Raw genomic sequence first — 54,640 nt, 5'->3', positions numbered from 1 at the left:
TCTCCATCCGGCCCTCGATGACCCGCCGGAACCAGCTCTGCTCCACCCGGGCCATGTGGCGCACGAGGCCGAGCAGCGAGATGTTCGACGGCGGCACCGCCTTCAGCGCCAGCTGCTGCGCGTCGAGCCCGTCGCACTTGAGGGCGAGGGTCTGGCGGTAGTGCTCGAGGTAGCCCACGAGGCACTCCTTCTCGCCGCGGGTGGGCTGGAGGTCCGCCATCCGGGGGTCCTGGTCGGCGGGCAGCCACATGTCGTCGAAGCTCATGGGCGCCACCCAACCGGTCCGCGGGCGGGCGCGGCAACCCGATTCAGTCGTCGGGGGTGAACGCCTCGTCGACGGCGACGTCGAAGAGGCGGCTGATCCGGAAGGCCAGCGAGAGGCGGGGGTCGAAGTGCCCCTTCTCGATCGAGATCACCGTCTGGCGGGACACGCCGAGCGCGTCCGCGCACTCCGCCTGCGAGAGCCCGGCCTCCTCGCGCAGGGCCTTGAGCCGGTTGTGCATCAGCCCTCCCGGCGCTGGAGGATCACGAGGCGCGCCGACATGTCGGCCAGGCCGAGCAGGACGAAGATCCACAGCGGCAGGGTCTCCCAGTCGAGCACGGAGGCGGCGAAGGCGGTCACGGCCATCGCGACGATGGTGTCGTAGAAGGCGCCGCTGCTGGCGCGGGTCGTCCACTGGGACTCGATGGAGTCCTCGGCCTGCTCGGGGTGCTCCGTGCGGTCGAGTCCGATGGCCACGAGCGCGACGACGAACGGGAGCGTCGCCGCGGCGAAGACGGCGAACGTGACGATGTCCGGCGCGTCGTCCCGCGTCGTGGCGGCGACGAGCCCCACGACCGCCGCGACGGCGGTGCCGGCGGCAGCGGCGATGGTCCAGCGGGTGGTACGGGTGGTGGTCATGGTGTCCCCTCGTGTGTCAAAGTTCTTTGACACCATCGTGGGGCGGGGCCGGCTCGATGTCAAGTTTCTTTGACATCGCTGCCGGGCCTCGGGTGGTAGTCCAGTGAGGGATGGCTGTCCCGGGGCCGCATTTCCAGCCATCCCTCACTGGACTACCCCCGCGAGGCGCGGGCCGAAACCGCCCTGTGGACGGCCGGTACGCGGTCCGCGGGGCGGGAACGCTCCCTCCATGTACGTCCCGCCGTCCTTCCACCCGGACCGCCCCGGCCTCGTCGCCCCCGTGCGGGTCGATGCCACTCAGGAGTCGGGTCCGACGCGCGGCCAGGCGCGGGGTCGTCGGTGGCGGTCGACCGGCTGCGGCCTCTACGTGCCGGCCTCGGTGCCGCAGACGCCTCACCAGCGCGCGGTGGAGGCTGCCGCCGTGCTCGGCGTGGACGAGGCGGTGACCGGATGGGCCGGGCTCGCGTGGCTCGGCGCGGCGTGGTTCGACGGCACGTGGGACGGCGCGCGCCCGCGCCCGGTGACCGTCGTGGCGCGGCGCCACGTACGCGCGCGGCCCGGCTTCGAGGTGAGCCAGGAGTTCCTGCACCCGCGGGAGATCGTCGTGGTCGACGGGCTGCCGGTCACCCACGCGGTCCGCTCGGTGACGTTCGAGATGCGGTACGCCGACGGTCTCGGCGCCGCGGTGGAGGCGATCGACATGGCCTGCTACGCCGACCTCGTGTCGATCGCCGAGGTCACGGCGTACGTCGCCCAGCTGGGTCCGGTCACCGGCATCCAGCGGGCGCGCGACGCCCTCGTCGAGGCGGACGAGAACTCGTGGTCGCCGCGGGAGACGCGCATGCGCGGTGTGTGGACCAGGCGCGCGGGGCTGCGCAGGCCCCGGTGCAACGCCCCGGTCTTCGACCTCGCCGGGCGGCATGTCGGGACGCCCGACCTCGTCGACCCGGTGACCGGGCTGGTCGGGCTCTACCACGGCGACAGCCACCTCAGCCTCGTCGGCGCGTCGGCCGACGCCGTCAAGGAGGATGCCTATCGCGACCTCGGCCTCGAGCCGGTCTCGATGCTCGCCACCGACTGGAACGACCTCGACGCGTTCGTACGCCGCCTGCTCGCCGCCGCGCGCCGGGCCGGCAGCCGCCCCGGACCGCGCGCCTGGACGCTGGCCCCGCCGAGCTGGTGGACGACGACCGACACGGTCGCGAAGCGGCGGGTGCTCGACGCCCGACAGCGCGAGCGCTACCTCCGCTACCGCCGCGCCGCCTGAGCGCGGGGACGTACGCCCGTAGGGCCGGGCCCGGGTGGCACCGCTGCGCCCGACGCTCGGGGTAGTCCAGTGAGGGATGGCTGTCCCGGAGGCACGATCGCAGCCATCCCTCACTGGACTACCGCGGCAGGCGAGCCATCCCTCACTGGACTACAACCCCGCCCCGGCCGAGAGCCCCGAGACCCGGGTCCCGGAGCGTCCCGGAGGCGCGGGTCAGCGCTTGACGCGCAGCGGCACCTTCACCGTGCGGCTGGCGCCGTGCCCGTTCTTGGCCCGCACGACGAGGGTGTAGCGACCGACGGCCAGGGTGCGTCCGCCGATCCGGCCCGAGAGTCGGAGCGTGCGGTGGCCGGCCGCGAGTCGCTTGGTCACCCGGGCCACGGTCCGCGACCGCCCCGCCCGCTTGACCTCGACGGTCACCTTCGCCCCCTGGGTGAGCGCGATGCGCGCCCGCACTGTCCTCGGCGAGCGGGGCGACCCGACACGGTGGATGGCGCGGCGGTTGGTCCGCACCTTCAGGCCCGGGCGCGCCCACGACACCGTCGTGGTGACGAACCGGACGGTCTCGTTCCCGGCGGCGTCGGTGACCACGAGCCTCACGTTGTACGTGCCCGGCCGCTCGTAGGTGTGCCGGACGCTCGTGCCGGCGTCGGGGCTCAGCTCGCTGAATCCCCACGTGGCCGAGACGGGGCCCCATGCGTCGGAGGCCGTCACCGAGTACGTCACGCGGCGATCGGTCTTCGCCCTGGCGGGAGCGTCGACGGACACGATGGTGGGCGCCACGGCGTCGAAGGTGCGGGTCTGCACGGTGTTGTCCACGCCGTTGATCCGGCTCCACACCGAGGTGAGGTTGCCGTCGCGGTCCCACGCCACCTGCGGCTCGGGGGAGGGGAGCCGGCGGTCGGTGATGGGCCCCGTCAGGTCGTCGACGGCGACCCAGCCCTGGCCCGCGGGTCGGCGGGCCACCTGGACGAACGGCCGCCCGGCCGGGTCCCGGTTGACCCACGTCGCGGCGGTGCTGCCGCTCGCGTCGACGACCAGCGAGACGTCCGAAGCGGGTCCGAAGAGGGGGTAGAAGGAGGCCGGGCCGCCCCATGCGCCGTCGACCCGGTCGGCGTGGAAGACGTACGAGCCGGCCGCGACGTCCTGGATCCAGGCGGCGGTCACCCGGCCGGCGGGGAGTGCGACGAGCGCGGCCTGCCCGATCGCACCGGTCGCGACGGTCTCCGGTGCCGACCAGCTGCCGCCCGCGGGGCGACGGGCGCTGACCAGGCTCCCGCCCTCGACGGTCGTGTCGGGCCAGGCGAGGGTGGTGGTGCCGTCCGGTGCCACGGCGACGACCGGGTCCCCGACGTCGTCGGTGGTGGCCACCTCGACGGGCTCGGCCCACGCGCTGCCCGCGGCTCGCGTCGCGGCGCCCACGTGGTCCTCGGGCGCGGGCATCGGCGGGGCACCGCGGTCGTTGCTGCGCCAGGTCACCGCGGCCGAGCCGTCGTCGGCGACGTCGAGGTCGGCGCGGTAGGCGTACTGGTCGGCGGGCGAGACGTCCACCGGGCTCGACCAGGTGCCGTCGAGGGCGCGCGTCGCGGCCCGGACCACACCGTCCGCGACCCAGGTGGCCGTGGTGTTCCCGTCCGCGGCGGCGTCGGCCTCGACGTCGAGCTGCGTTGCAGCGGACGTCGCCGCCGTGCCGAGCGCGACGGGCGCCGACCAGGTCCCCGAGGTCGAGCGTGACGAGGCCAGGACGGTGCTGCCGGCGGCCGACGCCTGGCCCCAGACGACGGTCGTCGGCCCCCCTGCGTGCCCGCTGGCGATCGCCGGAGCGGAGACCTCGGCGGCGCGGGCGGAGAGGTCGACCGGGGCCGACCAGGCGCCCTGGGCATGGGTGCTCGCGACCAGGCGGTTCGAGGCCCCGCCGGCGGACGCCCGGTCGGTGGCCACCCACACGGCGCTCACCGCGCCGGAGGCGTCTGCGCTGACCCTCGCGCCGCGCGCCTGGTCGCTCGTCCCGGACAGCGTGGCGGTCGGCGTCCAGCCCTCGGGCTCGACCACCGGCGCGGCGGCGGTCGGGACGGCGGTCAGCAGGCTGCCGGCGACGGCGAGGCTGACGATGGCGGGCGCGGACGCGCGCACGACTCTCTGCATGGTGTTCCCCCGTGGTGAGACAGCGCCGGCGATCGCCGGCGACCATGGGACGCACCGTACGACGACTTGGTTGTGGGACCTCCGCCCAGCGGCCGCGAAACGATTGGCAGGCCCGCGCCCCCACGCCGTACGATCACCGCAGGCGTCTGAGCCGTCATCAGCGGCGAGCCTCGGGAAGAACGGGTGCGGCGATCCGGCCGCCACCTCACTAGACCCCGACGGGTACGGCCCGACACAGCCGCAACGAAGCGGGGATCCGCAGGATCCCAAGCGAGGTGGTACCGCGGCACCCTCCGTCGGAGGTGGTCGTCCTCGCGGGTTTCGAGACAGGACTTCGTCCTTCCTCAACCAGCGAGAGAGAGCCGATGACGTACCCCAAGGTGAGCCACACCGACGCCACCACCGTGGCGAGCAGCCCGCGCTTCCCGGAGATCGAGGAGGCGGTGCTCGCCTACTGGGAGGCTGACGACACCTTCCGCGCGAGCGTCGAGCAGCGCGAGGCGGGCACCGACGGCGCCAACGAGTTCGTCTTCTACGACGGCCCGCCCTTCGCCAACGGCCTCCCGCACTACGGCCACCTGCTCACCGGCTACGTCAAGGACCTCGTCCCGCGCTACCAGACGATGCGCGGCAAGCGCGTCGAGCGCCGCTTCGGCTGGGACACCCACGGCCTGCCCGCCGAGCTCGAGGCGATGCGCCTCAACGGCATCAAGACGACCGACGAGATCGTCGAGCTGGGCATCGAGAAGTTCAACGAGGCCTGCCGCCAGTCCGTCCTCAAGTACACCGGCGAGTGGCGCGACTACGTCACCCGCCAGGCGCGCTGGGTCGACTTCGACAACGACTACCGCACCATGAACCCCGAGTTCATGGAGTCGGTCATCTGGGCGTTCAAGCAGCTGCACGACAAGGGCCTGGTCTACGAGGGCTTCCGCGTGCTGCCCTACTGCTGGCAGGACGAGACGCCGCTGTCCAACCACGAGCTGCGCATGGACGACGACGTCTACCAGATGCGCCAGGACCCGGCCGTCACCGTCGGCTACGACGTCACGACCGACGGCGACTTCAAGGGCGTCAAGGTCCTCGTCTGGACGACGACGCCGTGGACGCTGCCGTCCAACCTCGCGGTCATGGTCGGCGAGGACATCGACTACGTGGTGGTGGAGTCCGACGGCCCCACCGGCAGCACCGAGCGGTACCTCCTCGCCGAGGCGCGGCTCGCGTCGTACGCCCGCGAGCTGGGCGAGAGCCCCGAGGTCACCTGGCGCGGCACCGGCGCCGACCTCGTCGGCCTGGAGTACGCCCCGCCGTTCTCCTACTACGCCGGCCACGCGCGCGCCTTCCGCCTCGTGCCCGCCGAGTTCGTCACCACCACCGACGGCACCGGCCTGGTGCACACCGCCGGCGCCTTCGGTGAGGACGACAAGGTCGTCACCGACCGCGAGGGCATCGAGGCGGTCATGCCGGTCGGCAAGGACGGCCGGTTCACCTTCCCGGTCACCGACTACGAGGGCATGCAGGTCTTCGACGCCAACCTGCACGTGATCGACCACCTCAAGGCCGCGACGAAGGGGGACGGCGACACCGGGTCCGTCACGCCCGGCACCGTCCTCGTGCGCCGCGAGACCTACGACCACTCCTACCCGCACTGCTGGCGCTGCCGGCAGCCGCTGATCTACAAGGGCGTCTCGTCGTGGTTCGTCGAGGTGACCAAGGTCAAGGAGCGCCTGATGGCGCTCAACCAGGAGATCCGCTGGGTCCCCGACCACATCAAGGACGGCCAGTTCGGCAAGTGGCTGGAGAACGCCCGCGACTGGTCGATCACCCGCAACCGCTTCTGGGGCTCCCCGGTGCCGGTGTGGAAGTCCGACGACGAGCACCACCCCCGCATCGACGTCTACGGGTCCTTCGAGGAGCTCGAGCGCGACTTCGGCACGCTGCCGCGCGACAAGGACGGCAACCCCGACCTGCACCGGCCGTTCGTCGACGAGCTGACCCGCCCCAACCCGGACGACCCCACCGGGAAGTCGACGATGCGTCGCGTCACCGACGTGCTCGACGTGTGGTTCGACTCGGGCTCGATGTCCTTCGCCCAGGTGCACTACCCGTTTGAGAACAAGGACTGGTTCGACAACCACTTCCCGGGCGACTTCATCGTCGAGTACATCGGCCAGACCCGCGGCTGGTTCTACACGATGCACGTCCTGGCCGGCGCGATCTTCGACCGCCCCGCGTTCTCGACGTGCGTCAGCCACGGCATCGTGCTCGGCAACGACGGCCAGAAGATGTCGAAGAGCCTGCGCAACTACCCCGACGTGCGCGAGGTCTTCGACCGCGACGGTGCCGACGCGATGCGCTGGTTCCTCATGTCGAGCCCGATCCTGCGCGGCGGCAACCTCATCGTCACCGAGCAGGGGATCCGCGACTCCGTGCGGCAGGTGCTGATCCCGCTGTGGAACAGCTGGTCGTTCTTCAGCCTCTACGCCAACGCCGCCGACGGCGGCGCCGGCCGCGAGGCGACCTGGCGCACCGACAGCGCGCACCCGATGGACCGCTACATCCTGGCCAAGCTGCGCGACCACGTCGCGACGATGACCGACCAGCTCGACAACTACGAGGTGGCGGCGGCGTGCGACTCCACGCGCACCTTCCTCGACGTGCTGACCAACTGGTACATCCGTCGCTCCCGCGAACGGTTCTGGGACGAGGACGGCGACGCCTTCGACACCCTCCACACCGTGCTCGAGGTGGTCTGCCGGGTGACGGCGCCGCTGCTGCCGCTGACGACCGAGGAGGTCTGGCGCGGCCTGACCGGCGAGCGGTCGGTCCACCTGACCGACTGGCCGGACGCTGACACGCTGCCGGGCGACGACGCGCTCGTGGCCGCGATGGACACGGTGCGCGACGTCTGCTCCGCGGGCTCCGCGCTGCGCAAGGCCGCCAACCTCCGCAACCGGCTCCCGCTCTCGCGGCTCACCGTGGTCACCGACACCGACCTGTCGGGCTTCGAGCAGCTGGTCGCCGACGAGCTCAACCTCAAGGCCGTCGACCTGCTCGCGGCCGACGCCCCCGAGGCCGAGGCGTACGGCGTCTCGCAGCGGCTGACCGTCAACGCGCGCTCCGCCGGTCCGCGCCTGGGCAAGGACGTCCAGCTCGCCATCAAGGGCTCGAAGTCCGGTGACTGGTCGGTGGCCGAGGACGGCACCGTCACCGCGGGCGGGCTGGCGCTCGTCGAGGGGGAGTACGCCCTCGAGACCGTCGCCGGGTCCGCCGACGACGACACCGCGATCGGCGTGCTGCCGCGCGGCGGCTTCGTGGTGCTCGACACCGCCCTCACGCCGGAGCTCGAGGCCGAGGGCACCGCCCGCGACCTGGTCCGCGCGGTGCAGCAGGCCCGCAAGGACGCCGGCCTCCAGGTCAGCGACCGGATCGCCCTGACGGTGTCGGGCCCGGCCGCGACCCTCGACGCGGCCCGCACCCACGAGGCGATGGTCGCCGAGGAGACGCTGGCCACCTCGGTGTCCTACGCCGAGGCCGGCGAGGTCTCGGTCGAGGTCGCGAAGGCCTGAGCGTCGGTGACGCGTCGGCGGGCTGGTTGAATCGTGGGCATGGCCCACCTCGACCTGTCCGCCGACGTCGTCACCCTCACCCAGCAGCTCGTCGACACCTTCTCGGTCAGCCACCACGAGCAGGAGATCGCCGACGCCGTGGAGGCGGCGCTGCGCCCCCTGCCGCACCTCACCGTGACCCGCCGCGGGCACACGGTCGTCGCGCGCACCGACCTCGGTCGCGGCGAGCGCGTGGTGATCGCCGGCCACCTCGACACCGTGCCGCTCAACGACAACCTGCCGTCGCGGCTCGAGGACGGGATCCTGCACGGACTCGGCACCTGCGACATGAAGGGCGGCGACGCGGTCATGCTCAAGCTGGCCGTCGACCTCACCGAGCCCAACCGCGACCTCACCTTCATCTTCTACGAGGCCGAGGAGGTCGACTCGATCCACAACGGGCTGCGCAAGCTCACCGAGAGCGACCCCGACCTGCTCGAGGCCGACTTCGCGATCCTCATGGAGCCCAGCAACGCCGCGATCGAGGCGGGCTGCCAGGGCACCATGCGCGTCGACGTCCGCACGACGGGGGAGCGGGCCCACAGCGCCCGCAGCTGGAAGGGCGTCAACGCCATCCACCGAGCCGGCCCGGTCCTGGCGCGCCTCAACGACTACGTCGCCCGCGAGCCGGAGATCGACGGCCTGACCTACCACGAGGGCCTCAACGCCACGGGGATCCGCGGTGGCGTCGCCGGCAACGTGATCCCCGACGAGTGCGTGGTGGAGGTCAACTTCCGCTTCGCCCCCGACCGCAGCGAGGCCGACGCGGAGGCGTTCGTGCGTGACTTCTTCGACGGCTTCGAGGTCACCGTCACCGACCTGGCCGCCGGCGCCCTCCCCGGGCTGGACCGTCCCGCGGCCAAGGCGTTCGTCGACGCGGTCGGCGGCGACCCGGCGCCCAAGTTCGGCTGGACCGACGTCGCGCAGTTCACCAGGCTGGGCGTGCCCGCGGTCAACTTCGGCCCGGGCGACCCGATGTTCGCCCACAAGCAGGACGAGCACGTCCCGGTCGAGCACGTCGAGCGCTGCGAGCGGGTGCTGAAGGAGTGGCTGTCGTGAGCGGCGAGCAGCCCCACGACCGGATGCGCGGCCCGGTCGTCGAGCGTCGCGGCCAGGTCCACGACGGCTCGACCACCGACCAGCGGCTGCTCGACTCCCGCGGCCCCACGGACTGGCTGCACTCGGACACGTGGCGCGTGCTCCGCATCCAGGCCGAGTTCGTCGAGGGCTTCGGGGCGCTCGCCGAGACCGGCCCGGCGATCGCGGTCTTCGGCTCCGCGCGCACGCCCGCCGACCACCCCCACTACGCGGTCGGCGAGGAGGTCGGCCGCAAGCTCGTCGAGGCCGGCTTCGCGGTGATCACCGGCGGCGGGCCCGGGGCGATGGAGGCCGCCAACAAGGGGGCCTGCGAGGCGGGCGGCGCCAGCCTCGGCCTCGGGATCGAGCTGCCCTTCGAGTCCGGCCTCAACCAGTGGGTCGACAAGGGCATCAACTTCCGCTACTTCTTCGCCCGCAAGACCATGTTCGTCAAGTACTCGCAGGGCTTCGTGGTGCTGCCCGGCGGGCTCGGCACCCTCGACGAGCTGTTCGAGGCGCTCACCCTCGTGCAGACCGGCAAGGTCACCTCGTTCCCGATCGTCCTGATCGGCACCGCGTACTGGAAGGGCATGATCGACTGGCTGCGCGAGACCGTCCTGGCCGAGGGCAAGATCAAGCCGGCCGACCTCGACATGCTGGTCCTGACCGACGACGTCGACGAGGCCGTCTCGCTGATGGTGCAGGCCCGCGAGGACCGGACATGATGTGGCTGTTCGCGGTCCTCGTGGTGCTCGCGATGGCGGGCGTCGCGCTGGTCGCGTCCGGTCGCGGCGGGTCGATGCCGCCGGCCCACGACGACCGGCCGGACCTGGCGCTGCCGACCGACCGCGCGATCGGGGCCGCCGACCTGCGGGCCGTACGCTTCCCGCTCGCCGTGCGCGGCTACCGGATGTCCGACGTCGACGCGCTGCTCGCGCGGCTGGCCACCGAGCTCGAGGACGGTCGGGGGACCTCGTCTGGCGACCTCGACCGGGCCTAGGGCAGACTCCGGCGGCATGTCGTTCCCGATCGTGGTCTGGATCCTCACGGCCCTGGCGGCCGTGGTGGTCGTGCTGACCCGCCTGCGCCTGCGCGGCGAGGACGCGGCCGGCCGGCTGTCCATCAACCCGCGACTCCCCGCCGCGCACTTCGTCGCGGGGTCCCTCGCCCTGGTGCTGTGGCTCGGGGTGCTCGTCGCCCCGGAGGACTCGCTCGTCGGTGGCCCGCTGGTCGGGATCGTCGCCGTCGCGGCCTGGTGGGTCACCGCGCTGTGCGGCGTGCTGATCCTCGCCCGCTGGCTGCCCACCAAGGGCCGGCACGCGCCCGCGGCGTCCGGTGACGGCTGGAGCGACGGCCCCGGGCTCTCGCTCCTCGCCCACCTCGGCATGGTCGTCGGCGTGCTGGTGTTCACCTACGCCTACCTCACGGCGGCGGTGTGAGGGCCCTGCGCCGCGCGCTCGCGGTCGCCTGCCTGGCCGGGACCGCGCTGACCGCGACCGGTCCCGCCCCGGCCGTCGCCGTCCGCGCCGACGCCGAGCGTCCGGCGGTGGTCGAGACCCGCACCATCGGCCACTCCGTGCGGGGCCGTCCGATCCGCGCCTTCCGCCTCGGCGAGCCTGGCCGGCGCCGCATCGTGATGGTCTCCACCATGCACGGCAACGAGCCCCACACCCGGGCGATCCTGGAGAGCCTGCGCGACGGGCGTGCCATCCGGGGCGTCGACCTGTGGGTCGTGCCCACCTACAACCCCGACGGCCTCGCCCGCGGCACCCGCCGCAACGCCCACGGCGTCGACCTGAACCGCAACTTCCCCTACGCGTGGGCCGACCTCGACGGCAGCTACGAGTCGGGCCCGCGGGCGGCGAGCGAGCCGGAGACCCGCGCGATGATGCGGTTCCTGCGCGACGTCGACCCGCTGCGGGTGATCAGCTTCCACCAGCCGCTCAACGGGGTCGACACCGACACCAAGGACCCGCGGTTCGCGCGCCGCCTCGCCCGGGCGCTGCGGCTGCCGCGCACCTCGCTCGACTGCGGCGGGCTGTGCCACGGCACGATGACCATGTGGTTCAACCACCACTTCCGCGGCAGCGCGCTGACCGTGGAGTACGGCGCGCACCCGCCGCGACGGCGGATGGTCGTCGAGGCGCCCCGCCAGCTGCTCGGGCTGCTCCACGCGCACCGCACGTCGCGCGGTTGACCCGGAGAGGCGACGGGGCGTGCGGGTTCAGCGGCCGCGGAACTCCGGCTGCTGCTTGGCCACGAACGCGTCGACGGCGGCGAGGTGGTCCTCGGTGCCGCCGGTGAGCGCCATCTTCTCCGCCTCGAGGGCGAGCGACTCGTCGAGCGGGTGGGCGGCGGAGTGCGCCACCGCCTGGCGGATCGAGCCGTACGCGACCGTGGGGCCCGCGGCGAGGCGCGCCGCGAGGGCGTCGACGGCGTCCGCGAACCCGTCCTCGGCGACGACCTGCGTGGCCAGGCCCAGCTCGAGGGCCTCCTGGGCGCCGACGGTGCGCGGGAAGTAGAGCAGCTCCATCGCCCGGGCCTGCCCGACCAGCCGCGGCAGCGTCCAGCTCGAGCCGGTGTCGCACGACAGCGCCACGCCGGCGAACGAGGTGTTGAAGCCGGCCGAGTCGACGAGGACCCGGAAGTCGGCGGCGAACGCGAGGCTGGCTCCCGCCCCGGCCGCGACGCCGTTGACCGCGGCGATGACCGGCTTCGGCATCGTCGCCAGGGTGTGCACGATCGGGTTGTAGTGCCGCTCGACGGTGTCCGACAGCGGCACGTCCGCGTCGCCCCTGAGCCCGGCGAGGTGCTCCTTGAGGTCCTGGCCGACGCAGAACGCCCGCCCGCTGCCGGTGAGCACCACGCAGCGGACCTCCGGGTCGTCGGCCACCCGGCGCACCGTCTCGAGCAGCAGGTCCTTCGTCGCGACGTCGAGCCCGTTCATCGCCTCGGGCCGGTTGAGGGTGATCGTGGCGACCGCGTCGACGACCCGGAGCAGCACGGGGGCGTCGGACGGGGTGTCGGCGGGGGACGGGGTGGAGGTCGTCATGGGGGCAGTCTGCCGGACCGACATCCACCGCTCCGACGCCCTGTGGTGCCGATCACGCGTGACATGGGGGATACTGGACCCCGTACGACGCCGATCGAGGTGGCCAGCACGACACCGCCGCCTCGATTCGCATGTGAAGACTCCTCCATCGCCGGTAGATGGCAGAACAGGAAGAGGTGCGCCGATGGCCGCCATGAAGCCCCGCACGGGCGACGGACCGCTCGAGGTGACCAAGGAGGGCCGCGGCATCGTGATGCGCGTCCCGCTCGAGGGCGGTGGACGGCTGGTCGTCGAGCTCAACGCCGACGAGGCGGCAGCCCTGGGTGACGCCCTCAAGGACGTCGTCGGCTGATCGTGGCCACCTCAGCCCAGCTGCCCACGCAGGTCTCACCACCTGAGTTCGCCCTCAGCCCCGCGCTCCCGCACCAGATCGGCGGGGCGGAGGTCTGGGCCTTCCCGGTCCTCGCGGACGACGCCGGACCGCTGCTCGGCCCCGGCGCCGAGGAGGCGTCGGAGGCCCTCGGCCTCGACCTCCTCGCCGCGCTCGAGGCGTCGCGCGCCAGCGGTCGCGCCGGCGAGGTCACGACCGTCCCGGTCGCGGCGCTCCCCGACGACGGGGTCGGGCTCGTGCTGCTCGTCGGCGTCGGCGAGGGGTCGGTCACCGACTTCCGCCGGGCCGGCGCCGCGCTCGCCCGCGCGACCAAGGACCGCGCGAGCGTCGTCACGACCCTCGCCGCGATCGCGCCCGACGACGGCCTCGCAGCCGTCGTGGTGGGCGCCATGCTCGCCTCGTTCGGCTTCCACTGGCGCTCCGCCGGCCCGAAGGAGCAGCCGGTCGCCCGGATCGTGCTCGCCGGCGTGAGCGACGACGGCGCCGACGACGAGCTCGCCCGCGCGATCGCGCTGGGCGGTGCGGGCTGGCGCTCGCGGACGCTCGCGACGGTCCCGTCCAACCTGAAGAACCCCGCGTGGCTCGCCGAGCAGGCGGTCGAGGTCGGCGCTGCCGCCGGGCTCGAGGTCACGGTGTGGGACGAGGAGCGGCTGGCCGCGGAGGGCTTCGGCGGCGTCCTCGCCGTCGGCGGCGGCTCGGTGAGCCCGCCGCGCCTGATCCGCATGGACTACACGCCCCGCGGCGCCGGGAAGAAGATCCCCACCGTCGTCCTCGTCGGCAAGGGCATCACCTTCGACAGCGGCGGCCTCGACATCAAGCCGGCCGAGTCGATGCTGACGATGAAGCGCGACATGAGCGGCGGCGCCGCCGTGATCGCGACGATGGCCGCGCTGCGCGACGTCGACTGCCCGGTGCGGGTCGTCGGCCTGGTGCCGGCCGCGGAGAACTCGGTGAGCGGTTCCTCGATGCGTCCCGGCGACGTGATCACCCACGTCGGGGGACGGACGTCCGAGGTCAACAACACCGACGCCGAGGGACGGCTCGTCCTCGCCGACGCGATGGCCTACGCGGTCGCCGAGCTGGCGCCCGCCGCGCTCGTCGACGTCGCGACTCTCACCGGCGCGATGAAGGTCGCCCTCGGGCAGTGGACCGGCGGCTACTTCGCCAACCACGAGGGCCTCGCCGCGCACGTCGAGTCGGCCGCCGCCGCGTCCGGCGAGTCCGTGTGGCGGATGCCGCTGGTCGCCGACTACGAGGAGAAGGTGTCCTCCCGGATCGCCGACGGCGACAACGCCGCGGGCGGCGCCGGGGCGATCACCGCCGCGCTGTTCCTGCAGCACTTCGCCGGCGACGTCCCGTGGGTCCACGTCGACTTCGCGTCGGCCGCCGAGGCGCCCGCCGACCGGCACGAGTGGACCGCCGGCCCCAGCGGCTGGGGCCCGCGCCTGCTGCTGACCTGGCTCGGCTCCGACGACCCGCTGGCCGGGATCGCCTGATGCTCGGCCTCACCGTCCGCTGGTCCCTCGTCGGGGCCGCGGACGGGGTCGAGGAGGAGCTCGCCTCCTACGTCGCCGAGACCTCGCACGCCCGCTTCACCGGCATGGCGGGCCTGCGCCACAAGACGTGGCGCTGCGTGCCGGGGCAGTGGTTCGAGGGCTGCTACGTCTTCGCCTCCGACGAGGCGCGCGCCGCGTTCCAGCGCGACTTCACCGCCGGCGCGGCCGACGCGCCGGGCTCGCGGATCGTCGGCTCGCCCCCGGTCCTCGTCGAGGCGTGCGACGTCGTCGCCGTCGCGGAGGGCTGGGACGGCTTCCTCGCCTCCCCGCGCTTCTGACCCCGCCGACCACGGCGTGCGTCGAGCGGACACCGGTGCGCTCGAGCACGCCCGTGGCGCCGACTGGTCAGGCTCTCGCTGAACTTGTCAGGCCGTGCACGGCCTGACAAGTTCAGCGATCCCCGGCTGACCGGGGATCGCTGAAGGAGGGACGGAGGAGGGACGCCGAGGACGCCGGGTGACCTGGTGCCCGGCTCAGGCCTCGGGGGCCCACTCCTTCTTGGCGGCCAGGAGGCCGTCGCCGACCGGCAGCAGCACCGGCACCAGCGCGTCGTGCTCGAGGATCGTGCGGCCGAGGTCGCGGATGGTGACGGTCTCCTCGTCGCGCTGGGCGGGGTCGGCGACCCGGTCGTGCCACAGGGCGTTGTCGAAGGCCACCACGCCGCCCGGCCGCAGCAGCCGCAGCGCCTCCTTGAGGTACGCGGCGTACTCGCGCTTGTCGCCGTCGCAGAAGACCAGGTCGTAGTGGCCGTCGGTGAGCCGGGGGAGCACGTCGAGCCCGGCGCCGGCGATCGTGCGGGCACGGTTGCCGGGGATGCCGGCCTCGGTGAACGTCTCCTTGGCGAGGCGCTGGTGCTCGGCCTCGATGTCGACGGTGGTGAGCACGCCGTCCGAGCGCATGCCGCGCAGCATCCACAGCCCGGAGACGCCGGTGCCGGTGCCGATCTCGACGACCGCGCGGGCGTCGAGCACCGACGCGAGGAAGCGCAGGGCTGCGCCGGCGCCGGGACCGACCGGCGTCACGCCGACCTCCTCGGCGCGGCTGCGGGCGGAGGCCAGGATCTCGTCCTCCGCCACGAACGTCTCGGCGTAGGACCAGCTCGCGGGCTTGATCGGCGTGGTGATGACGGGCCTCCTGGGTCGACGCCGGCGGTGCGCGTGGAGCGCCCCGCTCAGGCGGGTCGACTCTATCGCGCCGCCGCCCCCGGACGTGGCCGGGAACACAGCGGGGTGGTCGGTCGTTGGGCGGGGAGAAGTTCTTGGTCGGAGCGCACCGAGTTCACAGCGAACTCTCAGGCGCGGTCCCTAGCGTGAGGAAGGACAGCGAACCGGTGCAGCTACGGTCGAAGAGGACGACGAGCCAGGGGGCTCCCGTGGGCAAGCAGGCCGAGACGACTCCCGGAGCGGACGCGGCCGGGCTGCCCTCGTGGGACGAGATCGTCGAGCAGCACTCCGACCGGGTCTTCCGGCTCGCCTACCGGCTCACCGGCAACCGTCCCGACGCCGAGGACCTCACCCAGGAGGTCTTCGTCCGGGTCTTCCGCTCCCTCGACACCTACACGCCCGGCACCTTCGAGGGCTGGCTGCACCGGATCACCACCAACCTCTTCCTCGACGGCGCCCGCCGCAAGCAGCGGATCCGGTTCGACGCGCTGTCCGACGAGCGCGCCGCCCGGCTGACCAGCCCGAACGTCGGCCCCGAGTTGGCCGTCGCCGACCAGACGTTCGACGACGACATCGAGACCGCTCTCGCCACGTTGCCGCCCGACTTCCGCGCCGCCGTCGTGCTGTGCGACGTGGAGGGTCTCAGCTACGAGGAGATCGCGGAGATCATGGGCGCCAAGCTCGGCACCGTGCGCTCCCGGATCCACCGTGGCCGCACCATGCTCCGCAAGGCGCTCGCCCACCGCGAGCCCGCGGCCGGTCGCCAGCGCTACTCCGGACCGGTCGCGGCCCGCGCGCGGGAGGTGGGGTCGTGGTGACGCACCTCGGCTCGCGGGTCAGCGCGCTCCTCGACGGGCACCTCGCGCCCGAGGAGGAGGAGCGCTGCTGGGACCACGTCCACTCCTGCCACGCCTGCCGCGACCTGGTCGAGCAGGAGGGCCGGGTCAAGACCCAGCTGGCGCAGCTGTCGTGGGGGCCGTCGTCGTGCTCGCGCGACCTGAAGTCCTCGCTGCTGGGCGGCTGCTCGAGCCTCACCCCGCCGCCGTTCCCGACCTCGCCGTCGCGCAGCCGCCGCGGCCTGGTCGCCCTCGGGGGAGGGGCCGCCGGCGCCTGCGTCGTCGGCGTGCTGGCGCTCGGCGTGGCGGGCGGGCCGCAGGTCCAGCCGCGCCCGCCGGCCACCGACCTCGGCCGGCCGACCGGGTCCGCGACGCCGGTCGGCACGACCGACGACCGGGGCGTGCGCAACCCGGTCGCACCCTCCCGGACGCCCCTGGCCGAGCGGTTGGTGGCGATCCGGGAGAAGATTGCCCCGTGACCGACGAGCACCCCTCCGACGAGCAGGGCCCCGACCGCGCCGCTGAGCACGCCGGGGACGAGCCCACCCAGCCCCTCGCGGGCTGGCGGCCGACCGCCTCCGGGCCGTCGCCGGAGCCGGACCCCGCGCCCGGCGAGCGACCGGTCGAGGGCCCGGTCGAGAACGCAGTCGAGAACGCAGTCGAGGGCCCGGCCGACGAGCCTGCGCGCCCCGCCCAGCCGCAGGGCCTGCCGTACGGGGACACCGGGGACGCGCGCCCCGCCGGCGACACCGGGGAGCCCGGGACCTCGGGCGTCTCCGACCCGACGCCCGCGTCGGTGCCGTCTTCCGCGCCCGCGCCCGCCACGGTGCCGCTCGGCCCGCCGCCCTACGCCGTTCCCGGCCCCTACGCCGCCCCCGGCCCGCACCCGGGCGGACCGGTCGGCCCCTACCCCGGTCCGAGCTACCCCGGTCCCGGCTACGGCGCCCACGTCGCGCGCCCCGCCCCCCGACGTACGCCGCTGTGGATCTGGCCGGCGGTCGCCGCGGTCGCGCTGGTGGTCGGCATCCTCGGCGGCTTCGCCGGCGGCGCCCTGCAGGACCAGCTCGCCTCGCAGCGCGGCACCGTCGACGACGGCCTCGACGGGGTCCGCACCCGGTCCGCCGCTCCGCTGGACGCCGACAACGGCTCGGTGCCCGCGGTCGCCCAGGCGCTGCTGCCGAGCACGGTGCAGATCGTCGCCGAGTTCGACGGCCAGGCCTCCGGCGCCACCGGCTCGGGCTTCGTGCTCGACCGCGAGGGCCACGTCGTGACCAACAACCACGTGGTCGCCTCCGCCGCCTCCGACGACGGCCCGATCGTGGTGATCGACCACCTCGGCGACCGGCACCGGGCCACGGTGGTCGGGCGCAGCTCGGTCTACGACCTCGCCGTGCTCAAGGTCGCCGAGTCCGACGGCCTGGAGCCCGCCGCGCTCGGCGCGTCCCAGGTCCTCCGCGTGGGCGACCCGGTGATCGCCTTCGGTGCCCCGCTCGGGCTGAGCCAGACGGTCACCTCCGGCATCGTCAGCGCGCTCAACCGTCCGGTCACCACCTCGGGGGAGTCCGACGACGACTCGTCCTACATCAACGCCGTGCAGACCGACGCCGCGATCAACCCGGGCAACTCCGGTGGCCCGCTGGTCAACCTCGCCGGCGAGGTCGTGGGCGTGAACTCAGCGATCGCCACCACCGGCGGCGCGTCCACCGAGGCCGGCAACATCGGCGTCGGGTTCGCGATCCCGATCGAGCAGGTCCGCACCACGGTCGACCAGATCCTGCGCACCGGGAAGGCGGAGTACCCCGTCATCGGCGCCCAGGTCCGCACCGCCGGCGAGCCCGACTCGGAGGGCGCCACGATCACCGAGGTGATGCCGGGGACGCCGGCCGAGCGTGCCGGGCTGCGGCAGGACGACGTGATCACCCGCGTCGACGACCAGCCGGTCAACGACGGCATCGCGCTGATCGTCGCGATCCGCACCCACCTGCCGGGCGAGACCGTCGAGATGTCGGTGCTGCGCGGCGGGGAGGAGCAGGTCGTCCAGGTCGAGCTCGACGGCAAGGTCGGCTAGCCGGCCGCGGGATCCCGCTCGTCGGTGACCGGGCCGGACGTCACTCCGGCCGGTCGGCGCCGGTCTCGCTCTCGATGAACGGGTGCTGGTCGACGAACTGCCGGGTCTCGGCGTACATCCGCTGGATGAACTCCTCGAGCTGCACCCGCTCCACGCGCCACTGGCCGCGCCCGCCGATCTTGATGGCGGGGAGGTCGCCGCGCCGGACGAGGGCGTAGACCTGGGCGCTGGAGGTGTTGAGCACCTCGGCGACGTCGGCCAGCGTCAGGAAGCGGGGGTCCTCGGGCATGGGGTCATCGTGCCACCCGGGGCGAGCGCCCGGCGCACGCCGGCCCGGTGCCTGTGGAGAGCCAGGTGTGAAGTGGCCCGCCGCGGGCAATGATGCAGCCGTGTCCCGGAAACCCCAGCAGGCCACCCACCACGTCGACGTGCCACCGGCCAGCCGCACCCGACCGCCCGGGTGGCGCGACCCACGCCTGTGGGTCGGGGTGGCGCTGGTGACCGGGTCGGTCGTGGCCGGCGCCCGCATCATGGCGGCGGCCGACGACCTCACCCCGGTGTGGTCGGCCTCCGGTGACCTGGTCGCGGGCGACACCATCGGCGCCGACGACCTCGTGGCCGCGCGGGTGCGCTTCGACGACGCGGAGGACCGCGAGCGCTACCTCCCGGTCGACGCCGAGCTGCCCGCCGGCCTCACGCTCACCCGTCCGCTGGCGGAGGGCGAGCTGGTGCCCGCCGCCGCGCTCGGCGCCGCGGAGGACGACGGACGCGTCGAGGTCTCCATCGCGGTGCCCGCCGAGCACGTCCCGACGGGCCTCGCGCGCGGCTCTCGCGTCGACGTCTGGGTGATCGGGGAGGACCGTCGCTCGCGGGCCGACGCCGAGCTGGTGCTCTCGGACGTGCTGGTCCTCGACGCCCCCGTCGTGACCGACGCGTTCGCCGCGGCGACCTCGCGCCAGCTGGTGCTCGCCCTGCCCGCCGCCGAGGAGGAGCCGCTGGCGCAGGTGCTGGCGGCCAGCGGGGACGACCGCGTCCGCGTCGTCGGCAGGGGCTGAGCCGTGCTCTGCGTGCTCGTGCTCGCGGCCGGGGAGCCGTGGGAGGCCCCCGCGCTCGCCGACCTGGAGGCCCACCCCGGGGTCGTGGTGCTCAAGCGCTGCGTCGACGTCGACGACCTGGTCGCGTCGGTCACCAGCGGTCAGGCCGACGTCGCGGTGGTCGCGCTCGACGCGCCCGGCCTCGACCCGTCGGCGGTCGCCCACCTGCGCCGCCACGCGGTGCGACCGGTCGCGGTGACCGGGGCGAGGTCCGACGACCTCGACGTCCGCGAGCACGCCCACCGGCTCGGCATCACCGCCGTCGTCGGCGGTGGCGAGCTGGCCAGCCTGCCCGAGGTCGTGACCAGCGTCGAGGACGTCCTCGACACCCGCCCGCGCCAGCCCGCCCTCGAGCCCGCGACGCCCGCGACGTCCGGGCCGGGTGGTCGGGTGGTCGCGGTCTGGGGGCCGGCCGGGGCGCCGGGGCGTACGACGGTCGCCGTCAACCTGGCCGGGGAGCTGGCCCGTCGACGGGTGCCGTCGGTGCTCGTCGACCTCGACCCCTACGGCGGCGCCGTCGCCCAGCAGCTGGGCGTCCTCGACGAGGTGTCCGGCCTGCTGTCGGCTGCGCGGCTGGCGGGGTCGGGACACCTCGCGGACCGGTTCCCCTCGACCTGCCGCGGCGTGGGCGAGCACCTCGCCGTGGTGACCGGCCTGCCCCGGGCCGACCGCTGGCGCGAGGTGCGCCCGGCCCACGTCGAGCAGCTGCTGGAGGCGGCCCGCGGCCTGGGCGAGGTGGTCCTCGACACCGGCTTCAGCATCGAGGACGACCAGGCGGCCGACCTCGGGGGACGCCCGGCCCGCAACACCCTGACGCTGGGCGCGCTGGAGCAGGCCGACGAGGTCGTGGTCGTCGGGGGCGCGGACCCGGTCGGGCTGACCCGCCTGGCGCGGGCGCTGGTCGACCTCCGGGAGCGGGCCGACGGCACGCCGGTGCGGGTCGTGGTCAACCGGATGAGGTCCTCGATCGGCTGGTCCGAGAAGGACATCGCCGGCATGGTCGAGGGCTTCAGCCGGGTCGCCGGCCTGCACTTCCTGCCCGACGACGCGCCCCTGGTCGACCGGTCGCTGGTGGCCGGCCGTCCGGTGGTCGAGCTGGGGGAGTCGTCCCTGGCGCGGAGCCTCGCCGCGCTCGCCGACGCCGTCTTCCCGGCCACCGTCGGGCCCGCCTCCGGGCGCGCGCACCCGCGCCCCGCCGGGCGCCGCGGGCTCCGTCGATCACGCCGGCAACCGGTCTAAACCTCTAGGTCTGTTCCACGATTCTTTTACGTTGGGTCAAGAATCGGCTTAAACTGGATGATCCGCACGAAGGAGAATCCGGTGACCACACCTGCTCGCGCGTGCGCCTACGCGCTCCTCACCCTGTCCCTCGCCTCGGCGCCGGCCTACGCCCAGGGAGCCCAGGACGCCCGGCGCGTCCCGTCCGGCACGACCGGCAACGACACGATCGTCGGCAACGCCCGGCCGAACCACATCATGGCCCTGGGTGGACGTGACGACGTGGTCGGCAACGGGTCCGACGACACCATCTACGGCGGCAAGGGCAACGACCGGATCGACGGCGGCGACGGCAACGACTGGATCACCGCGCAGCCCGGCCGCGACTGGGTCAACGGCAACCTCGGCAACGACCGGATCGACGGCGGGCAGGGCGACGACACCCTCTACGGCGGCGAGGGCGACGACGTGATCAGCTCCAACGTCGGCAACGACACCGTCTACGGCGAGAACGGCAACGACACCCTGGGCGGCAACGACGGCGTCGACCGGCTCTTCGGCGGCGAGGGCAGCGACAAGCACATCGGCGGCGCCGGCAACGACTGGATCGACGGCGGTGGCGGCGACGACGGGGCGATCCAGGGAGGCCCCGGCGACGACGTGCTCATCGACGGCGCGGGCAACGACTGGCTCGTCAAGGGCGACGAGGGCGACGACGTGATCTTCCTCGGTCCCGGCGTCGACAAGGCGTTCGCCGAGCAGGGCAACGACGTCATCTACGTGCTCAACGACGGGCAGGCCGACAAGATCCGCTGCGACGACGGCGGCCAGGCGCAGGGCAGCAACGACCGGGTGGTCTTCGTCGGGTCGCGCGACCCGCTCGACGTGGTCGACCCGTTCGGGACCTGCGAGAGCGTCTCCGTGGTCGCCGAGGCGCCGCAGGGCTGGCCCTACGGCCCGGTCTCGGCGCGGACCGTCACGCCGCGAACAGCAGGTACAGACCTCCCACGGTGAAGCTCACCATCGCGACCAGCAGCGGCAGCTGACCGGTCAGGTGGTGGCGCCTCGGCAGCAGCGCGAGGGCCCGGTCGTGGGCTGCCACGACACCGACGACGTGACCGAGCACGACCGCGAGCACCTTCGTGACCGCCAGGAACGTCGGGTGCCCGGACAGCCAGTAGCTGACCTGGAGGTCGGCCGTGCCGAGGAAGTCGTCGCCCCGGCTGAACGGGTCGCTCAGCTGGATCACGGTCAGCTGGCCGTACTCGACGAGGAACGTCAGGTAGTGCGCCGCGATGTAGCCCACGATGATCGGCACGACCGAGTGGGCGAAGAGGTCGGGCAGGGCCCGCCGCGGCGTCGAGCTCGTCACGCCGGTGGCCATCGTGGCGACCGTCAGGATCGCGATCACGCCGCCGGAGAACACGATGAGCCCGAGCGTGTCCGGCAGGACGCGGGTGACCGACATCGACTGCACCGCCTTGAGCCACGGCGTCGACTCGCGGAAGGAGTCGAACGCGGTGCTGCCGAACAGCACGCCCACGACGCCGACCAGGCCCGGGCGCGCCCGGAGCGTCGCGAGGTTGGCGAGCGGGCTGCGCAGCACGAGCCCGCGCTCGTCGCGCCCCCAGATCGAGAGCTTCGCGACCAGCGAGGAGTAGACCTCGAACGGGTCGGCGCGGGCGAGGAAGGTGGTGCCGAACAGCGCCGAGCCGACCAGCATGATGCCGAGGTAGAGCGCGCACCACAGCCGGACCGGACCGACGTCGGTCGAGTTCGGGTAGACCAGCTCGAGCCACACGAAGGCGAACAGGCCCGCGGCCGCCGGCCAGTAGCCGAGGCGCGCGGGGTAGGCGTACATGCCCTGCCCCTCCGGGACGCCCGAGAGCTTGGCGAACAGGATCGCGACGGTGCGTGCCGGGCTGACGGCGCGGAAGAACGGGCCGAGCAGCAGCGACGCCGGCACCAGCCCGACCCACAGCAGCGTGTAGAAGGTGCCGAGGAACGGGTTGGTCAGGCTGTCCTTGCCGAGCACGGCGGCCGCGCCGACGTAGAGGAAGAACACCATGCCGACCACACGCGCGCCCACGGCGAGGGCGCGCGAGGACGCGAGCCGGTCGAGCCACGCCGGCGCGGGGCGCCCCGAGGTGCGGCCGTCGTAGCGCGGCTCGCGCCAGGCGACGGCGAGGACGGTGAAGGAGACCACCAGTGCCGCGACGGCACCCGCGATCGCCAGCTCCGACGGGATCGGGAGGTCCTTGGCGCCTCCGAGGCCGTGGGCCTGGATCGTGCCCGGCACGCTCAGCGGACCTCGAGCTGGAGCACGACCTGGTCCGGCTCGTGGCTCTCGACCTCGACGACCCCGGGCCGGTCGATGGTGATCTCGTGCTCGGAGGTGCCCGCCTCGTAGGCGATCTCCTGCTCGGGCGTGCTGTGCACGTGGAGCTCGCCGGCGACGTCGGAGGTGATGGTGAGGTCGAGGGTCTGGCCGATTGCGAGGTCGACGCGCTCCCCGTTGGGGGTGAAGGTGTCGCCCTCGCGGGTCACGGTCACCTCGACGGCGTCGCTGCTCGTCGAGCCCGACCCGGAGTCGGACCCGGAGCTCGAGCTCGATCCGGAGTCGGACGGAGTCGCGGTGCCGCCGTCGTCGTCGCTCCCGCCGCAGGCGCTCAGGCCGAGGGCGAGCACGAGGGCGAGCGGGGCGAGGCGGGACAGACCGTGACGGGGCATGCTGGGCTCCTTCTGGGCGTACGTCGGCACCCGGTGGCCACGACGGGCGTCGGTCCACGGGCTCTGCCAGAATCCCACGAGGAACAAGACGCTGCGACGAGAGGGCATGCATGAGCGACCGGCTGCGGCCGCGGGACCTGGCGATCCTGGCCGCCGAGTCACCCACCACGCCCATGCACAACGCGACGGTGGAGATCTTCGACCCCGGCGACTCCGGCTTCGACCACGACCGGCTGCGCCAGCTCATCGCCGACCGGATCGCCTTCGTGCCGCGCTACCGCCAACGCCTGCAGGTCGTGCCGGGACGCCTGGCCAACCCGGCCTGGGTCGACGACGACGCCTTCGACCTCGGGTTCCACGTGCGTCGCTCGGCGCTCCCGCGCCCCGGGACCATGGACCAGCTGCGCGAGCTGGTCGCGCGGATCGCCTCGCGACCCCTCGACCGCACCCGCCCGCTGTGGGAGTGCTACTTCGTCGAGGGCCTGGAGCACGGGCACATCGCGCTGCTCACCAAGAGCCACCAGATCCTCGTCGACGGCCGCGAGACCGTCGACATCGGGCAGGTGCTGCTCGACACCTCGCCGGACCGCTCCACCCTCGGCCACGACGACGAGTGGCGTCCGCGCCGCCCGCGCGGACCGGTGGGGCTCGCGGTGGGCGCGGTCACCGACAGCCTGGAGAGCCCGTCGGTGCTGTGGCAGACGACGGTGGCCAACGCCGAGTCCGTGGGGCGCCGGGCGTCGGCGACGGGCGCGCGCGTCGCCGAGGTCGCGAACGCGCTGGCGGGCCGCGGTCCGGTGCACTCCACCCCGGTGCACCGCCGGCTCTCGCAGCAGCGCCGCTTCGTGACGGTCCGCACCGAGCTCGCCGAGCACCGGGCGATCCGCGAGGCCCGCGGCGGGACGGTCAACGACGTGATCCTGGCCGTGCTCGCCGGCGGGATCCGGGGCTGGCTGATGGCCCGGGCAGAGTCCCTGTCCGGACTGCGCACGGTCAAGGCGATCGTCCCGATGTCGGTCATCGACGACGACCTCGAGGCGACCTCGCTCGGCAGCCAGATCACCGGCCACCTCGTGCACCTGCCGATCAGCGAGCCGAGCCCGCTGGTGCGCCTGCACCAGGTGAGCTACGACCTCAAGGCCCACGGCGACAACGGCCGCGCCGTCTCGGCCCGCCGACTGTCGGGGATCGCCGGCTTCGCGCCGACGACGTTCCACGCCCTCGGCTCCCGGCTCGCGGCCGCCGAGCTGCGTCGCGGCTTCCAGGTCTCGATCACCAACGTGCCCGGACCGCAGTTCCCGCTCTACGCCGACGGCGCCCGGATGCTCGAGTCCTACCCCGTGCACCCGCTGCTGCCCGACCACCCGCTGGCGATCGGCGTGACGTCCTACGACGGGGGCGTCTTCTACGGCATCACCGCCGACCGCGACGCCGTGCCCGACGCCGACACCCTCGGCCAGTGCGTCCGAGAGGCGCTCGAGGAGCTGCGCGACGCGGCCACGGACACCACTCCCCGCGCGCCGCGCGGGCGCCGCAGGACCCCGAAGGAGAACAAGAGCCGATGACCCGCGTCTACCTCCCTGGTGACTGGAACGACGTCAGGGAGACCATGGCCACCGTGCGGCAGGCCGGTCACGTCCTCGAGCCGAGGTGGAACCTCGGCGTCCTGCGAGGCTTCGCCGTCACCGCCGAGCTGCGTGGTGCGCTGCCGGACCTCGACGAGGAGGCACTCGAGCACTACGCGATGACGGAGGCGGCACAGGCGTCGCTCGAGCACTTCCACGACGAGGGCGAGCCGATGCGACGCCTCGTCCTCGCGGTCGACACAGAGGCCGTCGACCTCGTCGCCGGCACGATCTGTGAGGTGCGCGCCGAGGTCGCGGTGCCCCATGACGTCGTCGCATGGCTCGTCGACACCGAGACGGCCCGGGACGCGGTCGCGCAGGTCGCGGGAGCGTGGCCGCTGGGCGGCGCGGAGTCCGCCGAGGAGGCCGAGCGCCTCGAGCGAGCGGTCGAGGCCTGCCTCGACCACGAGCTCGGGTGGTACGCCGCGACCGAGGTCGACGAGGTGCTCGGGCTGTCCTGAGGCCCGGTTGGAGGGCCGGGCGCGTCTCTGACACGATCAGGCGCATGGACGCGATCACCTTTCCTCCGGCTCCGACCAACGAGCCGAACCTGACCTACGCCCCGGGCAGCCCGGAGCGGGAGGCGCTCGTCACCGAGCTGGCCGTGCTGGAGAAGAAGCAGCACTCGTTCCGTGCCGTGGTCGGCGGCAAGCGGCGCACCGGTGGGGGTGCGGAGATCAAGGTCGTGCAGCCGCACGACCACGCCCACGTGCTGGGCACGCTGAAGAACTCGACGACCAAGGACGCGGAGGCGGCGATCAAGGCCGCGGCCGCGGCGGCGCCCGACTGGCGCGCGATGCCCTTCGACGAGAAGTGCGCGATCATCCTCAAGGCGGCCGACCTGCTGGCCGGCCCGTGGCGCCAGCGGCTCAACGCGGCGACGATGCTCGGCCAGTCGAAGACGGCGTTCCAGGCCGAGATCGACGCCGCGTGCGAGCTGATCGACTTCTGGCGGTTCAACGTCCACTACGCCAAGCAGATCCTCACCGACCAGCCGATCGCCAACAGCCCCGGCATCTGGAACCGCACGGACCACCGCCCGCTCGAGGGCTTCGTCTACGCGATCACGCCGTTCAACTTCACCGCGATCGCCGGCAACCTGCCCACCGCCCCGGCGCTGATGGGCAACACGGTGATCTGGAAGCCGTCGCCCACCCAGCAGCTGGCCGCGTCGCTGACGATGGAGCTGCTGGAGGAGGCCGGCATGCCGCCCGGCGTCATCAACATGCTCCCCGGCGACGGGCTCGACGTCTCGAAGGTCGCGCTGTCGCACCCCGACCTCGCCGGCATCCACTTCACCGGCTCGACCCCGACCTTCCAGCACCTGTGGGCCACGGTGGGCCAGAACATCGCGTCCTACCGCTCGTACCCGCGGATCGTCGGCGAGACGGGCGGCAAGGACTTCATCGTCGCGCACCCGTCGGCCGACCCCGACGTGCTGCGCGTGGCGATGATCCGCGGCGCGTTCGAGTTCCAGGGCCAGAAGTGCTCGGCCGCCTCGCGGGCCTACGTCGCGCGGTCGGTGTGGGAGAAGATCAAGGACCAGCTGGTCGCCGACACCGAGGCGCTGTCGATGGGCGACGTCACCGACCTGTCGAACTTCATGGGCGCGGTCATCGACGACCGGGCGTTCGCCAAGCACAAGAAGGCGATCGCGCGGGTGCGGGCCAACAAGCACCTCACGCTGCTGGCCGGCGGCCAGACCGACGACTCGGTCGGCTACTTCGTCCGGCCCACGATCGTGGAGTCGACCGACCCGACCGACCAGATGTTCTCCGAGGAGTACTTCGGCCCGATCCTGGCCGTCCACGTCTACGAGGACGACCGGTTCGAGCAGGTCGTGCACCAGATGGAGTCGTTCGCCCCGTACGCGCTGACCGGCGCGATCATCGCGCAGGACCGCGCGGCCATCGCGTGGGCCCGCAAGACGCTGCGCTTCGCGGCCGGCAACTTCTACATCAACGACAAGCCGACCGGCGCCGTCGTGGGCCAGCAGCCCTTCGGTGGCGGTCGCGCGTCGGGCACCAACGACAAGGCCGGCGCCGCGGTCAACCTGCTTCGCTGGACCTCGCCGCGGTCGATCAAGGAGACCTTCGTCCCGCCGAAGACCCACCTCTACCCCCACCAGGGCTGAGCCCGGTCCACGTGGGTGGGAGGATGGCCGCATGACCGCGGCCGTCCTCCCGCTCCACATGGGCGCCCTGCACCCCTACGAGCAGGCGCTCACGCTGCTGCTCGCCTTCGGGCCGTTCGTGGTCCTCGGCGTGGTGCTGCGGCGGCGCAGCAAGGAGCTGGCGGCGGAGGAGGCGGGGCGCACCGCCCCGGGCCCCCGCGTCGACGAGGACGCCCAGGCCTGAGGCGCCCGCGGGTCATCGCGCGAGCCACTCCCTGCCGACGCGGTGCTCGACGTCGAGGGCGTCGGAGAACAGCCCGGCGACCAGCTTCTCGATCTTCCCGCCGACCAGCGGGATGCGGATGCTGAGGTCGAGGTCGAGGGTCTCGGTGGTGGTGCCGCCCGACTCGACCAGCACCAGCCCACCGCGTGCCTCGCCCGGCTTGCCGGGGATGGCGAGCTCGACGTCGGCCGACGTGGGGGAGGTCCATGTCTCGGTCTGGACGACGACGATCTCCTCGCCCACGAACGAGCGGGCGAACGACGGGATGTCCCCGGCCGAGCGCACCTGCTCGATCCGCACGTGGTCGCCGTCGATCGTCACCGAGCCGCGCACGACCTTCTGCCGCGCGAGCACCTCCTCGCGGAAGGCCGGGTCGTCCAGCATGGCCGCCACGGCCTCGGCCGGGGCGTCGTACGCCAGCTCCTTCGTCAACCTGGTGCTCACGGTGTCCACCCTCGTCCCGCGTCGTCGTCCGGCCCTGCCGACCAGGCCCGGTCCTGCCCTGCACGTGCGGCCCATCATGGCCGAGAGCCGCAGGTGACGCGCCGGTAGGGGCCCGTGTTGTGACGGTCACAGCGCGGGTCCTAGGGTCGGAGCGTGGCGACGCCCGAGGAGACCAAGGACCACCAGCTCGACGCAGCGACGGGGCTCCGGCCCGAGTGGGGCGACCTGCTCCGCGCCTACTACCGGCACGTCGCGCCGGAGGAGGTGGCCGAGCGGTCGGCCGAGGACCTCCTGGGCGCCCTGGTGTCCCACCACGAGCTCGCCGAGTCGCGTCCGCAGGGCACCGCCGCGGTGCGCGTGGTGACCCCCACCAGCGCCGAGTCCGGCTGGTCGGCCGCGGGGCGCTCGGTGGTCGAGGTCGTCACCGACGACATGCCGTTCCTCGTCGACTCGGTGACCATGGAGCTCACCCGCCTCGGCCACACCGTCCACACCGTCGTCCACCCGCAGCTGCGCGCCGAGCGCGACATCACCGGCGCGCTCAAGCACGTCTCCGCGCAGGCCGAGCAGCCGCGCGCGGAGGCCGGCGACCCCGTGCAGTCCGGCGCCGAGTCCTGGATGCACGTCGAGATCGACCGCACCGACGACGCGGAGGCGGCCGAGATCACCGAGGGCGTCCAGCGCGTGCTGCGCGACGTGCGCGAGTCGGTCGAGGACTGGGCCAAGATGCACGCCCAGGCGCTCGCCGTCGTCGACGAGCTCGCCGCCGACCCGCCGCCGCTGTCGGTCGACGAGCTGCGCCAGGGCCGCGACTTCCTCACCTGGCTGGCCGACGACCACTTCACCTTCCTCGGCTACCGCGAGTACGTCCTCGAGGCCGAGGAGGGCGCCCCCGACGAGTGCGGCCTGCGCGCGGTCCCGGGCTCCGGGCTCGGCATCCTGCGCAGCGACCAGGACCTGTCGAGCGCGTTCGCGAAGCTGCCGCCGCTGGTGAAGGCGAAGGCCCGCGAGAAGACGCTGCTGGTCCTCGCCAAGGCCAACTCGCGCGCCACCGTGCACCGCCCGGCCTACCTCGACTACGTCGGGGTGAAGACGTTCGGCCCCGACGGGGAGGTGGTGGGGGAGCGGCGCTTCCTCGGCCTGTTCTCCAGCGCCGCCTACACCGAGTCGGTCACCCGCATCCCGGTGCTGCGGGAGAAGGCCGCCGAGGTGCTGCGCCGCGCCGGCTTCGACGCCCGCAGCCACGCCGGCAAGGCGCTGATGGACACCCTCGAGAACTACCCCCGCGACGAGCTGTTCCACACCTCGCCCGCCGAGCTCGCGCCGATCGCCCAGGACGTGATGTTCGCCCGCGAGCGCCGCCAGCTGCGCGCGTTCGTGCGGCGCGACACCTACGGCCGCTACGTCTCGGTCCTGGTCTACCTGCCGCGCGACCGCTACAGCACGGCCGTGCGCGAGCGGTTCGCCGACATCCTGCGCGCCGACCTCGGCGGCGACCACGTCGAGTTCACGGCGCGGGTCAACGAGTCCACGACCGCCCGCGTGCACTTCGTGGTCCACCCGCCCAAGGGCAGCCACATCCCCGACGTCGACGTCGCCGAGCTCGAGCGGCGCCTCACCGAGGCCTCGCGCTCGTGGCGCGACGACTTCGTCGCCGCCGTGGTCAACGACTACGGCGAGGAGCGCGGCTCGCACCTCGCGCGCGCCTGGTCCGACGCCTTCCCGGAGGCCTACAAGGAGGACTACAGCCCGCAGCGCGGCTCGGCCGACCTCGGCCGGATCGAGGCCATCGAGGGCGAGCAGGGCATCGACCTCGCGCTCTTCGAGCAGGACGAGCGCGGCGGCGTCTTCCGCCGCGGCGAGTCGCGTCTCAAGGTCTTCCGGGTCGGCGAGCCGCTGTCGCTGAGCACGGTCCTGCCGATGCTCACCTCGATGGGCGTCGAGGTCGTCGACGAGCGGCCCTACCACCTCGAGGGGCTCGCGCGGCCCTCGTTCATCTACGAGTTCGGCATCCGCCACGGCCGGGTCCTGACCCTGCACGAGCGGACCCTCTTCGCCGAGGCGCTGCGCGCGGTCTGGGACGGCTTCAACGAGATCGACGGCTTCAACAACCTCGTCCTCGCCGCCGGCCTGACCTGGCGCCAGGCCACGGTGCTGCGGGCCTACGCGAAGTACGCCCGCCAGGGCGGATCCCCCTTCGCGCTGGACTACATCGAGGAGGCCCTGCGCAGCAACGTCGACATCACCCGCCTGCTGGTCGAGCTCTTCGAGTCCCGCTTCGACCCGGGCCGCGGCGATCGCGTGCTGGCCGCCGACGCCGAGGCCCGGACCGCGAAGGTCGAGGCGATCGAGGAGCGGCTCGCGAAGGCCCTCGACGACGTGGTCAGCCTCGACCACGACCGCATCCTGCGGTCGTACCGCACGCTCGTGCGCGCCACGCTTCGCACCAACTTCTTCCAGCGCACGTCCGAGGGGGAGCTGCACCCCTACATCTCCTTCAAGCTCGAGCCGTCGGCGATCCCCGACCTGCCCGAGCCGCGCCCGCGCTACGAGATCTTCGTCTACAGCCCGCGCGTCGAGGGCTCGCACCTGCGCTTCGGCGCCGTCGCCCGCGGCGGCCTGCGCTGGTCGGACCGGCGCGACGACTTCCGCACCGAGGTGCTGGGCCTGGTCAAGGCGCAGATGGTGAAGAACACCGTCATCGTGCCGGTGGGCGCGAAGGGTGCCTTCTTCTGCAAGCAGCTGCCCGACCCGGCCGACCGCGACGCGTGGCTGGCCGAGGGCATCGCCTGCTACAAGACGTTCATCTCCGGCCTGCTCGACATCACCGACAACCTGGTCGACGGCGAGACCGTGCCGGCGCGCGACGTGGTGCGCCATGACGGCGACGACTCCTACCTCGTGGTGGCCGCCGACAAGGGCACCGCGACGTTCTCCGACATCGCCAACGGCGTGGCCAAGGACTACGGCTTCTGGCTCGGCGACGCGTTCGCCTCCGGCGGCTCGGTCGGCTACGACCACAAGGCGATGGGCATCACCGCCAAGGGCGCGTGGGTCTCGGTGCAGCGCCACTTCCGCGAGATGGGCGTCGACTGCCAGGCCGAGGACTTCACCGCGGTCGGCATCGGCGACATGTCCGGCGACGTCTTCGGCAACGGCATGCTCTGCTCGGAGCACACCCGCCTCGTGGCGGCGTTCGACCACCGCGACATCTTCATCGACCCGGAGCCCGACGCCGCGTCGTCCTACGCCGAGCGGCGCCGGCTCTTCGACCTGCCGCGCTCGAGCTGGAAGGACTACGACACCTCGCTCATCTCCGAGGGCGGCGGCGTGTGGCCCCGCTCGGCGAAGTCGATCCCGGTGTCGAAGCAGGCGCGGCAGGCCCTCGGCCTGGGCGCCGACGTCACGGCGCTGACGCCCGCGGAGCTCATGAAGGCGATCCTGCTGGCGCCGGTCGACCTGCTCTGGAACGGCGGCATCGGCACCTACGTGAAGTCCTCGGAGGAGACCAACGCCGACGCCGGCGACAAGGCCAACGACGCGATCCGGGTCAACGGCGAGGACCTGCGCGCCCGGTGCATCGGCGAGGGCGGCAACCTCGGCTTCACCCAGCTCGGCCGGGTGGAGTACGCCCGGCTCGGAGTCCGCGGCGACGGCGGCCGGATGAACACCGACTTCATCGACAACTCCGCCGGCGTGGACACCTCCGACCACGAGGTCAACATCAAGATCCTGCTCGACAAGGTCGTGCGGGCCGGCGGCATGGACGAGTCGGCGCGCAACGTGCTGCTCGCGGAGATGACCGACGAGGTCGGCGCGCTGGTGCTGCGCGACAACTACGAGCAGAACCTCGCGCTGGCCAACGCCGAGGCGCACGCGCCGTCGCTGCTGCACGTGCACGAGGACTGGATGCGCGAGCTCGAGCGGCGCGGGGTGCTCAACCGCGACCTCGAGGGGCTGCCGACCACGCGGCAGGTGCGCCGCCGGCTCGACCGCAAGCAGGCGCTGTCCGCGCCCGAGCTGTCGGTGCTGCTGGCGTGGACCAAGATCGTGCTGGCCGACGAGCTCATCGAGTCGGACCTGCCGGACGACCCGTACCTCCGCGAGGACCTGCTGGCCTACTTCCCGAGCCGGATGAAGCCCGAGCTCGAGCAGGCGATGGAGGAGCACCCGCTGCGCCGGGAGATCATCGTGACCCAGGTCGTCAACGACCTGGTCAACGGCGCCGGCATGACGTTCTGGCCGCGGCTCGCCGGTGAGACCGGGGCGAGTGCCGCGGACCTCACCCGCGCCAACTTCGTCGCCCGCGAGATCTTCGGCTCGCTCGCGCTGCGCCAGGAGATCGCGGCGCTCGACAACCAGGTCCCGGCCGAGCGCCAGACCCGGATGCGGATCGAGATGCGTACGCTCGTCGAGCGCGCCTCGCGCTGGCTCGTCACCAACCGGCGCTCCGGCCTCGACTCGAGCGAGACCGTCGAGTTCTTCCGGGGACGCGTGCAGGCCGTGATGGCCGAGCTGCCGAGCATCATGAGCGGGCGCGAGAGCGACGGCTACGTCGCGCGTGCCCAGCGGCTGACCGAGCACGGCGTGCCCGAGGACCTCGCGTCGCGGGTGGCGGTGCTCGCGCCGGCCTACGCCACGCTCGGGATCGTGGAGACCGCCGACCGGCTCGGCCTCGACCCGGTCGAGGTGGCGCGCGTCCACTTCGCGCTGGGGGAGCGGCTCGGGCTGCCGGCGCTCGTCGAGCGGATCTTCGCGCTCCCGCGCGACGACCGCTGGCAGACGATGGCGCGTGCCGCGGTGCGCGACGACCTCTACGGCGTCCACCAGCAGCTGACCGCCCAGGTGCTGGAGTCGACCAGCTCCGACGACAGCGCCCCGGCGCGGGTGGCGGAGTGGGAGAACTCCGAGGAGGAGCTCGTGGGACGGGCGTCGAAGACGCTGACGGAGATCTGCCGGGAGGAGACCGCCGAGCTGGCGCGTCTCTCGGTCGGTCTGCGGGTGGTGCGCGGGCTGCTGTCCTGACGCGTCAGAACAGCAGCACGGCGGCGACCACGCCGGCGGCGACGACGGCCCAGCGGAACACCGCGTCGGGGAGCTTGCGCCCGATCCTGGCGCCGACGTAGCCGCCGACGAGCGACCCGGCGGCGAGGAGCACCACGACGTCCCAGCGGGGGTCGGCGACGACGACGAAGATGGCGCCGGCGACGATGTTGCCGACCATCAGCGAGAGCGTCTTGAGGCCGTTGACGACGCGCAGCTCGAGGTCGGTGCCCAGGCCGAGGACGGCGACCATCATCACGCCCGCGCCCGCTCCGAAGTAGCCGCCGTAGACGCCGGTGAGCGTCGCGAAGGCGGTTGTCGCCGGCGACATCTGGTGCCGGGTGGCACGCTCCTCGCCGTGGCGGCGCTCGTGCCGCTCGCGCAGCCACGCGGCCACCCGCGGCTGGACGCCGACGAGCAGGCAGGTGAACAGGATCAGGAACGGCACGACCGCCTCGAAGACCCCGGGCGGCAGCCCGAGCAGCAGCGCGGCCCCGCCGACCGCGCCGATCGCGCACACCAGCACGATGACCTTCGCGATCGGCCCTGCCTCGCGCACCTCCTGGCGGTAGCCCAGCACCCCGCCGACGCCGCCGGGCACCAGGCCGAGGGTGTTCGACACGTTGGCCACGACCGGCGGCAGGCCGAGCGCGACGAGGACCGGGAAGCTCAGCAGCGAGGCGACGCCGACGGTGGAGGAGAGCACGCCGGCGCCGAACCCGGTGACGACCACCAGGAGGGCGTCGAGCAGGGTCACGGCTGCTCGCGGAGCAGGGCGACGTCGCTCACCATCGCGACGTGGGCGTGCATCGCCTCCGACGCCGCCTGGGGGTCGCCGGCGCGGATCGCCTCGGCGATCGCCCTGTGGCCGGCGAGCGAGTCCTGCGGTCGTCCGGGCTGGCCCAGCGACTCGATCCGCGTCTCCCGGATCAGGTCGCCGATCTCGCCCATCAACCGGGCCAGCAGCAGGGAGTGGGAGGCGGCCGTGACCGCCCCGTGGAACCGCTCGTCGCCCTCGACGCCGCGGCCGCCGGCGGCGATGTCGGCCTCCATCGCGGCGAGGGCGTCGTCGATGCGGGCGAGGTCCTCGTCGGTGCGGCGCACGGCCGCGAGCGAGGCGATCTTGGTCTCCAGCGCGTCGCGGGTCTCGATCACCTCGGGCAGCCGGTCGGCGTGGCTGCGGATCGCCTCGACGATCCGGGTGGCCTGCTGCATCCCCTGGCGCTCGGTCACCACCGTCCCGTCGCCGTGGCGCACCTCCACGACCCCGACGACCTCGAGCGCGACCAGGGCCTGGCTGAGGGTCGCGCGGCTCACGCCGAGGCGCTGCGCGAGCTCGCGCTCGGGCGGCAGCTTGTCGCCCGCCGTCAGCCCGTTGTCGGAGATCCAGGCCGAGATCTGACCGGCGACCTGCTCGTAGAGCCGGGTGCGCATCAACCGGGGCGGGAAGGAGTCGGTCATGGAGCGATCCTATTGACGATTGGACCAGAGTGCTATTGGCTAGGCCACTGAGCCGGCACTGTGACGAGGGCCATGACCCCCCGAGCCCCGCCGTGCGGCACTCGACTCGGAGGTTTTCACATGGGTCCGGAATGGATAGCGATCATCGCCCTGGTCGCGTTGTTCGTGGTCGGCACGCTGCTGCCGATCAACATGGGAGCGCTGGCCTACGTCGCCGCGTGGCTCGTCGGGATGTACTCCCTCGGCCTGGACGAGAAGGAGATCCTCGCCGGCATCAGCGCCGACCTCGTCCTCACGCTGATCGGCGTGACGTACCTGTTCGCCATCGCCCGGCAGAACGGGACGGTCGACCTCATCGTGCGCACGGCCGTGTCGTCGGTCGGTGGGCGCGTGGCGCTGATCCCGTGGGTGATGTTCGCGGTCACCGCGGTGATCACCGCGATCGGGGCCGCGAGCCCCGCTGCCTGCGCGATCATCGGCCCGATCGCCCTCGGGTTCGCGGGTCGCTACGGGATCAGCCCGCTGATGATGGGCATGTTCGTCGTCCACGGCGCCCAGGCCGGCGGGTTCTCGCCGATCTCGATCTACGGCACCATCACCAACTCGGTGATGGAGGACGCCGGGCTCGGCGAGTCGCACCTGACCATCTTCTTCTCCAGCCTCGTGGTCAACACGCTGATGGCCGCGATCCTCTTCGTCGTCCTCGGCGGTCGCAGGCTGATGTCGCTGCGGATGGACGCCGAGGGTGAGCTCGTGGCCGCGGGCGGCGGCGGCGGCGCGGTCGCGGCGTCGGGGGAGCGGGTCCGCCGCGACCGCTCGGACGCCCAGTCCGCGACGGGTGCCAGCCCCACCACCGGCACCCCGAACACCGACGACGCCGGCACCACCCTCGAGCACACCCTGACCCTGCTCGCCTTCCTGGCGGTCGCGGTCGTCGCGCTGGTCTTCGACAAGAACATCGGCTTCGCCGCCATCACCGCCGCGGTCGTGCTCTCCATCCTGACCCCGAAGGCCTACAAGGACACCGTCAAGCAGATCGCCTGGCCCACCGTCCTGCTGGTCGCCGGCGTGAGCACCTACGCCACCATCCTCACCACCGCGGGCTCGCCCGAGTTCGTCGGCAAGTGGGCCGCCGGCCTCGGCGCCGCCGCCATCGGCGCGCTGATCCTCTGCTACGTCGGCGGCATCGTGTCGGCGTTCGCCTCCTCCACCGCGCTGCTGCCGGTGATCATCCCGATCGCGATCCCGCTCGTGTCCGCCGACGGCGGGGCGCTCTCGGCCGGGCTGTTCGTGGCCGCCCTCGCGGTCAGCTCCACGATCGTCGACGTCAGCCCGTTCTCCACCAACGGCGCCCTCATGCTGGCCAACAGGCCGGACAGCATCGAGGAGAGCACCTACTACAAGCAGATCCTCGGCTACGCCGTGATCGTCACCCTCGTCGGCCCGCTGCTCGTCTGGGCCGCCCTCGTCCTCCCAGGAGCCCTCGCATGACCGGACCCCTCTCCGACCTGCTCGTCGTCGACCTCACCCGCGCCCTCGCCGGACCGCACTGCACACAGATGCTCGGCGACCTCGGCGCCCGCGTGATCAAGGTGGAGGCGCCGGGCAGCGGCGACGACACCCGCGGCTGGGGCCCGCCGTTCGTCGGGGAGCCCGACGCGCGCCAGTCGACGTACTTCCTGTGCACCAACCGCAACAAGGAGTCGATCGCGCTCGACCTCAAGGACGCGGGGGACAAGGACGTGCTGCTCGGGCTCGTCGAGCGCGCCGACGTGCTGGTGGAGAACTTCCGCACCGGCGTGCTCGAGCGTCTCGGCCTCGGCATCGAGGAGCTGATGCGGCGCAACCCGCGCCTCGTCGTCCTGTCCATCACCGGCTTCGGCCACGACGGTCCCGAGGGCGGACGCGCGGGCTACGACCAGATCGCCCAGGGCGAGGCCGGCCTGATGTCGCTGACCGGCTCGGGGCCCGACGACCCGCAGCGGGTCGGGGTGCCGATCGCCGACCTGCTGTCCGGGATGTACGGCGCCTACGGCATCCTCGCCGCGCTCCACGAGCGCGAGCGCACCGGCAGGGGCCAGGTCGTGCGGACCTCCCTGCTCGCCTCGGTCGTCGGCGTGCACGCCTTCCAGGGCACCCGGTGGACCGTCGCCGGCGAGGTCGGCCGCGCGCAGGGCAACCACCACCCGTCGATCGCGCCCTACGGCCTGTTCCACTGCCGCGACGGAGCGGTGCAGATCGCGCTCGGCAGCGAGGGCCTGTGGAGGCGGTTCTGCGAGGGCTTCGGCCTCGACCCCGAGGCGGACGGGCTCGCCAGCAACGGCGAGCGCGTCGCGCACCGCGACCGCGTCATCGAGGTCGTCGAGGCGGCCTTCGCCGACTGGGACTCCGAGCCGCTGCTCGCCCGCCTGGCCGAGGTCGGCGTGCCGGCAGGCAAGGTCCGCACCCTCGACGAGGTCTACGAGTGGGACCAGGTCGCCAGCCAAGGGCTGCTGCTCGACGTCGAGCACGCCAGCCTCGGCCACCTGACGCTGCCCGGCCCGCCGCTGCGCTTCTTCGACGGCGAGGGCGCCGAGGTCACGCGCCGCGACCACGTCGCGCCGCCGCTCCTCGACCAGCACGCCGACGAGATCCGGGCCTGGGTCGGCGGTGGCGGGGCATGACGCGCCGCTGGACCGCCCACGAGCTGCTCGACCTGGTCCTCGACCCCGGGACGTACGCGTCCTGGGACTCCCCGGTCGACCTGACCGGCGTCGAGCCGGGCTACCGCGCCGTCCTCGAGGCGGCTGCCGCGAAGGCCGGCACCGACGAGTCGGTGCTGACCGGTCGCGGCGAGGTCCGCGGGCGCCCGGTCGCCGTCGTGGTCAACGAGTTCGCCTTCCTGGCCGGCTCGATCGGGCGGGTCGCCGCCGACCGGATCATCGCGGCCGTGCGCCGGGCGACCGCCGAGGGCCTGCCGCTGCTGGCCAGCACCGCGTCGGGCGGCACGCGCATGCAGGAGGGCACGCCCGCCTTCGTGCGGATGGCCGAGATCTCCCGCGCCCTGATGGACCACCGCGCCGCCGGCCTGCCCTACCTCGTGCACCTGCGCCACCCCACCACCGGCGGGGTGTACGCCTCGTGGGGCTCGCTCGGGCACGTGACGGTCGCCGAGCCCGGCGCGCTGGTCGGCTTCCTCGGGCCGAAGGTGTTCGAGGCGCTCCACGGACGCCCGTTCCGCCCGGGCGTGCAGGTCGCCGAGCACCTCGCCGCGTCGGGCGTCATCGACGGGGTGGCCGCCGCGGAGGACCTCCCGGCCCTGGTCGACCTCGCGCTGGGCGTCCTCGTCGACCCGCCGGGCGCGGGGTCGCTGCCCCAGCGGCCCAAGCGGCTGCTCGGCGACCACGCCGCCTGGGACAGCATCGAGCGCACCCGCGCGGTGGGCCGGATCGGGCTGCGGGACCTGCTCGCCCACGGCGCCACCGGGACCGTGCGGCTGCGCGGCACCGACGAGGGCGAGCGCGACTCGACCGTGACGGTCGCCCTCACCCGGATCGACGACCAGCCGTGCGTCGTGGTGGGCCAGGACCGCTCGCGCCAGACCCCGGGACACCTGATGGGCCCGGGCGCGCTGCGCGAGGCGCGTCGCGGCATGCGGCTGGCCGAGGAGCTGGGGCTGCCGCTGGTGACCGTCATCGACACCCCGGGCGCCGAGCTGTCGCCCGAGGCGGAGGAGCGGGCGATCGCGGGCGAGATCGCCCGGTGCATCGCGACCCTCACCACGATGCGGGTGCCGACGCTCTCGGTCGTGCTCGGCCAGGGCTGCGGCGGGGGAGCGCTCGCGCTGCTGCCGGCGCAGATGGTGGTGGCGACCGAGCACGCGTGGCTCTCGCCGCTGCCGCCCGAGGGGGCGAGCGTCATCGTGCACGGCGACGTCTCGCACGCGCCGGAGATGGCGACGCAGCAGCGGGTGCGCGCCGTCGACCTGCTGGCCGACGGGATCGTCCACCACATCGTGCCCGAGGTCGACGGCGAGCAGCCCGCCGACCTGGCGGCGGCGGTGGCCGCCGAGATCGGCACCCGCCTGCGCGAGCTGACCGGCGCGGCGGTGGCCGAGGCCTGCTGAGCGCTCGGCCCGGCCGGTCGCGGGCACCGTGCCATGATCGCGGCATGGTCGACTACCTCACCCTCGACGACGGCCGCACGCTGGAGCACCTCGAGGGCGGCGACCCCGACGGGTTCCCGCTCGTCTACCACTCCGGCACGCCCAGCGCGGTGGTCGAGGACGCCGCGCTCCTCGAGGCGGCTGCCTCGGCGGGGCTGCGGCTGGTGACCTTCTCGCGGCCGGGCTACGGCCAGTCGACGCCGCGGGGAGGGCCCGACCACCTCGTCGCGCCGATCCTGGCCGACGCCGACGACACCGCGACGCTGCTCGACCACCTCGGCATCGGTGACTTCGTCACCCTCGGGTGGTCGGGCGGCGGTCCGCGGGCCCTGGCGTGCGCGGCCGCGATGCCGGACCAGTGCCGCGCCGCCGCGCTGCTCGCGGGGGTCGCGCCGTACGGCGTCGACGGGCTGGACTGGCTGGCCGGGATGGGCGAGGAGAACGTGCGCGACTTCGACGCCATCGTCGCCGGGCGCGAGGTCTACCGCCCGATCGCCGAGGAGCAGGTGGCCGAGCTGCGCGACGTCACCGCCGACGACATCGTGGCGTCGTTCGGCGACCTGGTCGACGAGGTGGACGCCGCCGCCCTCACCGGCGACTTCGCCGAGGTGGTCGCGGCGTCCTTCCGGCGCTCCGTGGAGCAGGGACCGGTCGGGATGCTCGAGGACAACCTGCAGATCGTCTCGCCCTGGGGCTTCGACGTCCGCGAGCTCCGCGTCCCGGTGTCGGTGTGGCAGGGCGAGCACGACCGGATGGTGCCCTTCGCCCACGGCCAGTGGCTCGCCTCCGCGATCCCCGGCGCCCGCGCGCACCTCTTCGCCGACGAGGGCCACCTGTCCCTGGTCGCCCGCATCGACGACATCCTCGCCGACCTCAAGGACCTCGCCCGGCTCTGACCGCCGGTCCGCCGCCGGAGCGGTGGGTGAGGGGGATTCTCGGGCCTAGGAATCCTCCTCACGCACCGCTCGTACGCGGGTCGTACGCGGCGCGCCGCCGGGGCGGTGAGTGAGGGGGACTTTCGGGCCCCGAAATCCTCGTCACGCACCGCTCGTACGCGGGTCGTACGCCGACGCGCGTGGGCGGCGGTGCCCCACCCACGTTCCTGCGGCCGGAAGTGTGGCTGGGCCACCGCTGCCCGGCGGGTCGTACGCCGCCGCGCCGATGAGCGGTGAGCCAGCCACACTCGGAGCAAGCGGAATGTGGCTGGGCCACCGCTCGTACGCCCGACTCAGCTGGCCTTCTTGGCGGCCGTCTTCCTGGTCGCGGTCTTCTTCGCGGTCTTCTTCGCTGCCGTCTTCTTCGCGGCGGCCTTCTTGGCGGGGGTCTTCTTCGCCGCCGACTTCTTGGCAGCGGTCTTCTTCGCGGGCTTCTCGTCGTCGGAGTCGCCGGAGTCCTCCCCGCGCGCGGACTTCGCGGCGGCGACCGACTTCTGCAGCGCGGCGAGCAGGTCGACGACCTCGCCGGAGGTCTTCGTGGAGGTCTCGGTGCGCTTGATCTCGCCGCCCTCGATCTTGGACTTCACGAGCGCCTCGACGGCGCCGGCGTAGTCGTCCTCGAACTCGGTGGCGTCGAAGTCGCCGGCGAGGGTCTCGACGAGCATCTGCGCCATCTTGACCTCCTGCGGCTTCGCGTCGTCGACCTCGACCTTGAAGTCGGGGACGCGGACCTCGTCGGGCCACATCATCGTCTGCAGCACGATCACCTCGCCGGCCTCGGTCTCGCGCACCCGCAGCACCGCGATCGTGGTGCGCTGGCGCAGCGCGACGGTGACGACCGCCATCCGGTCGGCGTCCTTGAGGGCCTGGCGGAGCAGGGCGTACGGCTTGGCGCCCTGGCCCTCCGGCTCGAGGTAGTAGGACTTCTCGAACAGCAGCGGGTCGATCTGCTCGCGCGGCACGAACTTCTCCACCGCGATCTCGCGCGACGACGTCGACGGCAGCTCGGCCATGTCGTCGTCGGTGAGGATGACCATCTCGCCGTCCTCGGTCTCGTAGCCCTTGGCGATGTCGGCGTAGGCCACCTCCTCGCCGTCGAGGGAGCAGACCCGCTGGTACTTGATCCGTCCGCCGTCCTTGGCGTGCACCTGGCGGAACGACACGTCGTGGCTCTCGGTGGCGGCGTACAGCTTGACCGGCACGCTGACCAGCCCGAAGGAGACCGCGCCCTTCCAGATCGCTCGCATGGGGAAGACCTCTCGTCACAGTGGGTCACACCAGTATCAGGGGTGAGCGTGTCGCGCGTCACGCCCGAGGGTGCAGACTGGCGCCGTGCGCCCGATGCTCGCCTCCAAGGCCGACCGCGTGCCGACGGGGGCGGAGTGGCTCCACGAGGTGAAGTGGGACGGCGTACGCGTCCTGGTCGACGCCCACGACGGCGTGGTGCGGATGACCAGCCGCAACGACAACGACGTCACGCCCGCGTGGCCCGACCTGAGCGCCCCGCCGCTGGGCGGGCGCGACCTGCTCGTCGACGGCGAGGTGATCGCGCTCAACGACCGAGGCGTGCCCGACTTCCGGGTCCTGCAGCACCGGATGCACGTCCGCAACCGGCAGGAGGTCGCGCGCCTGGTGACGCGGGTGCCCGCCACGCTGATGGTCTTCGACCTGCTCCGCCTCGACGGCGAGGACCTCACGACCCGGCCGCTGGAGGAGCGTCGCGCGCTGCTCGAGGAGCTGCCGCTGGCCGAGTCGCGCTGGCAGGTGCCCGCGGCGTACGACGACGGCGACATGCTCTTCACCGCCACCCTGCAGCAGGGGCTCGAGGGGGTCGTCAGCAAGCGCCGCGGCTCGCGCTACCACTTCGACCGGCGCAGCGACGACTGGCGCAAGCTCGCCCACCGCCACCGCGGCTCGTTCGTGGTCGGCGGATGGCGCCCGCAGGTCGGCACGCAGGACCGGCTCGCCGCGCTCCTGGTCGGGGAGGTCACCGAGGACGGCCTGGCCTACCGCGGCCGCGTCGGCAGCGGCATCGCCGGCGCGACGAGCGCCCGGCTCGCCCGGCTGCTCGAGCCGTACGCCGCCGACGCCTCGCCGTTCGCCGACGAGGTCCCGAAGGAGGACGCCCGCGGCACCTTCTGGGTCGAGCCGCGGATCGTGGTCGACATCGACACCCACGGGCTGGGCTACGACCGGCTGCGCCAGCCGTCGTTCCAGGGCGTGCGCGACGACCTGACGCCGGAGGACCTCCGGTGAGCGAGGTGCAGGTCGACGTCGAGGGCCGCACGCTGACCATCAGCAACCTCGACAAGGTGCTCTACCCGCGCACCGGCACCACCAAGGGCGAGGTGCTGCACTACTACGCCGCCGTCGCCCCCGTCCTGCTCCCGCACCTGCGCGACCGGGCGGTGACCCGCATCCGCTGGCCGCACGGCGTGGAGGGCTCCAGCTTCTTCGAGAAGAACGCACCCGCCGGCACGCCGTCGTGGGTGCGGACCGTCGAGGTGCCGACCACCGGCTCGCGCACCGGCAAGGGCGACGGCACACTCCGCTTCCCGATCTGCGACGACCTCGCCACCCTCACCTGGCTGGCCAACCTCGCGGCGCTCGAGCTGCACGTGCACCAGTGGACGGTCGAGGAGGACGGCACGCCGCGCCACCCCGACCGGCTGGTGATCGACCTCGACCCCGGCGAGCCCGCCGGGCTGCACGAGTGTGCGCAGGTGGCGCTGCTGGTGCGCGAGGCGCTCGCCGAGCGCGACCTGACCTGCACCCCGGTGACGAGCGGCAGCAAGGGGCTCCACCTCTACGCCCGCCTGCCCGGTGACCTCGACAGCGACGGCACGACCGAGCTGGCGCGCGAGGTCGCCGAGGCGCTGCAGAAGGCACACCCCGACCTGGTGACGGCGACCATGACCAAGGCCAAGCGGCCGGGCAAGGTGTTCCTCGACTGGTCGCAGAACAGCGGCTCCAAGACGACCGTGTCGCCGTACTCCCTGCGCGGACGCGAGCGGCCCACCGTCGCCACGCCCCTGACGTGGGACGAGGTCGAGGAGGGCGCGGACGACGACCTCGCGCTCGAGCAGCTCGGCATGGAGCAGGTGCTGGAGCGCGTGGCCGAGCTGGGCGACGTGTTCGACGCCTGATCGGCTCCGCGACCGCGGAATCCGTCGGTGACGAAGGTCCCGGAACTGTTACCGCGTGTGACCACCGCGAGGGGCCCGCGTGGAACTCGTGGCCAGAGACTTGACCCATGTCCCGCATCGCCCTGGTCCCCGTCGCAGTCCTGCTGGCTGCCGGTGCGGTGGTGGCCGGACCCGGCGAGAGCGCACCCGCCCAGCCCGTGCAGACGGGGGTCGTCCAGACCGCCGACACGGGGATTCAGTCCACCGGTCGCTAGGTCTCTCTATATGCTCGCGGTCATGGTGCACGACGTGCTGGTCGTTGAGGACGAAGAGGACATCGCCGTCCCCCTGATGCGCACCCTGGAACGCGAGGGTTACGAAGTGACTCGCGTCTCGGGTGGAGCGGAGGCGGTGAGCCGTGTCGTCGACGACTCCCCGGCCGTGGTGATCCTCGACCTGGGCCTGCCGGACATGGACGGTCTCGACGTGTGCCGCCAGATGCGCGCCGGCGGCTACGACGGCGGCATCATCATGGTCACCGCCCGCGCCGGCGAGCTCGACCGCGTGGTCGGCCTCGACGTCGGCGCCGACGACTACCTCGCCAAGCCGTTCGGCCTCGCCGAGCTCCTCGCCCGCGTGCGCGCGCTCCTGCGCCGCTCCTCCGCGGCCGCCGAGGACACCACCACGGTCGTCACCTCCTCGGGCCTCAAGATCGACGCCGCGTCGCGCCGGGTGCACCTCAACGACAAGGAGATCGCGCTCACCGCGAAGGAGTTCGACGTCCTCGCGGTGCTGGCCTCCCACCACGACAAGGTGGTGCCGCGCGAGACCCTGATGAACCAGGTGTGGGACCAGAACTGGTACGGCTCGACCAAGACGCTCGACGTCACGATCGGCCGGCTGCGCTCCAAGCTCGAGGCCGCCGAGGCCGGCGAGAAGGTCGTCGCGATCCGCGGCGTCGGCTTCCGCCTGGAGACCGGCTCCTGACCCTGGCCTGACCGGCGCCAGCGCCGTCGACGGTTGTCCACAACCTTTACCGAGGGGCTGTTTTGCCAGCCCGTCGCGTGGGTAGCGTCCCGGGAGCAGCTTCTCGGGAACTGGGGGCACCATGGCCGTCGACCGCGCCACCGCCGACCGTCCGATCGCGGACCGGTCGAGCCACGACGCGCTCGTGCGCCGCCTCGACGACCAGGTCCGCGACCGGGTGCGGCGCGAGGGCGTCGACCCCCAGCGCGAGGCAGCCGCCGTACGCCGCATCGCCGAGGACGTCGTCCGCGACCACGACCAGCTCAGCCTGACCGGCGCCGTGGCGCCCGTCGCCGACGCCGACGCGGTCGTCACCGACCTGCTGGCCCGCGTGGCGGGCTTCGGGCCGCTCCAGCCGTTCCTCGACGACCCCGAGGTCGAGGAGGTGTGGATCAACTCCCCGGAGCGGGTCTTCATCGCCCGCCGCGGCCGCCACGAGCTGACCAACCTGCGCCTCGACGCCGACCAGGTCTCCGAGCTGGTCGAGCGGATGCTCAAGTCGAGCGGGCGCCGCATCGACATCAGCACGCCGTTCGTCGACGCGATGCTGCCCGAGGGACACCGGCTCCACGTCGTGCTCGAGGGCATCAGCCGCGGCTTCACCGCGGTCAACATCCGCAAGTTCCTGCTGCGCGCCCACCGGCTCTCCGACCTCGTCACGCTCGGCAGCCTGACCCCGCAGGCCGCACGCTTCCTCGAGGCCTCGGTCCGCGCCGGGACGAACGTCCTGGTCGCCGGCGGCACCCAGGCCGGCAAGACCACCATGCTCAACTGCCTCGCGGCCGCCGTCCCCGGGGGCGAGCGGGTCGTCAGCGCCGAGGAGGTCTTCGAGCTACCGAACATTGTTAGAGTACAGACATGGCTGCGACTGTCAACACCCCACAAAGGGCGTTCGTCTACCTCCGGCAGAGCCTCGACCGGGCCGGCTCTGGCGCGGCGGTGGAACGACAGCGCGAGGACTGCCTAAAGCTCTGCGCCGAGCGCGGGTGGGACGTGGCCCAGGTGTTCACCGACAACGACGTCTCGGCCTCGTCGCGCAAGCCACGTCCCGAGTACGCCAGGATGCTGGCCGCGGTCGACGCCGGGGGAGCGGAGATCGTCGTCGCCTGGCACGTCGACCGTCTGACCCGCCGGCTGACCGAGCTCGAGGAGCTGATCGATCTGGCGCAGCGCACCGGCCTGCGCATCGCCACGGTGACTGGCGACGTCGACCTGTCCACCGATGCGGGCCGTCTGGTCGGGCGGATCCTCGCGTCGGTGGCCCGCGGAGAGGTCGAACGCAAGGGGGCTCGGCAGAAACGCGCCCAGCAGCAGGCCGCGGAGCAGGGGCGGCCGGCCGGCGGCCGGCGGCCCTTTGGCTATGCCAGCGACGGCGTGACCGTCAACGAGGTCGAGGCTGGGCACGTCCGTGAGGCCTACGTCGACGTGATGCACGGCGCATCGCTGAAGTCGGTCGCTCGACGCTGGAACGACGCGCAGGCGTTTACCAGCGCAGGCAACCCCTGGTCCCACAGCACCGTGCGCGGCGTGCTGAAGAACCCCCGCTACGCAGGCCTGCGGACGTACCGCGGCGAGGTGGTCGGCCCCGCGACGTGGCCGGCCCTGGTTGACGCCGACACGTTCGAGGCCGTCAGGGCCATCCTCGCGGTCCCTGAGCGGCGTACGACGCTCTCGACGGCCCGGAAGTACCTCCTGCCCAGTCTGGCCCTCTGCTGGAAGTGCGGGAGCGACGTCGCGACCGGCCACACGCGCCACGGGAAGCGGGTCTACGTCTGCCGCGCCGGGAAGTGCATCAGCCGCAAGGCCGAGCCCGTCGACGACTTCGTCGAGGCCGTCGTCATCGAGCGTCTATCGCGGTCGGACGCCGCCGATCTCCTGACCGAGTCCGGAGGCGACGAGCTCCGCGCCCTGCAGGCGAAGGCCGCTGGGATCCGCGAGCGCCTCGACGATCTCGCAACGGGGCTCGAGGAGGGCATCCTCACGCTCCCTGCCGTGCGCAAGTCGAGCGCGCGCCTGCGCGCCGAGCTCCAGGCGGTCGAAGCCGAGGCCGCCAACGCCGTCCACACGGACGCACTGGGCCCTCTGGTCGCCTCTGGTGACGTCGCGGAGACCTGGGCTCGCCTCGACATCGGGCAGCGGCGACAGGTGATCGACGCGCTGATGGTGGTAACCCTGCTGAAGCCCGAGGCCGGGCGCCGAGACTTTGCACCCGACACGGTTGAGATCCACTGGAAGTCGGACCAGTCCTAAGTAGCATTAGGTCACTGCCCAGTCTGGGCAGAACGGGCGTCGCTACCGTGCAGAGTGCCGCCGGCTTGGGAACGCGAGCCGGCCCCCGAAAAGGCCCACGTTGATGTGGGGGTAACTCCGGGCCTCCGTCAGTAGATCCGCTCTCGCGAGCGGACTTCCTGACGGGAGTGTGCCCACCGTGGGCTGGACTCACACGAGATCGAAGATCGCCGGCGAACTGCGCCGAAACCCCGAAGCTGACGTCACCGAGCTGCGCAGGCAGCTGAAGGCCGAACGGCTCGAGGAACACATCAAGCGCGTTGTCGACGACGCGCCGCCGCTGAACGACGAGCAGCGCGCCCGGCTCGCCCGGCTGCTGCGATCCACCGCGGGTGGTGATCGTGGTGGCCCCTCCGCTGCCTGACCACGCCATCGACCCCGAGGTCGTCCGCTGGGTCGGCGTCGAGAACCACGCGATGTGCTCGCCGGCCTGCCGTGACGTTGCTGTGCCGTCGCCGTACGACCGTGAGCGGCCGCCGATGGTGCGCTGCACCTGGTGTGGAGCTGAGCCGGGTGTCGCCTGCACCGTGCGATCGTCGCGTCGGCGCCAGCCGCTGACCGTGTTCGGCCGCTTCCATCCCTCGCGGTTGGAGGCAGCGTGACGTGGACGAAGCTCCCTGACGACGCGCTCGACCGTCAGCCGGAGCTCTCCGTCTCGCGCTCTGCGCGACTGTTGAACATCGAAGCGATGCTGCGCTGCAACCGCACGTTGAGCAACGGCGTCATCACCCGCACGGAGCTGCCCCGGATCTCCGACTCGCCGGACCTCGAGGCGGACGTCTCCGAGCTCGTCGGCGCCGGCATCTGGTCGCCTGTCACCGCCGACTCTTGGCAGGTCGACTGGACCGACCAGGAGGACGCCGCCAAGGTGCGCGAGCGACGCAAGCTCACCGCAGACCGCCAGCGCCGCTGGCGCCAGCACGCGTCGGGCGACCACAGCGAGTGCGACCCGAAGCGCTGCAATGTCACGCGTGACAGGACGCGTGACGCGACGCGTTACGAGACGCCTACCCGTACCGGACCTTTCCGTACCGGACCTGACCGTCCCGAAGGGACAGGTCAGGACCAAGGCCACGTGCCGGCTCTCGCTGGCGCTCCGCCGTCCCTGGCCACCGAGGAAGCGAGCGCGCGCCTCGGGCGCCTCCCGCACCCCTGGTCCGGCGACTGCTGCCCCCTGCCTGAAACCCACCCCATCCACCGGAGCGCCTCATGACCGACCCCACGCCCGACCTCCTCCGCCTCGCCGTCCGCATGACTCACAACTCTGACTGCGCCGCCCCGAAGACCATCCAGATCCGCGGCACCAAGGGCGACCACGGCCTGCTCTGCCGCGCCTGCCGAGCTACGTGGTTCCCGCCGCCGGGCCTCATCGCCACCACCCTCGGCGCGTACGAGTCGACGCGCGAGCAGCCGACCCTCGCGAGCGAGCTGCGAGTGCCGGGGGCTCCGACGCCGAGGTCTGCCGGCTGGCCCACGCACAAGGCTCGAGCCCGGAGCCGACGCCGATGAGAGCCGGATCTCTAGGAGCGGGAGCCACCGATGACCCCTGCAGTCACGGCTTCTCTCTCCGGTCCGACTCGCGAGGAGCAGCGGCCAACATCGACCCCGTTTCAGGTCCCGGCTGTCCTACGATGGACGCAAGCGGCCACGGCCTCGCGACTCACGTCCTGAGCACCGAGCGGCGCGGATCGGTCCCCTCCACTGGGCTCGCCGGCTCGCAGCGGATTGCACGGCCCCCACCCTTCGTGGGCTCGCCGATTCCCGCACAGCCGATGACCCTTCGTGCGCTGACGCATCCCGCCGTCGCGCCGTGATCGCTGAGGAGCGACGCCATGACCCTGAAGGACCTGATCAACCAGACCAACGACCTCCTGCGGAAGCACGAGGGCAACCTCGACAGCCTGCGCGGCCAGCTCGCCGAGCGGCGTGCCGCGTGCCAGCGCGACCGCACGTCGCTCACCGCCGACCCCGAAGCGATCTCGATCCAGTCGGAGATCCGCCGGCAGGAGTTCCTGAAGGCCGAGACCGAGCGGGTGCTCGGCGAGCTCGAGACCGAGCAGCGTGCGGACGAGCGCGCCGACGCGCTCGCCCGCGAGGTCCACCCGGGCGCCCCGGCGCCGGGCTCCGTCGAGCGCACTTACGCCGGGACCGGCGACCACGCGCGCCGGACCGACGCCGGGCCCCGCTGGGTCCGCACCGTCGACGAGAAGCCCGCCACGGTCGCGCGCGGCCAGCGGTTCGCCGACCAGGAGATCGTCCGCGAGGTCGCCGACCGGAACGCCCAGCGCGAGGCGCCCGTGCTCGCGCAGCACGGCTCGCTCGGCCAGCTCGTGCGCGCCATGTCGACCACGTCCGGATCGGCGATTGTGCCGACCGTGTGGGCCGGCGACCTGATCGACCGAGCGCGCAACAAGGCCGCGGTCCTGCAGGCCGGCGCGGAGATCGTGCCGATGGACGCCAAGACGGTGCAGATCGGCCGACTCACCGGCGACCCGACGGCGGCCTTCCGCACGGAGGGCTCGGCGATCGCCGCCTCCGACCCGACCTTCGACAACATCACGCTGACCGCGCAGACCATGAGCGCGCTCACCGTGGGCTCGCTCGAGTGGTTCCAGGACGCCGACAACGTCGACGAGATCGTGGCGGACGCGATCGCGGCTTCGTTCGCCCAGCTGCTGGACCTGGTGTCGCTCTACGGCTCGATCACGACGGGCGCCGGCTCGGTCAACCTGCCGACCCCGCCGAACCCCCGAGGTGTCCTGGGCACGCTCAACGCCTCGGCATCGTCCTCGGTCCTCGGCGGTGCCACCAACGGCACGGCGCAGACGTCGACGACGTTCTACAACGAGCTGCTGGACCTGATCTACACGCCGCGGGCCTACAACGAGGAGCCGTCGGCGCTGATCTACAACGCCAAGCTGGGGCTGCAGTACGCGAAGGCGTACGACACGACCGGTCAGCCGCTGCAGGCGCCGCAGGACGTCAAGGACATGCCGCGCTACATCTCCAACCAGGTGCCGTCCTACACGCAGGGCACGATGACCAGCCGGGCGACCGACGTGTTCGCGGGCGACTGGTCGCAGCTGCTGATCGGGCAGCGCCTCGGCCTGACGATCCAGACCCTCACCGAGCGGTACGCCGAGAACGGCCAGATCGGCATCGTGGCCCACTGGCGCGGCGACGTCGCAGTCGCGAGGCCGCGGGCGTTCGCGGTCTACCGCGCTCTGCAGGGTGCCCTCTGATGGCCCGCCGCAAGACCGCCGCGGAGCGGGACCTCGAGGCGCAGGAGAAGGGGGCGAGCGACCTGCGGCCGGCCCGGTACGCCCGCGGGTTCGTCAACGCGGTCAACCCGGAGAACGAACTCGAGGTCGTCTTCAAGCCCGGCGAGCTCCTGCCCGCGTGGGCGAAGGAGACCGAGCACGACACCGGGACGGCCTGATGGCGACCGAGCGGCTGGTCGTCGACCACGACCCGCCCGAGAAGGGCTACGGCCCCGAGATCGACGTCGCGATGTCCATCGAGGTGCCGCCCCGGGCCCAGTCCAAGGGCTGGGGCGAGGTCCCAAAGGGTCGACGCTAGGCCGCCGTCGCCGTGGGAGTTGCTGGTTTGGGTGCTCCTCCGGCGCCAGCCCCGGACAACACCTGGTCTCACCGTGCTGACACGCCCGGATCGCGTTCGCGGGGTGGTTCCGCAGCGAGGGTTAGTCGCCATCGGCTAACGTTCGCGTCGTGGGCACGGATGTGAAGTTCAGCAACCCGCCCGTGGCGGCTGTCATGCTGACGGTCTACTTTGAGGCAATCGAGACGCTTCAGCCAATTCACCTCTCACGACTTCGTGAGATGTGGAGGGATCGCTATCCCACCACAGGGAACCTGCCCCCGCTCCGTCCGCACCCGCTCGCCGGTGTAAGTGATGACGACGACGACGAGCTCACCTGGCAGTTCCCGTACATGATTTTCGGAACTGACGACGAGTCCGACGCGGTAGCAATCCAGAATGACCGCTTCGTGCGCTCGTGGCACTTCACCGAAGGGGCCAGTAGTTACCCGGGTTTCGACGAACTTCGCGCCGACATGGCGCAGCGATTCCAGGAGTTCAAGACAGTCGTTCAGGCTGAAGTGGGCCGAGACGTGGTTCTGACCGCTAGTGAGTGCCGGTACACCAACCCGTTGCCGAAAATGCCAATGGCGGACCTTCTGGTCGGAGTGGCTTCAGGCTGGAAGGGGAACCCGGGGGGCGCCGACTTGTCGATGGCGCATTACGGAAGCGTCTTCTTTCACCTGGACGATCCGGAACTGCCTGCGTCTCACGTCTCCGTGGACCTTGACGTGGACGAGGCTGACGGAGCGACAATGACGATTAGGTCACGCTACGCGGCCAACAAACTCCCGTCTGAAGCGGATGATCAAGGGGAAGTGCTCGAACTCGCTGGGGTGGACCTAGCGCATGCGGCATTAATCCGGACGTTCTTGACGTTCACCAGTTCAGAGATGCAGACCGTTTGGGGGATTCAGAAGTGACCGTACAAGCCCTCGACTATGCGCCTGGTCGCAAGGTCCGTGATCCTTGGGCACAGCCCGCGGTAGTTCGCTTTCCCAAGATGAACCGGAGGCCGCACCCCCTCTGCCCCCCGTCCGCCGACGGCGCGACTACGATTTACCGAAGGCGAGCCGCTCGGAAACACTGGTGGCTTGAAAGTTCTGCCTCCGTGCATCTTCGATCGGTCGGCTTCGAGTACGCGAAGTGGCAACTCGAGCAGATCGCCGAGCACCACGCGGCTGATGGTCTCGAGACTGCCAACCCGAACGCAGAAGCCCGAATGGTCGACCTGCTTCGTTCACTTCTCCGGCCCAATACCCTCTATCCGACGATGTCAGTTGATGAGGATGGGGACGTTATCGCCGAGTGGCGGATCATGGATCATGGACTCGAGCTGATCACTACTGACTCGCGTGCGTACTGGGTGCTTCGCAGGCGGGGGCGTCGTGTCACTACCTCGAGTTCGATCCCTGGGCTTCGTACGTTGCTCAGCGACCTCACCGAGATCGCCGAGCAGCACAATCCCCGCTGGACTGCACTCTTTCCGCAGGCAAACGCCCACGCGCGGTGAGTTCGACCGCTTCCGGGTGGGATGACCCAGACATCCCACCCGACGAAATCCTGTTGCGACGCGTCCCTCGGAAGCCGCAGTTCAGGGTCCCGGATGTCATCACCGGCCGATTGGTGGTGATGAAGGCAGCGCTCCGGCTCGACCCTGATGGGATGTCCACGCAGATGGACGGCCTGCTTCACCTAACGGCTCGGACCCGTGCCACGGTGTACGACTGGAGTAGGTACAACGGCATCGAATTCCCTGTGGGTGCGGCCCGCGAGACGGGCCAAGCTGGCGTGCTCGTCACGCCTGATGACCAAGACGACGAGTTGGGGGCCTGCCATGCGTCAGTTCGGGTGCGTCCTGATTCTGCGGATGTCAAGGCGGACTGGGACGACGTGAGGGCTGTCATCGCCGAAGCCGCGACGCTCATGCCCGAGGACCCGCACCCGCCGGAGCCAACGGTTCCCGAACCACGGTAAGGGCGCTGAATGAATGGCAGGTGTGGAAGAGAATGACGGCTGACCAGCCCGAGCGCCTCACGAAGGCCTCCGACCTGGCCGCCCAGTGGGACATGACCGAGTCCGAGTTGAAGCGGCGCGCTCGCCGCCACGGCTGGCCGGTCGTCCGTTTCTCGCGCACCGACTGGCGCTTCACCGACCAGCAGATCAAGCAGATCGTCTCGATTATGACTACGCAGGCGAGGGCTCCCGAGAGGCCCTCGCCGACCGGTCAGAGCAAGCTCAGCCGCGCTCGGAGTCGCTAGCCCAGCGCGTGCTCGTAGGCGGACATGTCCACGCTCTCGCCCGCCCACTCCCACAGCACCAGGCTCCTGGGCCTCGAGCGGGTTACCAGGCCGGATGCGAACATTGCGTCCAGCTCGCCCCGGAGCGTTCCTGACGACTTGCCGACGGTGCGGGTCCACATGTCCACGCCGTTCCCAAGGCACTCGAAGTGCGTCACGCCCAAGCTCGTCATGCGGCCGCGTCCTAGGTCGCTCTCGCAGCAACCGGTGTACCCCGAGGCGCACGGCTCGGTGAAGGTGAGGGTGAGCAGGTGGCCCAACTCGGGAAGCGACATCGGTGCCGGAGCGTCGCGCAGGATCGCCGCGATCTGGTCGCCGAGATGCTGCCGCTCCATGCTTCGCCGCTTCACGAACGCGCCTCGAGCCACTCCGCCGCGGCGATGATGTCCGCTGCGGCGGCTCGGAGCTCCTCGGCCATGCCAGCCGCGGTGTCGTTCAGGAGCTCGAGGCCAATGATCTCGGCGTACCAGGCGCGGTCGAGGTCGTTGTGTAAGGGCTCGTCGCCGTAGCTGAGGTGGACGCTCTCGGCGGTCGGGGCGTAGTGGATCCGGTTCGGCTCGTCAGGATCGTGGCCGGCGGGCAACGTGCACCACTCGGGACAGATCAGAGGTTCTACGGATGCCGGCGCGGTCGCCGGCTGAGAAGATGTAGCCATGGTTCGGTGCCTCCTTGGGGCATCGGTTCCTAGGCCCTGGTCGGTGTGCCAGCACCGGGCGGGGCCGCATTGCTTAGTCTGCAGTTCTTGGTTGTTTGTGCTCCGCTTCAGCCACCCCGACTGGGTCGCGATGCAGACCCGGCAGGCCGGGCTCGAGCAGACGGGCGAGATCGTGCTGCGCGACCTGGTGAAGGAGGCGCTGCGGATGCGGCCGAGCCGGATCCTCGTCGGCGAGGTGCGGGCCGCCGAGTGCCTCGACCTGCTGCTGGCGCTCAACTCCGGGCTGCCCGGGATGTGCACCCTCCACGCCAACAGCGCCCGCGAGGCGCTGGTGAAGATGTGCACCCTCCCGCTGCTGGCCGGCGACAACATCTCCGCGCGGTTCGTCGTGCCGACGGTGGCCTCCTCGGTCGACCTGGTCGTGCACCTCGGCCTCGGGGCCGACGGCGTGCGCCGGGTCAACGAGATCGTGTCCGTGCCCGGGCGGGTCGAGGCCGACGTGATCGAGGTGGAGCCGCTGTTCGTCCGCTCCGCCGGCGAGCTGCGCCGCACCGGGGGAGTCCCAGCCCGCACCGAGCGCTACGAGCGGGTCGGCATCGACGTCCACGAGGTGCTCTCCGCGGCGGGTGCCGGCTGATGGGGGCGCTCGTCGGGCTCGGTGTCGGGGTCGGCCTGCTGCTGGTGTGGGCCTCCTTCGCGCTGCCGCGCCAGCCGCGCGCGTCGCAGCCGGGATCCACGCGGCTGGGTCGGCTGCTCGGGCGCGCCGGCCTGTCGGACGTGACGCCCACCAGCGTCGTGGCACTGTGCCTGGTGCTCGGCGGCGTGGCCTTCGCCCTCGTCCAGGCCGTCTCCCGGACGCCGACGGTCGCGCTGGTGTTCGGTGCGATGGCCGCCTACGTCCCGATCGCGGTGCTGCGCCAGCGCGCGGCCCGCCGCCTGCGCGACTTCGCCGAGGTGTGGCCCGAGGCGGTCGACAACCTGGCCAGCGCCGTCCGGGCCGGGCTGTCGCTGCCCGACGCGGTGTCGGCGCTCGCGACCAACGGGCCGGAGCCGCTGCGCGCCGACTTCGCCCAGTTCGCCCTCGACTACCAGGTGACGGGCCGGTTCGGCGAGTGCCTCGACCGGCTCAAGGACCGGCTCGCCGACCCGGTCGGCGACCGGGTGGTGGAGGGCCTGCGCCTCGCCCGTGAGGTGGGTGGCGGCGACCTCGGCCGGCTGCTGCGCAACCTCTCCGGCTTCCTGCGCGACGACGCCCGCACCCGCTCGGAGCTCGAGTCGCGCCAGGCGTGGACCGTCAACGGCGCGCGGCTCGCGGTGTCCGCGCCGTGGATCGTGCTGCTGATGATGTCGTTCCAGACGACCGCGATCCAGCAGTACGCCTCGCCCGGCGGGGTGCTCGTCCTCGGCGTCGGCTTCGGGGTCTGCGTCCTGGCCTACTGGGCGATGATGCGCATCGGCCGGCTGCCCGTCGAGAAGCGGATCCTGTCGTGAGCACCGCGGTCTGGGGCGGTGTGCTCGGCGCCTGCGCCGGGCTCGGGCTGGTGCTGGTGGTCGCGCGGCTCGCGGTGCTGCGGCGCCCCCAGCTCGCGCACCGCGTCCTGCCCTACCTGCGTGACCTTCCCCAGCGCGACCAGCCCCCGCTCGTACGCGTCGCCGCGGGGTCGCGGACCTCCGCGGCCGCCGGCATCTTCGGGCCCCTCCTGCGCTCGGCGGCCGACGTCGTGGAGCGGGTGCTCGGCGGCTCCGGCTCGGTGCGCCGTCGCCTCGAGCGCGCCGGCCTCGACCGCACCGTCCACGAGTTCCGCATCGAGCAGGTGGTGTGGGGCCTGGTCGGCTTCGGGGCCGCCGCCGCACTGTGCCTGGTGCGCGCGCTCGGCGGCGTCGGGAGCCCCGGGTCGGCGCTGGTGCTCTGCGTCCTCGGCTTCGCGATGGGCGTCTTCATGCGCGACAACCGGCTCAGCACGCAGGTCAAGGAGCGCGAGCGCCAGATCCTGGCCGAGTTCCCCACGATCGCCGAGCTGCTCGCCCTGTCGGTGGCGGCGGGCGAGAGCCCGGTCGCCGCGCTCGACCGCGTGGTGCGCCGCAGCAGCGGTGCGCTCTCGCAAGACCTCGCGGCGGTCCTGGGCCGGATCCGCACCGGCGAGACCGTCGGTGTCGCGTTCGAGTCGCTCGCCCGCACCACCGGCCTGCCGATCGTCGCCCGCTTCGCCACCGGGATCACGGTCGCCATGGAGCGCGGCACGCCGCTGTCGGACGTCCTGCACGCCCAGGCCGCCGACGTCCGCGAGGCCGGTCGACGCCTCCTCATCGAGACCGCCGCGCGCAAGGAGATCGCGATGATGGCGCCCGTCGTGTTCTTCGTGCTGCCCGTGACGATCCTCTTCGCCTTCTACCCCGGCGTGCTGGGCCTCCAGCTCACCACGCCCTGACCGACCGCAGATCCACGCCACGAAAGGACCTCCCATGCACCTCCAGACGACCACGACCGCACGCC

Annotated in this window: 61 protein-coding genes (2 of these 61 cut by a window edge); 46 read left to right on the top strand and 15 right to left on the bottom strand. The window is 72.5% G+C overall.

The features are described from left to right. The 3 genes in view from LN652_RS07950 to LN652_RS07940 are tightly spaced (at most 43 nt apart) and all read right to left on the bottom strand, a layout consistent with a single transcriptional unit that may run on beyond the window. A protein-coding gene (locus LN652_RS07950) for a DinB family protein (protein WP_230444128.1) crosses the window boundary here: on the bottom strand, positions 1–265 show its 5' portion. It extends 269 nt beyond the left edge of the window; 265 of the gene's 534 nt are visible here — the first part of the coding sequence; the start codon lies at positions 263–265; its stop codon lies off the left edge, out of view. A gap of 43 nt (positions 266–308) precedes the next feature. Beyond that, positions 309–503, bottom strand: a complete 195-nt coding sequence (locus LN652_RS07945) for a helix-turn-helix transcriptional regulator (protein WP_230444127.1) — start codon at positions 501–503, stop codon at positions 309–311. After that, a complete protein-coding gene (locus tag LN652_RS07940) occupies positions 503–901 on the bottom strand; it encodes a hypothetical protein (protein WP_230444126.1) in 399 nt (132 codons plus the stop codon). Before LN652_RS07940 ends, LN652_RS07945 begins: the two co-directional genes overlap by 1 nt. Positions 902–1,130: 229 nt before the next feature. Between LN652_RS07940 and LN652_RS07935 the strand changes: the two genes are divergently transcribed. After that, the gene (locus LN652_RS07935; RefSeq protein ID WP_230444125.1) at positions 1,131–2,168 is read left to right on the top strand and encodes a hypothetical protein; all 1,038 of its coding nucleotides are present in this window, start codon (positions 1,131–1,133) and stop codon (positions 2,166–2,168) included. A 213-nt stretch (positions 2,169–2,381) separates the two neighbouring features. Here the strand turns inward: LN652_RS07935 and LN652_RS07930 are convergent, their stop codons facing one another. Further along, on the bottom strand, positions 2,382–4,313 hold the full coding sequence (locus LN652_RS07930; RefSeq protein ID WP_230444124.1) for a PKD domain-containing protein: 1,932 nt from the start codon (positions 4,311–4,313) through the stop codon (positions 2,382–2,384). A 365-nt stretch (positions 4,314–4,678) separates the two neighbouring features. Between LN652_RS07930 and ileS the strand changes: the two genes are divergently transcribed. Genes ileS through LN652_RS07900 form a run of 6 tightly spaced genes read left to right on the top strand, consistent with a single transcriptional unit; the run spans position 4,679 to position 11,195 of the window. Beyond that, positions 4,679–7,882, top strand: coding sequence for an isoleucine--tRNA ligase (gene ileS, locus LN652_RS07925; RefSeq protein ID WP_230444123.1), 3,204 nt, complete (start codon positions 4,679–4,681; stop codon positions 7,880–7,882). A 39-nt stretch (positions 7,883–7,921) separates the two neighbouring features. After that, the gene (gene dapE, locus LN652_RS07920) at positions 7,922–8,980 is read left to right on the top strand and encodes a succinyl-diaminopimelate desuccinylase (protein ID WP_230444122.1); all 1,059 of its coding nucleotides are present in this window, start codon (positions 7,922–7,924) and stop codon (positions 8,978–8,980) included. A gap of 23 nt (positions 8,981–9,003) precedes the next feature. After that, positions 9,004–9,723 carry an LOG family protein gene (locus LN652_RS07915; protein ID WP_230444709.1) on the top strand — a complete coding sequence of 240 codons (720 nt, stop codon included), beginning with the start codon at positions 9,004–9,006 and terminating at the stop codon, positions 9,721–9,723. Beyond that, positions 9,720–9,998, top strand: a complete 279-nt coding sequence (locus tag LN652_RS07910) for a DivIVA domain-containing protein (protein WP_230444121.1) — start codon at positions 9,720–9,722, stop codon at positions 9,996–9,998. Before LN652_RS07915 ends, LN652_RS07910 begins: the two co-directional genes overlap by 4 nt. Before the next feature lie 16 nt (positions 9,999–10,014). Next, positions 10,015–10,437, top strand: coding sequence for a hypothetical protein (locus tag LN652_RS07905; RefSeq protein ID WP_230444120.1), 423 nt, complete (start codon positions 10,015–10,017; stop codon positions 10,435–10,437). Further along, complete coding sequence (locus LN652_RS07900; protein WP_230444119.1) at positions 10,434–11,195, top strand: M14 family zinc carboxypeptidase; 762 nt, start codon at positions 10,434–10,436, stop codon at positions 11,193–11,195. The genes LN652_RS07905 and LN652_RS07900 overlap by 4 nt, the downstream gene beginning before the upstream one ends. Positions 11,196–11,222: 27 nt before the next feature. Here LN652_RS07900 and LN652_RS07895 read toward each other — a convergent pair whose 3' ends face one another. Further along, positions 11,223–12,050, bottom strand: coding sequence for an enoyl-CoA hydratase/isomerase family protein (locus LN652_RS07895; protein ID WP_230444118.1), 828 nt, complete (start codon positions 12,048–12,050; stop codon positions 11,223–11,225). A 184-nt stretch (positions 12,051–12,234) separates the two neighbouring features. Between LN652_RS07895 and LN652_RS07890 the strand changes: the two genes are divergently transcribed. The 3 genes from LN652_RS07890 to LN652_RS07880 are packed head-to-tail and all read left to right on the top strand — an operon-like array spanning position 12,235 to position 14,275. After that, positions 12,235–12,402, top strand: coding sequence for a DUF3117 domain-containing protein (locus tag LN652_RS07890; protein WP_211730817.1), 168 nt, complete (start codon positions 12,235–12,237; stop codon positions 12,400–12,402). 2 nt (positions 12,403–12,404) lie between these two features. After that, the gene (locus LN652_RS07885) at positions 12,405–13,937 is read left to right on the top strand and encodes a leucyl aminopeptidase family protein (protein ID WP_230444117.1); all 1,533 of its coding nucleotides are present in this window, start codon (positions 12,405–12,407) and stop codon (positions 13,935–13,937) included. Then, positions 13,937–14,275 (top strand): hypothetical protein, encoded by a 339-nt coding sequence (locus tag LN652_RS07880; RefSeq protein WP_230444116.1) that lies wholly within the window; start codon positions 13,937–13,939, stop codon positions 14,273–14,275. Before LN652_RS07885 ends, LN652_RS07880 begins: the two co-directional genes overlap by 1 nt. A gap of 195 nt (positions 14,276–14,470) precedes the next feature. Here the strand turns inward: LN652_RS07880 and LN652_RS07875 are convergent, their stop codons facing one another. Beyond that, a complete protein-coding gene (locus LN652_RS07875; protein WP_407941547.1) occupies positions 14,471–15,109 on the bottom strand; it encodes an O-methyltransferase in 639 nt (212 codons plus the stop codon). 260 nt (positions 15,110–15,369) lie between these two features. On the opposite strand from LN652_RS07875, the gene sigE reads away from it, so the two are divergent. From sigE to LN652_RS07860, 3 genes are read left to right on the top strand one after another with little or no spacing between them, the layout of a single operon-like run. Further along, a complete protein-coding gene (gene sigE / locus LN652_RS07870; RefSeq protein ID WP_230444115.1) occupies positions 15,370–15,978 on the top strand; it encodes an RNA polymerase sigma factor SigE in 609 nt (202 codons plus the stop codon). Continuing rightward, on the top strand, positions 15,972–16,475 hold the full coding sequence (locus LN652_RS07865) for an anti-sigma factor (RefSeq protein WP_230444114.1): 504 nt from the start codon (positions 15,972–15,974) through the stop codon (positions 16,473–16,475). The genes sigE and LN652_RS07865 overlap by 7 nt, the downstream gene beginning before the upstream one ends. Beyond that, entirely contained in the window at positions 16,472–18,064 is a 1,593-nt protein-coding gene (locus LN652_RS07860; RefSeq protein WP_230444113.1) for a S1C family serine protease, read from the top strand. Before LN652_RS07865 ends, LN652_RS07860 begins: the two co-directional genes overlap by 4 nt. A gap of 40 nt (positions 18,065–18,104) precedes the next feature. Here LN652_RS07860 and LN652_RS07855 read toward each other — a convergent pair whose 3' ends face one another. After that, positions 18,105–18,353, bottom strand: a complete 249-nt coding sequence (locus tag LN652_RS07855) for a helix-turn-helix domain-containing protein (RefSeq protein WP_230444112.1) — start codon at positions 18,351–18,353, stop codon at positions 18,105–18,107. 100 nt (positions 18,354–18,453) lie between these two features. Here LN652_RS07855 and LN652_RS07850 point away from each other — a divergent pair, with 100 nt between their 5' ends. The 3 genes from LN652_RS07850 (at position 18,454) to LN652_RS07840 (ending at position 21,390) form a co-directional block, all read left to right on the top strand. After that, entirely contained in the window at positions 18,454–19,119 is a 666-nt protein-coding gene (locus tag LN652_RS07850; protein WP_230444111.1) for an SAF domain-containing protein, read from the top strand. A 3-nt stretch (positions 19,120–19,122) separates the two neighbouring features. Next, complete coding sequence (locus tag LN652_RS07845; RefSeq protein WP_230444110.1) at positions 19,123–20,397, top strand: AAA family ATPase; 1,275 nt, start codon at positions 19,123–19,125, stop codon at positions 20,395–20,397. A gap of 81 nt (positions 20,398–20,478) precedes the next feature. Continuing rightward, positions 20,479–21,390, top strand: coding sequence for a calcium-binding protein (locus LN652_RS07840; protein WP_230444109.1), 912 nt, complete (start codon positions 20,479–20,481; stop codon positions 21,388–21,390). On the opposite strand, the gene LN652_RS07835 is transcribed toward LN652_RS07840, so the two are convergent. Both LN652_RS07835 and LN652_RS07830 read right to left on the bottom strand, forming a co-directional pair. Then, a complete protein-coding gene (locus tag LN652_RS07835) occupies positions 21,353–22,675 on the bottom strand; it encodes a hypothetical protein (RefSeq protein WP_230444108.1) in 1,323 nt (440 codons plus the stop codon). The genes LN652_RS07840 and LN652_RS07835 overlap by 38 nt on opposite strands. A gap of 2 nt (positions 22,676–22,677) precedes the next feature. Next, on the bottom strand, positions 22,678–23,106 hold the full coding sequence (locus tag LN652_RS07830; RefSeq protein ID WP_230444107.1) for a hypothetical protein: 429 nt from the start codon (positions 23,104–23,106) through the stop codon (positions 22,678–22,680). A gap of 110 nt (positions 23,107–23,216) precedes the next feature. Between LN652_RS07830 and LN652_RS07825 the strand changes: the two genes are divergently transcribed. From LN652_RS07825 to LN652_RS07810, 4 genes are read left to right on the top strand one after another with little or no spacing between them, the layout of a single operon-like run. Continuing rightward, a complete protein-coding gene (locus LN652_RS07825) occupies positions 23,217–24,671 on the top strand; it encodes a WS/DGAT/MGAT family O-acyltransferase (RefSeq protein ID WP_230444106.1) in 1,455 nt (484 codons plus the stop codon). Then, positions 24,668–25,192 carry a DUF6912 family protein gene (locus LN652_RS07820; RefSeq protein ID WP_230444105.1) on the top strand — a complete coding sequence of 175 codons (525 nt, stop codon included), beginning with the start codon at positions 24,668–24,670 and terminating at the stop codon, positions 25,190–25,192. The genes LN652_RS07825 and LN652_RS07820 overlap by 4 nt, the downstream gene beginning before the upstream one ends. A gap of 44 nt (positions 25,193–25,236) precedes the next feature. Next, positions 25,237–26,865: an L-glutamate gamma-semialdehyde dehydrogenase gene (gene pruA / locus LN652_RS07815; RefSeq protein WP_230444104.1), complete on the top strand. Its 1,629-nt coding sequence runs from the start codon at positions 25,237–25,239 to the stop codon at positions 26,863–26,865. A 31-nt stretch (positions 26,866–26,896) separates the two neighbouring features. Continuing rightward, complete coding sequence (locus LN652_RS07810) at positions 26,897–27,088, top strand: hypothetical protein (protein WP_230444103.1); 192 nt, start codon at positions 26,897–26,899, stop codon at positions 27,086–27,088. A 12-nt stretch (positions 27,089–27,100) separates the two neighbouring features. Here LN652_RS07810 and LN652_RS07805 read toward each other — a convergent pair whose 3' ends face one another. After that, the gene (locus LN652_RS07805; RefSeq protein WP_230444102.1) at positions 27,101–27,571 is read right to left on the bottom strand and encodes a DUF2505 domain-containing protein; all 471 of its coding nucleotides are present in this window, start codon (positions 27,569–27,571) and stop codon (positions 27,101–27,103) included. Positions 27,572–27,724: 153 nt separating this feature from the next. On the opposite strand from LN652_RS07805, the gene LN652_RS07800 reads away from it, so the two are divergent. Further along, positions 27,725–32,596: an NAD-glutamate dehydrogenase gene (locus LN652_RS07800; protein WP_230444101.1), complete on the top strand. Its 4,872-nt coding sequence runs from the start codon at positions 27,725–27,727 to the stop codon at positions 32,594–32,596. A 4-nt stretch (positions 32,597–32,600) separates the two neighbouring features. Here LN652_RS07800 and LN652_RS07795 read toward each other — a convergent pair whose 3' ends face one another. Next, positions 32,601–33,371 carry a sulfite exporter TauE/SafE family protein gene (locus LN652_RS07795; protein ID WP_230444100.1) on the bottom strand — a complete coding sequence of 257 codons (771 nt, stop codon included), beginning with the start codon at positions 33,369–33,371 and terminating at the stop codon, positions 32,601–32,603. Next, a complete protein-coding gene (locus LN652_RS07790) occupies positions 33,368–34,075 on the bottom strand; it encodes a FadR/GntR family transcriptional regulator (RefSeq protein WP_230444099.1) in 708 nt (235 codons plus the stop codon). Before LN652_RS07790 ends, LN652_RS07795 begins: the two co-directional genes overlap by 4 nt. 120 nt (positions 34,076–34,195) lie before the next feature. Here LN652_RS07790 and LN652_RS07785 point away from each other — a divergent pair, with 120 nt between their 5' ends. Genes LN652_RS07785 through LN652_RS07770 form a run of 4 tightly spaced genes read left to right on the top strand, consistent with a single transcriptional unit; the run spans position 34,196 to position 39,115 of the window. After that, positions 34,196–35,566: an SLC13 family permease gene (locus LN652_RS07785; RefSeq protein WP_230444098.1), complete on the top strand. Its 1,371-nt coding sequence runs from the start codon at positions 34,196–34,198 to the stop codon at positions 35,564–35,566. Then, a complete protein-coding gene (locus LN652_RS07780) occupies positions 35,563–36,738 on the top strand; it encodes a CaiB/BaiF CoA transferase family protein (protein WP_230444097.1) in 1,176 nt (391 codons plus the stop codon). The genes LN652_RS07785 and LN652_RS07780 overlap by 4 nt, the downstream gene beginning before the upstream one ends. Then, complete coding sequence (locus tag LN652_RS07775; RefSeq protein ID WP_230444096.1) at positions 36,735–38,180, top strand: acetyl-CoA carboxylase carboxyltransferase subunit alpha/beta; 1,446 nt, start codon at positions 36,735–36,737, stop codon at positions 38,178–38,180. Before LN652_RS07780 ends, LN652_RS07775 begins: the two co-directional genes overlap by 4 nt. A gap of 44 nt (positions 38,181–38,224) precedes the next feature. Beyond that, on the top strand, positions 38,225–39,115 hold the full coding sequence (locus LN652_RS07770; protein ID WP_230444095.1) for an alpha/beta fold hydrolase: 891 nt from the start codon (positions 38,225–38,227) through the stop codon (positions 39,113–39,115). Between the two features lie 332 nt (positions 39,116–39,447). Here LN652_RS07770 and ku read toward each other — a convergent pair whose 3' ends face one another. Next, complete coding sequence (gene ku / locus LN652_RS07765; RefSeq protein ID WP_230444094.1) at positions 39,448–40,401, bottom strand: non-homologous end joining protein Ku; 954 nt, start codon at positions 40,399–40,401, stop codon at positions 39,448–39,450. A gap of 94 nt (positions 40,402–40,495) precedes the next feature. Between ku and ligD (LN652_RS07760) the strand changes: the two genes are divergently transcribed. The 17 genes from ligD (LN652_RS07760) (at position 40,496) to LN652_RS07685 (ending at position 51,452) form a co-directional block, all read left to right on the top strand. Further along, on the top strand, positions 40,496–41,410 hold the full coding sequence (gene ligD / locus LN652_RS07760; protein WP_230444707.1) for a non-homologous end-joining DNA ligase: 915 nt from the start codon (positions 40,496–40,498) through the stop codon (positions 41,408–41,410). After that, entirely contained in the window at positions 41,407–42,300 is an 894-nt protein-coding gene (gene ligD, locus LN652_RS07755; RefSeq protein WP_230444093.1) for a non-homologous end-joining DNA ligase, read from the top strand. The genes ligD (LN652_RS07760) and ligD (LN652_RS07755) overlap by 4 nt, the downstream gene beginning before the upstream one ends. A 107-nt stretch (positions 42,301–42,407) precedes the next feature. Next, positions 42,408–42,554, top strand: a complete 147-nt coding sequence (locus LN652_RS07750) for a hypothetical protein (protein ID WP_230444092.1) — start codon at positions 42,408–42,410, stop codon at positions 42,552–42,554. 10 nt (positions 42,555–42,564) lie between these two features. Further along, complete coding sequence (locus LN652_RS07745; protein WP_230444091.1) at positions 42,565–43,266, top strand: response regulator transcription factor; 702 nt, start codon at positions 42,565–42,567, stop codon at positions 43,264–43,266. Positions 43,267–43,387: 121 nt separating this feature from the next. Continuing rightward, the gene (locus tag LN652_RS07740; protein ID WP_230444090.1) at positions 43,388–44,272 is read left to right on the top strand and encodes an ATPase, T2SS/T4P/T4SS family; all 885 of its coding nucleotides are present in this window, start codon (positions 43,388–43,390) and stop codon (positions 44,270–44,272) included. After that, a complete protein-coding gene (locus LN652_RS07735) occupies positions 44,164–45,555 on the top strand; it encodes a recombinase family protein (RefSeq protein WP_230444089.1) in 1,392 nt (463 codons plus the stop codon). Before LN652_RS07740 ends, LN652_RS07735 begins: the two co-directional genes overlap by 109 nt. A gap of 178 nt (positions 45,556–45,733) precedes the next feature. Further along, complete coding sequence (locus LN652_RS07730) at positions 45,734–45,958, top strand: hypothetical protein (RefSeq protein ID WP_230444088.1); 225 nt, start codon at positions 45,734–45,736, stop codon at positions 45,956–45,958. A gap of 52 nt (positions 45,959–46,010) precedes the next feature. Continuing rightward, positions 46,011–46,196, top strand: coding sequence for a zinc finger domain-containing protein (locus LN652_RS22230; protein ID WP_456238082.1), 186 nt, complete (start codon positions 46,011–46,013; stop codon positions 46,194–46,196). Further along, positions 46,193–46,807, top strand: coding sequence for a hypothetical protein (locus LN652_RS07725; protein ID WP_230444087.1), 615 nt, complete (start codon positions 46,193–46,195; stop codon positions 46,805–46,807). Before LN652_RS22230 ends, LN652_RS07725 begins: the two co-directional genes overlap by 4 nt. Next, positions 46,804–47,103 carry a hypothetical protein gene (locus LN652_RS07720; protein WP_230444086.1) on the top strand — a complete coding sequence of 100 codons (300 nt, stop codon included), beginning with the start codon at positions 46,804–46,806 and terminating at the stop codon, positions 47,101–47,103. Before LN652_RS07725 ends, LN652_RS07720 begins: the two co-directional genes overlap by 4 nt. A 323-nt stretch (positions 47,104–47,426) precedes the next feature. After that, positions 47,427–48,836: a phage major capsid protein gene (locus LN652_RS07715; protein ID WP_230444085.1), complete on the top strand. Its 1,410-nt coding sequence runs from the start codon at positions 47,427–47,429 to the stop codon at positions 48,834–48,836. Beyond that, positions 48,836–49,033, top strand: coding sequence for a hypothetical protein (locus tag LN652_RS07710; RefSeq protein WP_230444084.1), 198 nt, complete (start codon positions 48,836–48,838; stop codon positions 49,031–49,033). The genes LN652_RS07715 and LN652_RS07710 overlap by 1 nt, the downstream gene beginning before the upstream one ends. Then, the gene (locus LN652_RS07705; RefSeq protein ID WP_230444083.1) at positions 49,033–49,173 is read left to right on the top strand and encodes a hypothetical protein; all 141 of its coding nucleotides are present in this window, start codon (positions 49,033–49,035) and stop codon (positions 49,171–49,173) included. Before LN652_RS07710 ends, LN652_RS07705 begins: the two co-directional genes overlap by 1 nt. Positions 49,174–49,322: 149 nt before the next feature. Next, positions 49,323–50,114 (top strand): TIGR04255 family protein, encoded by a 792-nt coding sequence (locus LN652_RS07700; RefSeq protein ID WP_230444082.1) that lies wholly within the window; start codon positions 49,323–49,325, stop codon positions 50,112–50,114. A 188-nt stretch (positions 50,115–50,302) separates the two neighbouring features. Further along, the gene (locus LN652_RS07695; protein ID WP_230444081.1) at positions 50,303–50,704 is read left to right on the top strand and encodes a hypothetical protein; all 402 of its coding nucleotides are present in this window, start codon (positions 50,303–50,305) and stop codon (positions 50,702–50,704) included. Positions 50,705–50,856: 152 nt separating this feature from the next. Next, on the top strand, positions 50,857–51,168 hold the full coding sequence (locus tag LN652_RS07690) for a hypothetical protein (RefSeq protein ID WP_230444080.1): 312 nt from the start codon (positions 50,857–50,859) through the stop codon (positions 51,166–51,168). A 32-nt stretch (positions 51,169–51,200) separates the two neighbouring features. Continuing rightward, positions 51,201–51,452, top strand: a complete 252-nt coding sequence (locus tag LN652_RS07685) for a hypothetical protein (protein ID WP_230444079.1) — start codon at positions 51,201–51,203, stop codon at positions 51,450–51,452. On the opposite strand, the gene LN652_RS07680 is transcribed toward LN652_RS07685, so the two are convergent. Together LN652_RS07680 and LN652_RS07675 are read right to left on the bottom strand one after the other, a co-directional pair. Beyond that, entirely contained in the window at positions 51,449–51,826 is a 378-nt protein-coding gene (locus LN652_RS07680; RefSeq protein WP_230444078.1) for a hypothetical protein, read from the bottom strand. The two genes, LN652_RS07685 and LN652_RS07680, sit on opposite strands and share 4 nt — an antisense overlap. Before the next feature lie 11 nt (positions 51,827–51,837). Next, positions 51,838–52,074 (bottom strand): hypothetical protein, encoded by a 237-nt coding sequence (locus tag LN652_RS07675; protein WP_230444077.1) that lies wholly within the window; start codon positions 52,072–52,074, stop codon positions 51,838–51,840. 169 nt (positions 52,075–52,243) lie between these two features. Here LN652_RS07675 and LN652_RS07670 point away from each other — a divergent pair, with 169 nt between their 5' ends. The 4 genes in view from LN652_RS07670 to LN652_RS07655 are tightly spaced (at most 34 nt apart) and all read left to right on the top strand, a layout consistent with a single transcriptional unit that may run on beyond the window. Continuing rightward, entirely contained in the window at positions 52,244–52,783 is a 540-nt protein-coding gene (locus LN652_RS07670; protein WP_230444706.1) for an ATPase, T2SS/T4P/T4SS family, read from the top strand. Next, the gene (locus LN652_RS07665; RefSeq protein ID WP_230444076.1) at positions 52,783–53,637 is read left to right on the top strand and encodes a type II secretion system F family protein; all 855 of its coding nucleotides are present in this window, start codon (positions 52,783–52,785) and stop codon (positions 53,635–53,637) included. The genes LN652_RS07670 and LN652_RS07665 overlap by 1 nt, the downstream gene beginning before the upstream one ends. Beyond that, on the top strand, positions 53,634–54,575 hold the full coding sequence (locus LN652_RS07660; RefSeq protein ID WP_230444075.1) for a type II secretion system F family protein: 942 nt from the start codon (positions 53,634–53,636) through the stop codon (positions 54,573–54,575). The genes LN652_RS07665 and LN652_RS07660 overlap by 4 nt, the downstream gene beginning before the upstream one ends. A gap of 34 nt (positions 54,576–54,609) precedes the next feature. Further along, positions 54,610–54,640, top strand: the 5' end (the start) of a protein-coding gene (locus LN652_RS07655) for a hypothetical protein (RefSeq protein ID WP_230444074.1). Its footprint extends 140 nt past the window's final position; the window shows 31 of its 171 coding nt (coding positions 1–31); its start codon is at positions 54,610–54,612; the stop codon falls past the right edge of the window.

It is taken from the genome of Nocardioides okcheonensis (genome assembly GCF_020991065.1).
GTDB lineage: Bacteria > Actinomycetota > Actinomycetes > Propionibacteriales > Nocardioidaceae > Nocardioides > Nocardioides okcheonensis.
Note: the sequence above shows the minus strand (reverse complement) of the source record. Positions and strands in the feature narration are given on the sequence as shown.

Excerpts from the sequence above, each read along its gene's own strand:
- pruA (WP_230444104.1), top strand. The coding sequence starts at position 25,237 with ATGGACGCGATCACCTTTCCTCCGGCTCCGACCAACGAGCCGAACCTG.
- LN652_RS07930 (WP_230444124.1), bottom strand. The coding sequence starts at position 4,313 with ATGCAGAGAGTCGTGCGCGCGTCCGCGCCCGCCATCGTCAGCCTCGCC.
- LN652_RS07680 (WP_230444078.1), bottom strand. The coding sequence starts at position 51,826 with ATGGAGCGGCAGCATCTCGGCGACCAGATCGCGGCGATCCTGCGCGAC.
- LN652_RS07750 (WP_230444092.1), top strand. The coding sequence starts at position 42,408 with ATGTCCCGCATCGCCCTGGTCCCCGTCGCAGTCCTGCTGGCTGCCGGT.
- ileS (WP_230444123.1), top strand. The coding sequence starts at position 4,679 with ATGACGTACCCCAAGGTGAGCCACACCGACGCCACCACCGTGGCGAGC.
- LN652_RS07940 (WP_230444126.1), bottom strand. The coding sequence starts at position 901 with ATGACCACCACCCGTACCACCCGCTGGACCATCGCCGCTGCCGCCGGC.
- LN652_RS07720 (WP_230444086.1), top strand. The coding sequence starts at position 46,804 with ATGACCGACCCCACGCCCGACCTCCTCCGCCTCGCCGTCCGCATGACT.
- ku (WP_230444094.1), bottom strand. The coding sequence starts at position 40,401 with ATGCGAGCGATCTGGAAGGGCGCGGTCTCCTTCGGGCTGGTCAGCGTG.
- LN652_RS07945 (WP_230444127.1), bottom strand. The coding sequence starts at position 503 with ATGCACAACCGGCTCAAGGCCCTGCGCGAGGAGGCCGGGCTCTCGCAG.
- LN652_RS07665 (WP_230444076.1), top strand. The coding sequence starts at position 52,783 with ATGGGGGCGCTCGTCGGGCTCGGTGTCGGGGTCGGCCTGCTGCTGGTG.
- LN652_RS07690 (WP_230444080.1), top strand. The coding sequence starts at position 50,857 with ATGTCCACGCAGATGGACGGCCTGCTTCACCTAACGGCTCGGACCCGT.
- dapE (WP_230444122.1), top strand. The coding sequence starts at position 7,922 with ATGGCCCACCTCGACCTGTCCGCCGACGTCGTCACCCTCACCCAGCAG.
- LN652_RS07780 (WP_230444097.1), top strand. The coding sequence starts at position 35,563 with ATGACCGGACCCCTCTCCGACCTGCTCGTCGTCGACCTCACCCGCGCC.
- LN652_RS07745 (WP_230444091.1), top strand. The coding sequence starts at position 42,565 with ATGCTCGCGGTCATGGTGCACGACGTGCTGGTCGTTGAGGACGAAGAG.
- LN652_RS07935 (WP_230444125.1), top strand. The coding sequence starts at position 1,131 with ATGTACGTCCCGCCGTCCTTCCACCCGGACCGCCCCGGCCTCGTCGCC.
- LN652_RS07740 (WP_230444090.1), top strand. The coding sequence starts at position 43,388 with ATGGCCGTCGACCGCGCCACCGCCGACCGTCCGATCGCGGACCGGTCG.
- LN652_RS07705 (WP_230444083.1), top strand. The coding sequence starts at position 49,033 with ATGGCGACCGAGCGGCTGGTCGTCGACCACGACCCGCCCGAGAAGGGC.
- LN652_RS07820 (WP_230444105.1), top strand. The coding sequence starts at position 24,668 with ATGACCCGCGTCTACCTCCCTGGTGACTGGAACGACGTCAGGGAGACC.
- LN652_RS07715 (WP_230444085.1), top strand. The coding sequence starts at position 47,427 with ATGACCCTGAAGGACCTGATCAACCAGACCAACGACCTCCTGCGGAAG.
- LN652_RS07825 (WP_230444106.1), top strand. The coding sequence starts at position 23,217 with ATGAGCGACCGGCTGCGGCCGCGGGACCTGGCGATCCTGGCCGCCGAG.
- LN652_RS07785 (WP_230444098.1), top strand. The coding sequence starts at position 34,196 with ATGGGTCCGGAATGGATAGCGATCATCGCCCTGGTCGCGTTGTTCGTG.
- LN652_RS07685 (WP_230444079.1), top strand. The coding sequence starts at position 51,201 with ATGACGGCTGACCAGCCCGAGCGCCTCACGAAGGCCTCCGACCTGGCC.
- LN652_RS07775 (WP_230444096.1), top strand. The coding sequence starts at position 36,735 with ATGACGCGCCGCTGGACCGCCCACGAGCTGCTCGACCTGGTCCTCGAC.
- LN652_RS07770 (WP_230444095.1), top strand. The coding sequence starts at position 38,225 with ATGGTCGACTACCTCACCCTCGACGACGGCCGCACGCTGGAGCACCTC.
- ligD (WP_230444707.1), top strand. The coding sequence starts at position 40,496 with ATGCTCGCCTCCAAGGCCGACCGCGTGCCGACGGGGGCGGAGTGGCTC.
- LN652_RS07710 (WP_230444084.1), top strand. The coding sequence starts at position 48,836 with ATGGCCCGCCGCAAGACCGCCGCGGAGCGGGACCTCGAGGCGCAGGAG.
- LN652_RS07810 (WP_230444103.1), top strand. The coding sequence starts at position 26,897 with ATGACCGCGGCCGTCCTCCCGCTCCACATGGGCGCCCTGCACCCCTAC.
- LN652_RS07895 (WP_230444118.1), bottom strand. The coding sequence starts at position 12,050 with ATGACGACCTCCACCCCGTCCCCCGCCGACACCCCGTCCGACGCCCCC.
- LN652_RS22230 (WP_456238082.1), top strand. The coding sequence starts at position 46,011 with ATGTGCTCGCCGGCCTGCCGTGACGTTGCTGTGCCGTCGCCGTACGAC.
- LN652_RS07880 (WP_230444116.1), top strand. The coding sequence starts at position 13,937 with ATGCTCGGCCTCACCGTCCGCTGGTCCCTCGTCGGGGCCGCGGACGGG.
- LN652_RS07910 (WP_230444121.1), top strand. The coding sequence starts at position 9,720 with ATGATGTGGCTGTTCGCGGTCCTCGTGGTGCTCGCGATGGCGGGCGTC.
- LN652_RS07890 (WP_211730817.1), top strand. The coding sequence starts at position 12,235 with ATGGCCGCCATGAAGCCCCGCACGGGCGACGGACCGCTCGAGGTGACC.
- LN652_RS07830 (WP_230444107.1), bottom strand. The coding sequence starts at position 23,106 with ATGCCCCGTCACGGTCTGTCCCGCCTCGCCCCGCTCGCCCTCGTGCTC.
- LN652_RS07915 (WP_230444709.1), top strand. The coding sequence starts at position 9,004 with ATGCGCGGCCCGGTCGTCGAGCGTCGCGGCCAGGTCCACGACGGCTCG.
- LN652_RS07855 (WP_230444112.1), bottom strand. The coding sequence starts at position 18,353 with ATGCCCGAGGACCCCCGCTTCCTGACGCTGGCCGACGTCGCCGAGGTG.
- LN652_RS07790 (WP_230444099.1), bottom strand. The coding sequence starts at position 34,075 with ATGACCGACTCCTTCCCGCCCCGGTTGATGCGCACCCGGCTCTACGAG.
- LN652_RS07735 (WP_230444089.1), top strand. The coding sequence starts at position 44,164 with ATGGCTGCGACTGTCAACACCCCACAAAGGGCGTTCGTCTACCTCCGG.
- LN652_RS07905 (WP_230444120.1), top strand. The coding sequence starts at position 10,015 with ATGTCGTTCCCGATCGTGGTCTGGATCCTCACGGCCCTGGCGGCCGTG.